The following is a 53,967-nucleotide window of genomic DNA, read 5'->3' as shown; positions in this document are numbered from 1 at the left end:
GGCGCCGTGGGCCTCCGTGCTCCACACGTCCACGGCCGTCAGATAGCGCCAGTACGGGCTCTGCTCGGTGTAGGCCGCCCCCGCGGTGTCCTCCGTACGGTCACCGCGCGCCAGGTAGGAGGTCTGGCGGGCGTGCGGGTGGTAGGTCACCGAGCCGGAGGCGCGCGGGGTGTAGGTGGTCACCAGCAGGTCGGCGGCCTCCGGGATGTCCAGCCGCACCGGGTCGCTGGTGGCGGCCTGGCCGGGCGGGATGGTCACCCACGAGCGCTCGCCGAAGGTGAGACGGCGCATGGTGCCCGCGGCGGCGGTCGGGTTGCTGGGCGCGGCCGCCAGGGCGAGTGAGGCGTGGGTGATCGTCAGCGGGCGGGCGCTGTAGAGGTTGGAGAGCTGGATGCGCGCCTGGCTGCCGCCGACACTGGTGTGGACGACGTTCCTTATCGACATACCGGCGTAGCCCCGCAGCGTGTTGGGCTCGGCCGCGGCGGCGGACGTGGACCAGGTGCCCACCCAGGTGCCGGCCGAGGCCGGGGCGGCGGAGCCGCCGGGCTTGCGGGCGGCGGCGTCGAGGCTGCCGTCGCTGTTGCCGACTCCGACGAATATCGCGGTCGAGATGAGGACCACCACCGCCGCCAGCGCAGCGAGCACGGCATAAGCCGTGCGTCTGGGCATGGGGGGCACACTCATGGACGGGTGTCTCCTCGGGCAGACGGAGCCTGGGTTTCCCAACCCTGGGCTTCCGAAAGTGGACGATAACTGCGAGAGATCAGCCGCGCCGATGCGGTCCGGTCGGTTCACCATGATCCCATGGCCCCGGCCGCGTCCGCCCGTCGGCCTGCCCCCGGCGTACGGGGCCGCTCGCCCACTCAGACGATGGGAACCGCCCGTACGTTCCACTCCATGGGCGACTGACATAGGAAAGAGACAATGACCGAGGGGACGGCTCGACCGGGTGGAGCGAATGGACCGGATGGACCGGATGACGACGGGTGAGTCGGGAGCGCCGCCGTCCGCGGCCTTCTCCTTCGACAGCCCCCTGGACGTGGAGAAGCGCCGCGGCGTGCGCCGCATGAAGACCATCGCGACGGCGCTGCTGCTGGCCGTCGCCGTGGTGTACGCGCTGGCCACCTGGGCGCGGTCGGCCGGCGCGGGCGGCTGGGCCGGTTACGCGGCCGCGGCCGCCGAGGCCGGCATGGTCGGCGCCCTGGCCGACTGGTTCGCGGTGACCGCGCTGTTCCGGCGGCCCATGGGGCTGCCGATCCCGCACACCGCGATCATCCCCACCAAGAAGGACCAGCTGGGCGTGAGCCTCGGCGAGTTCGTCGGCGAGAACTTCCTGTCCGGCGACGTGGTGCGGCAGCGGCTGAGGACCGTCGGCATCGGCAGCCGGCTGGGCACCTGGCTGGCCGAACCCGCCCACGCCGACCGGGTGACGGCCGAACTGGCGACGGCGCTGCGCGGCGCGTTGAGGGTGCTGCGCGACTCCGACGTACAGGCCGTGGTGGGCGAGGCGATCACCCGGCGCGCCGACGCGCAGGAGATCGCACCGGGCCTGGGCAAGATGCTGGAGCGAATTGTCGCGGACGGCGGACACCGCCGGGTCGTGGACCTGGTGTGCCTGCGCGCCCACGACTGGCTCGTCGAGCACAACGAGTCGGTGATGGAGGCGGTGGCGGGCGGCGCGCCCGGCTGGACGCCGCGGTTCGTCGACAAGAAGGTCGGCGAGCGGGTCTACAAGGAACTGCTCCGGTTCGTCAGCGAGATGCGCGACATGCCGGCCCACCCGGCGCGCGGGGCCCTGGACCGCTTCCTCACCGACTTCGCGGGCGACCTTCAGTCCGATACCGACACCCGCACGCGCGTGGAGCGCCTGAAGACCGAGGTGCTGGGGCGGGGCGAGGTGCAGGACCTGATCGCCTCGGCGTGGGCCTCCGTACGGGCGATGATCGTCGCGGCGGCGGAGGACGAGCGCAGCGAGCTGCGGCTGCGGGCGCGGGCGGCGATCCTCTCCCTCGGCGCACGGCTGGCCACGGAGGAGCGGCTGCGGGCGAAGGTCGACGGATGGCTGGAGGACGCGGCGGTGTACGTGGTCACCACCTACCGGGACGAGATCACTTCGCTGATCACCGAGACCGTGGCGGGCTGGGACGCGGAGCACACCTCGCGGAAGATCGAGGCGCACATCGGGCGGGACCTCCAGTTCATCCGGATCAACGGCACGGTCGTCGGCGCGCTGGCCGGGCTGGTGATCTACACGGTCTCGCGGCTGCTGGGGGCGTAGGGGGTGTGCCGGCCCGGCGTTGCTCTGGCGAGCGCGTGGCTCTGGAGAGTGCGGGCCGCAGGGCCTATGGTGCCCCGACCGGAGGGAGGTCGGCGTGCGGCGGCAGCGGTTACCGGTGGTCGTACGGGGGCGGCGCGCGCGGCGGGCGGTCCTGGCGCGGGTCCTGTGGACCGGCGCGGAGCTCGTCGTCACCCTCGGTCTGGTCATGCTGCTCTTCGTCGTCCACCAGCTGTGGTGGACCAACCGGCAGGCGCGGGAGGGCGCCGAGCGGGAAGTGGCCGCCCTGGAGCGGGAGTGGCGCGCCGGGGGCGGGGACGGGGACGGCTCGGCGGGGGAACGGCCCGGCGGTGACTCGTCGGGGGCCTCGCCCGGCGCCTCCGCTCCGGACTCCGGCCGCGCCGGGACCCGTACCTCCCCCGCGGCCGCCGGACCCCGGAGCCCGAGCCGGGACCAGACCTACGCCGTGCTGCGCATCCCCCGCATCGGGCTGACCGCCCCCGTGGCCGAGGGCATCAGCAGGGCGGGGGTGCTCAACAAGGGCTACGTGGGCCACTACCCGAAGACCGCGCAGCCCGGCCAGGCGGGCAACTTCGCGCTCGCGGGCCACCGCAACACGCACGGCGAGCCGTTCCGCCACCTCGACGAGGTGCGCCCCGGCGACACGATCCGGGTCGAGGTGGCCGACGCCCGCTACACGTATGTCGTCGAGCGGACCCTGGCGCGCACCTCGCCCTCCGACGGCACGGTCGTCGCGGCGGTGCCGCACAGTTCCCGGCATCCGCGCTACCGCTACACCGAGCCGGGCTACTACATCACGCTGACGACCTGCACCCCGGAGTACACCTCCCGGTACCGGCTGGTGGTGTGGGGCAGGCTGAAGGCGGCCGAGCCGCGCGCTGTCGGTGGCGGCGGCTAGACTCTTTTTCGAACTCAAGTAGCGGGCGGAGCAGGGGAATCGCGGGGGGAGGGGGAGTCCGATGGTCCATCGCGTGGAAGTGCTGCGGGCGCACCTCGGCGTGCTCCTGTTCCTGCTGACGGGATCGCTCCTCACCCACACCGGCCTGATCAGCGCCGTCGCCCTCGCCGCGACCGCCGCGCTCGCGGCCGCGCTGCTGACCTGCGCGCTGCTGGCCGCCCGCTGTCTCGCCCCGCTTCCGCCGGGGCGAATACGCACCGCGATACGGGACAGGGAGCGCCGCACGGCGTTCCTGGCCCAGCGGGATCCCGACGCCTCCGGCCGGCCGCGGCCGCGAGCGCCGGGCCGTCGCCTGCCGACGGCCGCGTAGGGGCTCTTCTCCCGCATCCCGCGACCCGCATTCGGGCGAAACCCGTATCCGGGCGCGTCCCGAGTCGGGGCGCGTCCCGTATCCGGGCGCAACCCGCATCCGGGCCCTGAAGCCCGCGCGGCTCGTCACGCCGACTCACCGGATCCCACCGATTCCGGCACCGCGTTCCGGCACGCGTTCCGGCACCACGACGAGACCCCGTGGAGGGCTTTCCCATGTCCGTTTTCGCCTCGCTGGGCACCCTGCTGGCCTGGCTCGCCGACCGTCTCGCCCCGCTGTTCGGGGCGTCCGCGACGGCCGCCGCGATCGTCCTGTTCACGCTGTGCGTGCGCGCCGCGCTCCATCCGCTCGCCCGCGCGGCCGTGCGCGGCGAGAAGGCGCGGGCCGCGCTCGCGCCCAAGATGGCGGAGCTGAGCCGCCGTCACAAGGGCGATCCGGAGCGGCTGCGGCGCGCCGTGGCCGAGCTGTACGAGAAGGAGTCGGCCTCGCCGCTGGCGGGCTGTCTGCCGACGCTCCTCCAGCTCCCCGTCTTCTTCGTGATGTACCACCTGTTCTCCACCGGCAGCGGAGCCGGTGACCTGCTGGAGCACACCCTGGCGGGCGCCCCGCTGGGCGGCCGGTGGGGCGGCGACCCGACCCCGCCCCACGGCCCGGTCTACCTGGCCCTGTTCGCGCTGATCGCGGCGGTCGCCGCCTGGACGTACCGCCGCGCCGTCAAGGCGGCCGGGGACCGGCCGGCCGCCCCCGGGGTCCCGGCCGGCGCGGCCAGGCTGCTGCCCCTGCTGTCGTTCGGCACGCTCGTCACCGCGGCCGTGGTGCCGCTCGCGGCCGGGCTGTACCTGGCGACCAGCACGACCTGGACCGCGGTCGAGCGGGCGCTGCTGCACCGTCAGGGCCCCGACGAGAAGGCGGCCGCGAAGGGCGAGGAGCGAGACGTGAAGGCCAAGAAGGGAGCCCAAGGGGCCGGCCGGTCCAGTAGGTGAACGGAGTCTTGCGGAGTGGACGTGGCTCTTGGAGGATCGCCAGCCAGGGAGCGCCCCTTCGACCCTTCGATCTACGGGAGTCATCAGGATGAAGCTGCTGCGTGTCGGACCGGCGGGGGCCGAGCGCCCGGCGGTGCTCGACGAGACGGGCACCCCGCGCGATCTGTCGGGCCTGGTCGAGGACATCGACGGGACCCTGCTCGCCGATGAGGCGGCGCTCGCCCGGATCCGCGAGGCGGCCGCCTCCGGGGAGCTGCCCGCGCTGGACGCCGGCTCCCGTATCGGCCCGCCCCTGGGCCGTATCGGCAAGATCGTGTGCATCGGGCTGAACTACCACGACCACGCCACGGAGACCGGCGCGGCGATCCCCGAGGAGCCGATCCTCTTCATGAAGGCCCCGGACACGGTCGTCGGCCCCGATGACACGGTCCTGGTGCCGCGCGGCAGCGTGAAGACCGACTGGGAGGTGGAGCTGGCCGTCGTCATCGGGCGGACGGCCCGCTACCTGGAGTCCGACGAGGAGGCCCTCGCCGCGGTCGCGGGCTACGCCGTCGCCCACGACGTCTCGGAGCGGGCGTTCCAGATCGAGCGCGGCGGCCAGTGGGACAAGGGCAAGAACTGCGAGACGTTCAACCCCCTCGGCCCCTGGCTGGTGACCGCCGACGAGGTCCCCGACCCCCAGGCGCTGGCCCTGAGGCTGTGGGTCAACGGCGAGCTGAAGCAGGACGGCACCACGGCGGACCAGATCTTCCCGGTGGCCCAGGTGGTCCGCTACCTCAGCCAGTTCATGACCCTCTACCCGGGTGACGTCATCAACACCGGCACCCCGGCGGGCGTGGCCTTGGGACGGCCCGAACCCAAGCCGTATCTGCGGGCCGGGGACGTCGTCGAGCTGGAGATCGACGGGCTGGGGCGGCAGCGGCAGGAGCTCAAGGGAGCGTGACCGTGCGGCCCTCCGCGGCCGAGGTGCGGGCCGCCTCCAGGACGCGGAGGGCGGCCGCGGCCTCGGCGGCGGTGACCGGCGGGGCGCCGCCGGTCCGCAGGGCGGTGGCGACGGCCCGGTAGTACGCGGGGTAGTCGCCCGGGAGGGTGGGCACGGGCTCGCCGCCGCCGGTCAGGGGGGACTCCCCGGCGCCCAGCCGGCCCCAGGCGGCCTCGGGCTCGGTGCCCCAGGGGGCGCCGCCGTCGGTGCCGGGGCGCAGGCCCTCGCGGAGGGCGGACTCCTGGGGGTCGAGGCCGTACTTCACATAGCCCGCCTGGCTGCCCAGGACCCGGAAGCGCGGGCCGAGCTGGGCGGCGGTCGCGCTCATCCACAGGTGGGAGCGGACGCCGCCGGCGTGGGTGAGGGCGACGAAGGTGTCGTCGTCGGTGCGGGCGCCGGGGCGGCGGACGTCGACCTCGGCGTAGACGGAGGTGACCGGGCCGAAGAGGGTGAGGGCCTGGTCGACGAGGTGGCTGCCCAGGTCGTACAGCAGCCCGCCGATCTCGGCCGGGTCGCCGGACTCGCGCCAGCCGCCCTTGAGCTGGGGGCGCCACCGCTCGAAGCGGGACTCGAAGCGCCGCACGTCGCCGAGCGCGCCCTCGGCGATCAGCCGGCGGAGCGTGCGGAAGTCGTTGTCCCAGCGGCGGTTCTGGAAGACGCTCAGCAGCAGCCCGCGGCGCTCGGCCAGCGCGGCCAGGTCCTCGGCCTCGGCGGCGGTCGCGGCGAGCGGCTTGTCGACGACGACCGGCAGCCCGGCCTCCAGGGCGGCGTGCGCGAGGGGCACGTGGGTGCGGTTGGGGGAGGCGACGACGACCAGGTCCAGCTCGTCGGCGCGCGCCCACAGCTCGTCCGCGGAGGCGGCGAGGCGCACCCCGGGGTACTCCTCGGCGGCCTGCCGCTGCCGCTCGGGGCTGGAGGTGACCACGGTGTCCAGGACGAGGCCGTCCGTGGCGGCGACCAGGGGGGCGTGGAAGACCGAGCCCGCCAGGCCGAAGCCGATCAGGGCGACGCGTGCGGGGGTGGAACCAGGGGTGCCGGTGTCAGCCAGGGAAGCCATGGGGCCACTTTGACAACAGTGTTGCGGAAGCGCAAGCGGCGGCCACAATGGTGGCGTGAACAGTGGCCTGAACAGCGGCGTGCCCGGAGCCAACCTGTCCGCCCTGCGCGGCCACAACGCGGCGCTCGTCCTCGGCCTGCTGCGGGACGCGGGCGAGGGCGGGGTCAGCCGCCTGGAACTGGCCGCCCAGACCGGGCTGACCCCGCAGGCCGTCAGCAAGATCACGGCCCGGCTGCGGGCGGACGGGCTGGCCGCCGAGGCGGGCCACCGGGCGTCCACCGGAGGCAAGCCGCGCACGGTCCTGCGGCTGGTCCCCGGCGCGCGCCGGGCGGTCGGGCTGCACCTGGACCGCGACGAGCTGACCGCCGTCCTCGTCGACCTCGCAGGCACCACCCTCGGCCGGCGCACGGTCCCCTTCGACTTCGGCGCCGGGGCGGCGAAGGCGCTCGCCGTGGCCGGGCGCGAGGTCGAGGCGCTGCTCGCCGAGGCGGGCGGCGGCCGCGACGGGCTGCTGGGGGCCGGGGTGGCCGCGCCCGGGCCGCTCGACCACGGGTCCGGGGTGCTGCGCCGGGTCACCGGCCTCCCCCGCTGGGACGGCTTTCCGCTGCGGGACGCGCTCGGCGAGCGGCTCGGCCTGCCCGTCGTCCTCGACAAGGACACCAACGCCGCCGCCCTGGGGCTCACCGTCGGCCGCGCCCGGCGGCCCGCCGGGTCGTTCGCCTATCTCCACCTCGGCACCGGCCTGGGCGCCGGGCTCGTCCTGGGCGGGGCCGTCCACCGGGGAGCCCGCACCGACGCGGGGGAGTTCGGGCACCAGGTGATCCAGCTGGACGGGCCGCCCTGCGGCTGCGGCAACCGGGGCTGCCTGGAAGCGCTGTGCCTGGCCGCCGTCGCGGACGGCGATCCGGCCCGGGCGGCGCGCCTGCTCGGCGTCGGCGCCGCCAACCTCGTACGGCTGCTGGACATCGACCGGGTGCTGCTCGGCGGCCGGGTCGTGCTGGCCGACCCCGAGCCGTACGCCCGCGGCGTGGCCGCCACGCTGGCCGCGGACGCGGCGCGGGCCGGCGGGCGCGCGGTCCCGGTGGACGTGGTCGGGCGGGGCGGCCAGGCGGTGGCGGAGGGCGCGGCGCAGCTGGTGCTGGCACCGCTGTTCGCGGTGGGGTGAGGGCCGCCGACGGGCTGACGACACGACGAGCCGAAGAGCCGATCGGGTGAGGATCCGATGGGCCGATCGGGTGAATTCCGACCGCCGGTTGTGGGCCTTCGGCACACCCGGCCGCGTGTCGGCCGCCCGGGCGTGGAAGGCAACAGGGCACCCGGGAAAACACGGCAGCAGAGGTCGCCCATGCGCTCGCCCTCCACCCTCGTCGTCCGAGCCGCCAAGTCCACCGCCGTCCTCGCGCTCGCGCCGGTCCTGTGGTGCGGCCCCGCCGCGCACGCCCTCCCGCACGCCCCCGCGGCCGAGCCCGGGTCGGTGCCCTCCTGCGGGCGGCGCGGCAGCTCGGAGTTCCCGATCGACGCCCGGCTGTACGGCGGGCCGAAGCGGTACGCGCCCGGCGGCGGCTGGCGCGCCTGGCACCTGGAGCTGCGCAACACCACGCGCGCCGAGTGCCGCGCCATCCACCCCATCGCGATCCTCGTCGACCGCGGGCGCGCCCTGCGGCCGAGCCACATCCGGATGGAGTTCCTCGACCCGTACGGCGAGAACCCCGACGGCGGCACCTGGCGGCCCGTGTCCTTCGAGACCACCGACGAGCACGAGAACATCGGGGTCTTCGGCGACCCCTTCCCGGGCTTCACGGTGCCCGCGCGCGGGCGCGTGGAGGTCGCGGTGCGGACCCGCTTCACCGACTCCGCGCCCACCGGGCCCGTGACCGCGAACGTCATCACGATGCAGCGCCGCGCGGACGACGGGGACTGGGTCGGCCAGTCCGACGACTACGACTTCCGCGTCGAGCGCGCCGGGGAGGCGGGGACGGACCCGGACGAGCGCGCGGACGAGAACGCGGCGGCGGGGGACGGCAGGGTGACGGGGGAGACGGGGGAGACGGGGACGCCTCGTACGGAGGGGACCTCCACCGGCGAGCCCCCCACCAGCGCGCCCAGCCCCGACGGGACCGGTCGCGCGGCCCGTCCCGAGAGCCCCGGCGGCTCCGGCAAGGAGGCGGCCGCCCGCGGCGAGGACGGCGACCAGGAGGCCAGGCCGCCGGAACTCGCCGCGACCGGCCGGGACGCGGTGCTCCTCGGGCTCGCCGCCGTCAGCGGCGCGCTCGTCCTCACCGGGGCCGCCCTGGTGGCCATGTCCCGGCGCCTGCGGCGGTGAGGGGAGGGGAGGCGGGGGCGAGGAAGGAGCCGTTACTGTCCGGGCCCGGGGGGCTGCTCGCCCCGCCGGCGCAGCTCTTCGTCCAGCTTCTCCGCCTCGCGCCGGGGCTGGTCGGTGGCGCCCTTGCCGCCCTTGGGCGCGGCGTGCCGCGCGCGGCTCTGGCGCTTGCCGAGCGCTTCCTTGAGCTTGTCCTTGAGGCTCATCTGAATCTCCTTCGCGGGGAAGTCCCGGGGGACCCGGGGGACGCGGAGGCTTCGCTCTCGATGCGGAAGCGACCTTCCATGACCAGGATCGGACGCCCGTCCTGGTCTGTCGCGCTGGAGCACCCGGCGCGGGACCGCCGCGGTTCGGGCCCGGAGCGGCTGACTACGCTTGGTGCGTCGGCCGCGCCCGTGAGGCGCGGCCGGTGTCCCCCTCAGGCGTTATTGGTGCACGGCAGGAGAGTCCGCAATGGCAGAGCGCAAGCCGATCGAGTCCTGGCTCACCGATATGGACGGGGTGCTGATGCACGAGGGCATCCCGGTGCCCGGGGCCGACGCCTTCATCAAGCGGCTGCGCGAGTCCGGCAAGCCCTTCCTCGTCCTCACCAACAACTCCATCTACACCCCGCGCGACCTCCACGCCCGGCTGTCCCGGATAGGCCTGGACGTGCCGGTCGCCAACATCTGGACGTCCGCGCTGGCCACCGCGCAGTTCCTGGACGACCAGCGGCCGGGCGGCACGGCGTATGTCATCGGCGAGGCGGGCCTCACCACGGCCCTGCACGACATCGGCTACGTCCTCACCGACGTGGAGCCGGACTACGTGGTCCTCGGCGAGACCCGTACGTACAGCTTCGAGGCGCTTACCAAGGCCATCCGTCTGATCAACAACGGCGCGCGCTTCATCGCGACCAACCCCGACGAGACCGGGCCCTCGGCGGAGGGCGCGCTGCCCGCCACCGGCTCGGTGGCCGCGCTGATCACCAAGGCGACGGGGGCCGAGCCGTACTTCGTCGGCAAGCCGAACCCCCTGATGATGCGCGCCGGGCTGAACGCCATCGGCGCGCACTCCGAGACCAGCGCGATGATCGGCGACCGCATGGACACCGATGTGCTGGCGGGTCTCGAGGCGGGCATGGAGACCTTCCTGGTGCTCACCGGGGTCACCCGGCCCGAGGAGGTCGACCGGCACCCCTTCCGGCCCTCCACGGTCGTGAACTCCATCGCGGACCTGGTGGAGCGGGTCTGACTCCGGCACCGGCCGGCGGCGTCTGACCCGTACGGAGCAGCCGGGAGCCGCAGCGGATGCGGCTCCCGGCGGCGCGCGTGAGCCTCGGTGGTGTCAGGAGGTTCACCATGCGCCCGCTCGCCCTCACGCTCCGTACGGCCGCCTGCGCGGCGGCGGTGGTCCTGGCCGCCGCCGGCCCCGCCGGCGCGGACCAGGAGGACGCCGCCCCCGCACGCCACGCCCCGGCGCACGCACACCACGCCCCCGTGCACCGCGCCCACTCGGGCACCGCGCCGGCCGACGCCGCGACGCGCGACGACTTCGGCGGGGCCGAGGCGTACGGACTGGCGCTCTCCGGGGGCACGGCGATGGCCGTCGCCGGGCTCGCGGTGCGCCGCCGCCGTCGCCCGGCCGGACCGGCGGCGGGCTGACGGCGGTGTCCGGGAAGGGCTCCGGCCGGGTGGGCCGGCCGATCGCCGGGGTGATCTGGGCGGCGCTGCTGCTCGGGCTGTGGGTGTGGGGCCACGACGCCGTGGAGGGACTGGGCGGCGCGGTGCCGATGACGGGGGACGTGGCGGCGGTGGGGCGCCCCCCGACGCATCCGCTGCCGCGCGCCCACCGCCCCCTGCCCGCCGTGCCCTCCGCGCGGCCGCGGGGCGTGGTCGTCGAGTCGGTGGGGCTCGCGGCCCCGGTGGTCGCGGGTGCGGAGAGGGGCCGCTACGGGGCCGGGGGCTGGCACTGCGCCGGGGCGCGGCCGGGTGCCTCCGGGGCGTCGGTGCTGGTCGGGCCGGCCGACGGCGGGGTCCTTCGCCGCCTCGGCGGGGTCAGGCGGGGGGACGCGGTGCGGGTGTTCCGGGCGGACGGGACGGTCGCCGAGTTCACCGTCGAGGACGTCGCGCTGGTGACCGCCGAGCGTCTCGACGCCCGGCGGGTGTACGGGGCGCGGGCCCGGGGACGGGCGGAGCTGCGGCTGGTCGCGGGCGGCGGGCCGGGCGGCGCGCGGGTGGTCGTGTCGGCGTATCTGACCGGGAGCCGGCGCGTCTGACCCCCGCGCTTTCCCCGCGCATCCCCCCGCGCATCCGACCGGGCCGGGCCCTGAGGCGGGGTGAGCCGTGCCCACCCCGCCTCGGGGCCGGGGGATCACACGGCGCTGGGGACCGGGTCGGGCCGGTGCCCCGCCGCCCGGCGCTCGCGCAGCGCGCGCAGGCCGAGCGCGCCGAACGTGGCGCCCAGGACCGCCCACAGCACGGCGTGGGAGGCGAGCGAGAGCATCCGGAAGTCCCACAGCAGCGTGCCCTCGACGGGCACCGGGTCGGGGTTGTCGGGAAGGGCGAACAGGGCGAGGAGCACCGCGACGAGGGTCCCGGCGACCGCCGTCTGGCAGACGGCGGGGGCGCGGCCCGCCGCCGTCAGCCGGGTGTGCACCTGCCAGGCGAGCACCATGCCGAGGGCGCCGATCACCACCGCGGCGACCCACATCAGCTGGCGGTCGCCGACCGTGCCCGCGTCGCCGACCCCCGGGGGGTTGGCCGGATAGCGCAGGCCCGGCAGCAGCGAGAGCCCGGCGAAGCCCGCCGCGGCGAGCGCGATCGCGCGGGGCCAGGGCCGGGCGGAGGCGTCGGACCGGCGGTGGACGAGCGCGTGCGCGACCGCGAAGAAGACGCCGAGCGCCAGCCCGACGACCACCGCGGTGACGACGAGGCCGAAGTGCTGGGTGCCGCGGGAGAACAGCTCCTCGTGGTGCTTGACCGCCGCGGCCGCGGCGGCGTGCGAGTGCTCGCCCTCCTGGCGTCTCTCCTCCAGCCGGATGGCACGGTCCATCAGGGGCTCGGCCAGCAGCAGGGAGAACAGCCCGGCGGCGAGGCCCGCGAGGCCGCCCGCCGCCAGTCCGCGCCGGAGCAGGGGAAGTACGGGGACGTGGCCGTCTGCCATGGGTGCCGGACCCGGTCAGTGGCAGGGGGCACCGAAGAGGTGCCGGCCGTCGTGCGAGAACTCGTGCAGGTAGTCGCCGGTCGCCGAGATCAGCGAGCCGTTGTCGATGAAGACCGCGTACAGCGCGATGAGCGCCAGGACGACCGCGCCCGCCGCGATCAGCCAGTCGCGGGTGCGGACGGTGGCGGCCGAGACGGCCGCGGGGTCGGTGTGCCGCGCAGTGTGCAGGGACATCCGCTCTTGCCTCCTTGTGGGGTTTCCACGCCCCTCGCAGGAAGGAGGACGACGGGCCAGTTCCTGACTCCCGGAAGCGCGGCGCGCCCGCGCGCGCTGACTTCCGGTCACAGTGGCGGGACCGTCCCGGATTCGCACCGGGTTCCTGTGTGCCGTCGCCTCGATATATGGACTTGTCGCATCGGAGAGTCCCAGTCGGATGAGTGCCTGTCAACCGGGCGAAATCGCGCGAAGGGCTGTGGACAACCGCACCGGGGTCGGTCTGGTGTGCAAGCATGGTTTCCGCCGGTCTTGAGGGTTTCGGCCGGTCTTGTCCTACCCGGGGCTTGAGGGGTGAGCCCCGGAGCGTGCACCCAAGGGGGAGTGGATGTACGGGAGTCACACCGGCCGCCGGCGTGGGGCCGTGCGCGGCGGGACAGTCCGGGCGCGCGGCGGGGCGGCCCGGGGCGGGGCCGTGGTGGGGGCGCTGCTGTCACTCCTGGCGCTCTCCGGCTGCTTCGGCTCGTCGTCCTCCGACCGCGAGGAGGAGGCGATCGCCGCCGCCAAGCCCGCTCAGCGCCCCCGGAATGTCATGCCGTACTGGGTCAACCCGGACGGCAGCGCCGCCCGGCAGGTCGCCGCGTACCGCAGGAAGGGGAAGGACGAGGAGGCGCGGCTGATACAGCGGATCGCCGAGCAGCCGGTCGCCGAGTGGCTGGGAGTGGACGACCCGGAGGGCCAGGCGCGCGGGTTCACCCAGGCCGCCGCCGCGGAGGAGCGGGACGCGCTGCTGGTCTTCTACAACATCCCGCACCGCGACTGCGGGCAGTACTCCAAGGGCGGCGCCGCCGACGGCGACGCGTACCGCGCCTGGCTGGACAAGGCGGTCAGGGGCATCGGCGACCGGGCCACCACGGTGATCCTGGAGCCCGACGCGCTGCCGCACGCGGTGGACGGCTGCACGCCCAAGCGGTTCCTCGAGGAGCGGTACGACCTGCTGACCGGGGCCGTGGACAAGCTCAAGGGCCTGCCCCGCACCAAGGTCTACCTGGACGCGGGGAATCCGCACTGGATCAAGGACCCGCGCCGGATGGCCGAGCCGCTCAGGCGCGCGGGGCTGAGGAAAGCCGACGGCTTCGCGCTCAACATCGCCAACTACCAGACCACCGGGGACAACAAGGTCTACGGCAAGAAGCTCTCCGCCCTGGTCGGCGGCAAGCCCTTCGTGATCGACACCAGCCGCAACGGCAAGGGCCCGGTGCCCGGCAAGGAGGACCCGGAGGCCTGGTGCAACCCCAAGGGGCGGGCGCTGGGCGAGACGCCGACGGTCCGCACGGGCGATCCGGCGGTCGCGGCCTATCTGTGGATCAAGCGTCCGGGCGAGTCGGACGGCACCTGCAAGGGCGGCCCCCAGGCCGGCCGGTGGTGGCCGCGGTACGCGCTCGACCTCGCCCGTAACGCCACATAGCGCCGCAGGACCCCGACAGCCCGACACCCCGACAGCCGGGCTGTCGGGGTGTCCGGACGGCTGCCGCCGTCAGTGCTTGGCGGCGCCCCGGGAGGCGGGCACCTTCACCCAGACCGCCTTGGAGGGGATCCCCCGATCGTCCACCACCGTGAGCATGTACCACCCCGGCGGGACCAGCGACGGGTCCTCCGGGATCCTGACGCCGACGCTGTCCCCGCTGGTGATGAAGTCCACCGCGATGGACCGCTGCTCGACATTGGTCACATGCGTGAAGGAGCCGGGGCGGATCAGCCGCACCCGCTGGATCGCCGAGGCGTTCCGGGCCCGGTAGGTGGCCGTCGCCCCGCGCCTGAGGGTCCGGGGAGCGCCGTCGGCCAGCGCGGGCCGTGCGCCGCGGAACAGGTACGGCGGGGTGTACAGGTCGATCTGCTGCTGGAACCTGCCCGGCTTGGTGTTGGCGTCGTCGCTGAACAGCGAGTCGGAGCCGAAGGTCATCACCCGGCCGTCGGGCAGCAGCAGTGCCCCGGAGTGGTAGTTGCGGCCCACCAGCGGGTCGGCCACGCCGCGCGAGGTGCCGGTCCTGGCGTCGTAGATCTCCGCCCGCAGCACATTGCTGCCGCCGCGCCCCCGGTAGTCGCCCGAGCCGTTGGTGGTCAGGACGGTGTCGTCGGGGAGGATGACGCTGCTGGGGTAGCGGACCTTCGCGTACAGCTTCGGCCCGTCGCGGAAGCGCGGCCGGTCCTCGTGCAGGTCCACGATGCGGGTCTTCGCGGTGGACTCGGGGTCCTCGCCGACGCCCCCGCCGCCGAGCACCATGTAGCGCTGCTCCTGGGCCGGGGGCAGCAGCACGGACATCGAGGTCTCCAGGACGTCCGGGTCGCTGATGCCGGGCACGGTCTTGAACACGTTGGTCTTCAGGTCCCAGACGCCGGGGGTGCGGCCCTTGTCGTCGGGGCCGTATCCGGCGTTGGAGCCGGTGTAGAAGATCCGGCCGCCGTCGGTGAGGAAGAGCGCCGGGTAGGTGGGGAAGAACCGCTGCTTGCGCAGGTACTTCCAGGTGTTGGTCCGGGGGTTGTAGATCTCGTTCTTCCCCGGTACGACCTGGCCGATCTCGTCCAGGCCGGAGACCGAGAGCACCCGGCCGTCCTGGAGGGTGGTCAGGGTCGGGTACCAGCGGGCCTCGTGCATCGGGTCGACCGGGATGTACCGCTCGGCGACGGGGTCGAACTCATAGGCGTCCTTGATGCCCTGGAAGTCCTTCTTGTCGAAGGACAGCTTCTGCGCGATGCCGTAGAAGTTCCGCCGGTCCTTCCCCCGCAGCCCGTGGATCCGGTAGTTGTCCTCGGTGCCGGTCTGGTACCGCTTCCCCTTGCGCAGCGCCTCGACATAGACCCGGACGGTGCTGGCGGTCACGGTGACCTTGCCGGTCTTGCGGTTCTTGGTCTTCTTAGCGCGCGGGACCAGGACCGGGTCCTTGGACTCGAAGGTCTTGCCGTTCTTCCTGCCGGTGAAGCGGGTGCCCGCCGGGAACGTCTTGGGCTTGTCCGGGTTCTCGTTGTGGACGAACATCAGGCCGCCGGCCTTCTCCACATCGCCCTTGAGCTTCTCGTAGCGCTGGGTGCCGCCCGCCACCAGCAGCTTTCCGTCCGGCAGCTGGGTGTGTCCGGCGCAGAAGAGGTCCTCGGGCGTCGGGATGTTCCGGTACGTGTTCTTCTCGGGGTCCCACAGGACGCTCCGGAAGGACTTGGCGGCGAAGTTCCTGGCGTTGTTCCCGGAGCCCGCGACCAGGAGCACCTTGCCGGTGTGCAGCAGGGCGGCGTGGATCGTGTTGATCCGGTACTCCTCGGGGACGTTCACCACGTCCCAGTGGCCGTTCCTGGCCTTGTACTCCGGCTGGTTGATCTCGTAGTGGTGGTACTTGTCCGAGCTGAAGCGGTAGAGGGCCGGTCCGTTCATTCCGGCCAGCACGAGCACGGCCGCCGCACCGATCCCGAAGCGGCGGGTGCGGCGACTCGGTCGGTACTTCACGTCTTATCGTCCCCCAAGGTAGGGCAAGTGATGTCCAAACGGTCATCGCTGGACGACTGTGGCTCAAGTGGGAGGAAGAGGCGAGCGACCCGCCGAAGGCGGCCGGGAAGAAGCCGAAGACGGCCGGGAAGAAGCCCAAGAGGGCCGGGGAGAAGGGGGCCGGGCGCCGGGTCAGTCGTGGTGGGGGGAGCGCAGCCGCTCCCGGATGTCGCCGAAGTGATCGCGGACGGCGGCCTCGGCCCGTACGACATCGCCGGTGCGGACCGCCTCCAGGATCTCCCGGTGCTGGCGGCAGGTGACCTTGGGGTCGGCGTGCAGATCCACCAGATCGGTGCGCACCCGGTGGAAGGCGTCCCAGAACGCCTCCAGCACCTCGCTGAGCAGCAGATTGTCCAGGCCGCGGTGGAGGGCGGCGTGGAAGGCCCGGTCCGTCTCGGCGCGCACCGCGCCCTCGGCGGCCTCCGCCTCCATCCGCTCGACCAGGGCGTCCAGCTCGGCCAGGTCGGCCGGGGGTATGCGCCCGGCCAGCCGCGCGATCAGCCCGGTCTCCACCGCCTCGCGCAGCTCCAGCAGTTGCAGCAGGCTGTCCTCGCCGCGGTAGTGGCCGGCGACGGTGCGGAAGAGCAGCCCCTCGATCATCGGCGCCATCGACATGGGCCCGACGTAGGTGCCGAAGCCGTGCCGGATCTCCACGATGCCCATGGCCTGGAGCCCCTTGAGGGCCTCGCGTACGGAGTTGCGGCTGACGCCGAGCAGCTCCATCAGCTCGGTCTCGGTCGGCAGCGGGGCGCCGGACGGCAGCCGCTGGTCGATGATCAGGCGCTTGATGCGCTCCTGAATGTCGCTCGCCATGCCGCGAGTGCGCGCCGCCACAGCCACCTCCGATCGGGCCAGCTTAGCGCCAAAACGCGACAGGGGTTTCTCGGCGAACCGAGAAACCCCTGGTCAGTGGCGTAAGCCAAGTGCGCCGCCAGGGACTCGAACCCCGGACCCGCTGATTAAGAGTCAGCTGCTCTAACCAACTGAGCTAGCGGCGCCTGCTGACGGATGAATCCTACCCGACCTTCAGGGGTGCTCCTGACCAGGCGGCCCGGCCGGGTCCCGGGGCGGTTCGCGGCTCCCGGGGGCGCTTCATTGGTATGGACAACTCAAGGGATTGGTATGGACATGACCATGAAAGTCCGGCTAGTCTGCGGCTTGGTCTAGACCGCACTGCACTCGGCTCACCGAAGCACTCCCCCACGTCTTCAGGAGCGAAGCATGCGCAAGAAGATCAGCGCCGCCCTCATCGGCATCGGGCTCGCGGCGGTTTCCGTCCTCACCACCAGCGGCAGCGCCTCGAGCCACGGCTACACCGACTCGCCCATCAGCCGCCAGAAGCTGTGTGCCAACGGCACCGTGGCCAACTGCGGCGAGATCCAGTGGGAGCCGCAGAGCGTCGAGGGCCCCAAGGGCTTCCCCTCCGGCGGCCCGGCCGACGGAACCCTCTGCGCCGGCGGCAACAGCCGGTTCGCCCAGCTGGACGACCCGCGCGGCGGGCAGTGGCCGGCCACCAAGGTCAGCGCCGGGCAGAGCTACACGTTCAACTGGCGCTTCACCGCCGCGCACGCCACCACGGACTTCAGGTACTACATCACCAAGAACGGCTGGAACCCCAGCCAGAAGCTGACCCGCGCGAGCCTGGAGACCACGCCGTTCCTCACCGTCCCGTACAACGGCCAGCGGCCGCCGAGCACCTTCTCGCACACCGGCAAGATGCCCAGCGGGAAGACCGGCCGCCACCTGATCCTCGCCGTGTGGACGGTCGCCGACACCCCCAATGCCTTCTACGCGTGCTCGGACGTGCAGTTCTGAAGCGCCGAACGGTCTGAGCGGTCTGAAGGGCGGGGCCCGGTCCGTCGGACCGGGCCCCGCGACCTCTTCCGGGGCGTGCTCCGCGCGGGCTCACCCGTCTGACGAGCCCGCCTTCACACCACGGACGAAGGCGGCCCAGACGGCCGGGGCGGCGCCGATGACCGCGCTCGGGTCGTCGCTCTCGCGCAGCCGGACCAGGCCGCCCCACGAGGCGACCTCGACGCACTGGCCCTCGCCCACGGAGTACGAGGACTTGCGCCAGCGCGGGTACGGGTTCGGGTTCGGGGACGGGTCATGCGGGTTCTCGGGCGCTTGGGAGGTGTTCACGGTGTGGGGCCCTCTTTCCTACGAGACCGGCGATGAGGGCCTTCGTCTCATCCGGCGACAGCGCGCTGTCGACGATGTGGCCGAAGGCGTCGGCGAAGACGTTGACGTCGTCGGCTCCTTCGACGTAAACCGGGCCGCGCAGGTTCTCCTGGGTGACCACGTCCGGCATCGGGCCGGGGAACCCCACGAGCGTGAAGGCCCCCGCGTCCCCCGGGTTGGGCGCGGCGTCGATCGGCATCACCTGAAGCGTGACCGTGGGCCAGTCCGCGACGTCCAGCAGCCGCAGCAACTGCTCGGTCATGATGGCCGGACGGCCGGAGAAGCGCCGGTGCAGGGCCGCCTCGTGGATCACGGCCCACAGCCGCAGCGGGGCGCGCGGGCGGGTCAGCACCGCCTGGCGGGCCAGCCGCACCTCGGCGAGCGCGGCGACCTCGGCCGGGCTGCGGGCGACCGCGTTGGCCGCGATCGTCTCCCGCGCGTAGTCGGGCGTCTGGAGCAGGCCGGGGACGACCAGCGGGGCGTAGTCGCGGACGGACTCGGCGTCGCTCTCCAGCGAGATGTAGTCCGCGTACGCGGGGGCGACCACGCCGCGGTAGGTCTGCCACCAGCCCCGCTTCCCGGCGTCCTTGGCCAGCCCCTCCAGCGCGGCGCGCACCTCCGCGTCGCTGATCGCGTAGGCCTCGAGCAGGGCGGCGACCTCCGTGGCGCGGATCGTCGCGTTCGCGTTCTCTATCCGGGACAGCTTCGGCGCGCTCCAGTGCCGGGCGCCGGCACGCCCCCGCTGGGCCGCGTTCAGCGCCTCGGCCGCCGCGTCCAACGTCATCCCCGCTTCGGTACGCAGCTTCCGCAGAGTGGACCCCAGCCGCCTGCGCCGCACGGTGGGCACCGGGTGGTAGGTCATGTCGCCAGTCTGACGTATCGCCAACTACGACGACCAGGCGGCATATGCCAGTCTTGGGCGACCGGGTCGAAACATTGCGAGTGGCACGCCAATGGGACAGGATCGCCTGTGCGACACGGCAGCGCGCCGTGCCTTGGAGGGCCCTGGACGACATGGCAGAGAACTTTCCGCAGGGGGCGCCTCCCAGCAGTAGCTGGGGGAGATACGAGCTGCGCCTGCGCGTCCATCCGCAGACGCTCGCGGACGTACGGCGCGTGGTGGGCGCGCGGCTGCGCCAGTGGGGCCGCGAGGAGTTGATCACCGCAGCGGCCATGTGCGTCACCGAGCTGCTGTCCAACGTCCACAAGCACGCCGCCTCGCCCGACTGCGTACTCGTCCTCGAGAACCGTCCGTACGGGATACGCGCCGCCGTCAGCGACACCGAGCCCTCGCTGCCGGTGGTCAAGGAGCCCGACTTCCTCTCCGAGAGCGGGCGCGGGATGTTCCTGCTCAGCAAGACGGCCGACGAGTGGGGGACCGACCTCAACCCCACCGGGAAGACGGTCTGGTTCACCCTTCGCGCGGAATCAGTCGGTCCGTGAGCCGTCGCCCGGTAGCGTGCGATGCGGCGATGGTCTGCGAACCGGGGAGGGGCCGATGGATCCGCTGACGGCGGGTGCGCTGATCGCGGCGGTCAACGCGGCGGTGTCGGGGGCGGGGGGAGAGGCGGGCCGGCGGGCGCTGGACGGGCTGAGCGCGCTGACCCGCAGGGTGCTGCGGCGGGGTGCGTCCGACCCGGGCGCGGACCCGGCCGGCGATCCGGGGGCGGATCCGGGCGTGGACCCGGCTGCCGACCCGACGGCCGATGCCGAGCCTGTGACGATTCCGTACGACGACCCCGAGCGGCTGCGCCGGCTGGCCGAGCTGCTGGTCGAACGGGCCCGCCAGGACCCGGAGTTGGGACGCGATCTCGCGGCCTGGCTCAACCGGTACGGAGCACCGGCCGAAGAGCACGGCACCGTCCACAATTCCGTCTCGGACGGCGCGCGGATCACCGGCCCGGTGATTCAGGGCCGGGATTTCCACGGCCCGATCAGCTTCGGCCCCCAGTGATCCCGTGTTCCCCGTGCACCCCCCGGACGGGGGTGAGCGTGCGTCCGGTTGCCCGGTGGCAGCAACCGGACAGGGGTACGCGCCGGAGGTTGCCCACGGTGGCGTGGCGGCTGCGCTGGGTGCCGGGTTGCCGACCGGTCGGCGCGGACACGTGCAACTTGCTGACAGACGGCGTGTCGCTCCGCGCGTACGGCGCCGGGGTACGCTCTGACACGCCGCCGTTTGCCAACTCTTTACCTCACGCCCCGCGTTGACGTCGTCGCTGTGTGCGAATTACTGTCGTCGGCGGAATTACATAGCATTTACACCTGATCTCGTCGCGCGACAAGGAATTCTCGAACCAGGCGGGTATTTCGAAAACTGGTCACCTTCGCCCTCCAGGGGAAGTCATGGTTGGTCTTGCGAGGACGTCCGAGCCGTCACCCGAGCACGGGACGGCCGGGGCCGCGGGCTTCGACCATGTGGAGCGGGCGCTGGTCGCGGCGCACGACCTGATCGAGTCCGTGGTGACCCGGCACCGCCAGGACCGGGCCCGGCAGTGGTGGACGCGGACCGGGCCCGGCCGTCCGTCGGCCGCCGAGGCCGCCGACCGGCTCATCGCCGGCGCCGAGCGGACCGTGGCCGTCGTGCTGTCCGGAGACCCCGAGCAGGAGGACGCCGTCTGCTCGGCGCTCGCCCGCCCGCCCGGCCCCGGCCGCGCGGGCGTCGCCGTCCGGCTGCTGTGCCTGCCCCGGGCCCTGGCCGGCCCGCGGGTGCGCGCGCTGGCCCGTACCGACCCGCGCTGCGAGGCGCGGGCGGCCGAGGGCGGGCTGCCCGAGGTGCTGCTCGTCGACGGCCGGCTCGCGTACGTACGGCCGGAGGCGGGCCGGGCCGGACCGCCGGCCTCCCTGGTGGCGGACGCGGCCACGGTGCAGGCGCTGGACCTGATGTTCGCCGGGGCGTGGGGGAACGCCGCGGCGCTCGCCGAGCCACCGCGCCCGGCCGGGCGGCTGTGCACCGACTCCGCGCGGCGGATCCTGGAGTGTCTGCGGGCCGGGGTCACCGACGAGGTGGCGGCGCGCGACCTCAAGGTGTCGCTGCGCACCTACCGCCGCTATGTCGCGGAGATCATGCGCGAGCTGGGCGCGCACTCCCGCTTCCAGGCGGGGGCGCGGGCGGTGGAGGCGGGGCTGCTGCCGGGCGGCCCCTGACGGCACTCGAGACCCTGACCATGTCGCGAGGCGGGACGACGAAGCGATGACGAAGCCATGACGGATCGGACGGCGCGGGCCACGGGGAGAACCACCGGGAGGGCCACGGGGTGGGTGGGGGAGCGGGCGGCGGCGCGGGCCCCCGGCCGGACCGCGGCGCGGCTCACCGAGCGCAGACGCCCGGAAACCCCGCCCGACCGCCCCGCCGCCCCCCGGTCCGGCGGCCAGGAGCCGGCCGGTGCGGCCGGGGACGCCCTGGACCGCACCCTGCGGGAGGTGCGCACCCTCCTGGAGTCCACCGTCCACGAACACCGGGCCCGGCGGTCCCGGGACGCGCTGTTCACCGAGGTGGGGGTGGCGGACGCCGCCTTCCTCGCCGCCGCCGAACAGGTCGTCGGCCGGGCCGTGCGCAGCGTCGACGCCGCCTTCCCGGAGCCCACGCCCCGGCTGGCGGCCGACCACGCGGCCCTCCACGCCCTGGTCTCGGGCGTCGGTGACACCGGCGGAGCCGACCCCGTCGAGGTGCGGGTGCTGCGCACCCGGCCCCTGGCCGAGGCCGGCCCCGCGCTCGGGCCGGGCGGCGGCCTCGGGGCGCGCCCCCCGGAGATCCGGATCGCGGCGGTGCCGCTGCCCACGGCGGTGATCGCCGACGGCCGGACCGCCCTGGTGTGCACGGACACGGCCGAGGGGCGGCAGGCCTCCCTGGTGCGCGACCCGGCCGTCGTGGCCACCCTGCACGGCCTGTTCGGCAACATCTGGCGCACCGCCGCGCCCGCCGCCCGCCCGCTGGACTTCGGCAACCGCGCCCGCACCGAGATGGTGCGGCGGGTGCTGCGGCGGCTGGGGGACGGGGTCACGGACGAGGCCGCCGCCCGTGAGCTGGCGATCTCGGTGCGCACCTACCGCCGATACGTGACCGGAATCCTGGAGCTCCTCGAGGTGAACTCGCGTTTTCAGGCCGGGGTGCGCGCGTGTGAGCTAGGCATCCTCGACCGTTTCTCCACCGGCTCGTGAAGTCGGACCCGAGGGGCGCCAAGATCCTCCGGATGACGGCGTGATTTCCTTTTTCCCGATCGCATTGTGATCCTGAGCGGCCTGGCGATAGGTTGCACGCGGGCGTGCCGGAGATCCGGCAACAGCCGGTAATACAAGGGGATTTGGGGATGACGCAGGGGCGCGGAAGGGGTGCGACCGCCACGGCGGGCGCCAGTGGCGGACCGGGGACGGCCCCGCCGCATTCACCCCGGCCCGGACAGGTACGAAAGTCCGGGGAGAACGGTGGAAAGACAGCGCACACGGGCCGCGGAAGTCAAAGCCCCAAGGGGGCGCAAGGGCGCCGAGTTCGGAGGAACGCGGCCGGATCGGTGTACCGCGGGGTGCTCCCGCCGCTCGTATTCGGGCTGGCCCTGCTCATCGTGTGGGACCTCGCCGTCCGGACCGGCGCGGTGGACACGTTCTATCTCCCGGCGCCGTTCGACATCGCGAGACATTTCGTCGACGAGCTGCTGCACGGCGATCTGCTCCGGTACACCAAGCAGACGGTGTGGGAGGCGCTCGCGGGCAGCGGCATGGGGCTCGGGGTGGCCCTGCCGCTGGGCTATCTGATCGCCCGCAGCGACCTCGCGGCCTCGGCGCTCCAGCCGTACCTGGCCGCGTCGCAGGCGGTGCCCGCGGTGGCGCTGGCCCCGCTGTTCGCGCTCTGGTTCGGCTACGGGCTGCTGCCCTTCGCCATGCTGTGCGCGCTGCTGGTCTTCTTCCCCATCCTGGTGAACACCGTGCTGGGCCTGCGCTCGCTGGACCCCGATGTGATGGGGGCGGCGCGCGTGGACGGCGTGGGGTGGTGGGGGATGCTGTGGTACATCGAGCTGCCGCTCGCGCTGCCCAGCATCCTCACGGGGGTGCGCAACGGCTTCACCCTGTCCATCACCGGCGCGGTGGTCGGCGAGTTCGTCATGGGCGGCGAGGGGCTCGGACAGCTCCTGTCGGTCCAGCGGCAGGAGGCCGACACCATCGGGCTCTTCTCGACGCTCGTCATGCTCGCACTTCTCGCCGCTTGCTTCTATGGCGTGATCCGCCTGGTGGAGCGGCTCGTACAGCGCTGACCGACACCTTCCACTCACTGAGGAGAAGTACGTGCGTTTGGTAAGGACGTCCACGAGGCACACCCGGAGACACCAGGTCACGGGGGCGGCTCTCGCGTCGGTGGTGGCCGTGGCCACCCTGACCTCGTGCGCCGAGAAGCCGGAGGACGCGGGGGGCAAGGGCGGAGACAAGATCACGGTCGGGCTGACCTACACGCCCAACATCCAGTTCGCCCCGTTCTACGTGGCGGCCGAGAAGGGCTACTACGAGGACGCCGGGCTGAACGTCGACCTGCGCCACCACGGCGCCGCCGAGGACCTCTTCGGCGCCCTGAAGTCGGGCAAGGAAGACGTGGTCTACGCGGGCGGGGACGAGATGCTCCAGGCCCGCGCCAAGAATGTCCCCCTCGTGGACATCGCCACCTTTTATCAGAAATACCCGGTGGGTCTCATCGTCCCCAAGGAATCCGACATCAAGAAGCCCACGGACCTGAAGGGCCGCACGATCGGTACCCCGGGCCCGTATGGGGAGACCTATTTCGGCCTGCTGGCGCTGCTGAAAGAAGGCGGCCTGTCCGTCAAGGACGCCAACGTGAAGAACATCGGCTTCACCCAGCAGGCGGCGCTGACCGGCAAAAAGGTCGAAGGCGTGATGGGTTACCTGAACAATGACGCCGTCGCCTTCGAAGAAGCCGGCCAGGAGGTCCGCGCCCTTACCCTCGACGGAGGCGACAAGGGAGACCCGCTGGTCGGCGTCGGAATCGGCGTCCAGGAGAAGACGCTGAAAAAGCGCGGCGACGACATGAAGAAGTTCGTCGACGCCTCTCTGCGCGGACTTCAGTACGCCATCGACCACCCCGAGGACACCGTCAAGCTGAGTGAGAAATACGTCCCCGGGCTGAAGGACGCCAAGCGGCAGAAGAACGCGCTCGCGGTGCTCAAGGCCACCACGCCCATGATGCAGAACGACGCGGGCGAGCTGGGCACCAATGACGCGCAGAGCTGGAGCCGCATGGCCGACTTCATGTACGACCAGGGCCTGCTGGAGAAGACGGTCACCCCGGAAGAGGCGTACTCCAACGACTACCTGCCCAAGTCGTAGCGGGCTTCGGCCGTAGCCGACCTCAACCCGGCCTCACGCGCGCCCGGGCGGCGGGGCTCATCCGCCCGCCGCCCGGCGGTGCAGCGCGCCCGCCACCGCGAACGCCGCCGCCGCGCCCACCGCGAGCGCGACCCAGCTGCCCGTGGCCGAGGCGTGCGCGAGCACCAGCAGCCCGAGCGGCGGCCCGGAGGCCGTGCCCAGGTTCCACGCCAGCGACGCCAGGGCGCTCGCCCGGCCCACGGCCGCCTCGCCCGACCAGCGCAGCAGCAGCGGGTAGAAGGCCGAGGAGTACATCAGCTCGCCCGCCGCGAACACCACCGCGAAGGCCAGCAGCAGCCCGTACCGGACCACGGACGAGAGCGTGTCCCCGGCCAGTACGGCGCCGAGACCGCAGCCGAACGCCGCCACCCACAGCACCGGGCCGGCGGCCAGCGCCACCGTCTCCGGCAGCCGCTCCAGCCGCCGCCGCAGTAGCGGCTGCAACGCCACCAGCGCGAACGAGTTGGCCGCCACCACCGCGGACACCCATCCCAGCGTGACGCCCATGTGGTCGTGCAGCAGCAGCGGCACGGTGGCCTCGATCTGGGTGAAGCCGACGATCGCGAACAGCGCCTGGGCCAGTACGAGCAGCGCCATCGGGCGGCCGCGCAGCAGCGTCCGGTACGTCGGCCCGCCGGCCTCCTCGCTCTTCTCGCCGCCCCGCGCGGCCTCGCCCCTGGGCCGCAGGGCCCAGATCACCGCCATCAGCGGGACCGCGGCCGCCGCGTTGGCCACATACAGCCAGCGCAGCGTCCCGACCGGGGCCTGTGCCCCGGTCAGCGCCAGCCCGGCGACGACCGAGCCGGCCCCGATGCCCACGTTGTTCACGATGTGCCGGACGGAGAAGGCCGTACGCCGCCCGCTCTCCGGGACCGCGGCGTCCACGACGCCCACGATCGACGCGTAGAACAGGCCGAAGCCCACCCCGACGCACGCGCCCGACAGCAGCACCAGGGCCACCTGGCCGGCCGGGGCCAGCATCCCGTACCCCACCGCCAGCGCCGCGGCCCCCAGCGCGCCCACCCGGTGCGGCCCCGCCCGGTCCGCCAGCGGCCCGCCGAACAGCGCGGCCGCGAAGCTGGCCGCCGCCATCGCGATGAAGTAGCCGCCCGCGGCCCGGGAGCCGAGCCCGAGCAGCTCGCTGACGTAGATGGCGGTGAACGGGAAGCACAGGCCGTTGCCGAGGGTGGACAGCAGCAGACAGCCCATGAGCAGGCGGAAGCGCCGCCCCAGCGCCTCCCGGGGCGGCGCGGCGTCAGCCGTCAAGAAGCCCGCCCGGCGCCCAGCGCCTCGCGCACCTTGAGCAGCTCCTCCACCTGCCGCAGGTCGTACGGCGCGGCCAGGGACAGCACCACGTGGACCGCGCCGGCCTCGGCGAAGCCCTCCACGAGCGGCAGCTGGTCCGGGTTGACCATGACCGTACGGGCCACCTCGCCCGGGTCGCGGCCCACGCGCTCGCACCACTGGTCCAGCACGCCGTTCAGCTCGCGGAAGTCGGCGACCGGGTCCTCGGATGCCCAGCCGTACCAGTTCCACCAGTCGGCCTCGCGGGCCACCAGCTCCAGGGTGCGCCGCCGCCCGGCCCCGCCGATCAGCAGGGGGAGCGGTCCCGCGGGCCCCGGGTTGAGCTTGCCCAGCCGCTCCTTGACCGCCGTGATCGCCGCTTCGAACGCGTCCAGGCGCGCGGCCGGGCCCGGGAACGGGATGCCGTACTCCAGGTGCTCCGCCTCGAACCACCCGGCGCCGAGCCCCAGGACCAGCCGCCCCCCGCTGAGCTGGTCGACGGTGCGGGCCATGTCGGCGAGCACATGCGGATTGCGGAACGCGGTGCAGCTCACCAGCGGGCCGATGGTGGCCCGGCTGGTCTCCACCGCCATCGCGGACAGCAGCGACCAGCACTCGTAGTGGCGGCCCGCCGGGTCGCCGTGGTGCGGCAGGAAGTGGTCCCAGGTCCAGATCGAGTCGACGCCCATGTCGTCGGCCTCGCGCCAGGCGGTGCGCAGTTGGTTGAGGTCGGTGTGCTGGGGGTGCAGCTGCACACCGACGTGCAGGGTGGTGTCGTGCGGGGACACGGTGGTCCTCTTTCCGTCTCTCGGGAGTGGTGGAAACGCGGTGGGAAATGCCGCCCGCGCGGCTACGGCGTCACGACGACCCGGTACACGGGCGTCTCCGCGGCCTGCTTCAGCGCCTTCTCGACCTCGTCCAGCGCGTACCGCGCGGTGACCAGCGTCTCCAGCCGCCCGTTCAGCGCGCCCCCGCGCAGCAGCTCCGCCGCCGCCCGCCAGTCCTCCGGCTCATGGCTGAAGGAGCCGGTGACCGTCAGCTGGCGGCGGTGCACCTCGTAGCCGGGCAGCTCGGCCGGCGGCCCGTCGGAGCCGCCGTACAGCACGATCCGGCCGCCGTCCGCCACCGCGGCCAGCGCCAGGGCGATGGACTCCCGGGACGCGATGGTCACGAACACCACGTCCGCCTGGGGGAGTTGCCCGATGTCCCCGGGCGCGACGGCCGTGTCCGCCCCCGCCGCCGCGATGGCGGCGAGCCGCTGCTCGTCCTGCTCCACCACGGCCACGCTGCGCGCCTGGAGCTGCTTGGTCACGGCCAGGTGCAGATGGCCCATGTACCCGGCGCCGATCACCGTGACCCGGTCCCCGGCCCGGAAGCCACCCCGCCGCAGCGAGTGCACCACGCAGGCCAGCGGCTCGCCCATCGCGGCCACCGCCGGGTCGGTGTCGCCCACCGACCACACGCGCGAGGCGTGCACCTTGATGTAGTCGGCCAGCCCCTCGCCCATGGTGATCGCGCCGTCCTCGCGCACGTTCCCCTGGAGCGCCACGCAGATCGCCGACTGCCCGGCCCGGCAACTGCGGCAGGTGCCGCAGCGGGGCAGCCCGTCGATGGTCACCAGCGACCCGACCTCCGGCATGTCCTCAAGCCCGGCGGCCTTCTCGCCCACCCGCTCCACCCACCCGGCGATCTCATGACCGGCGGCGGAGGGGTAGACGGGCATGCGCCCGGCGTACAGGTTGGCCTCCATGGTGCACACCCCGCACGCGGCGATGCGTACCAGCACCTCCGAGTCGCCCACGTCCGGCACAGGTATCTCTCTGACGTCCACCTCGCCTGCCGCGGTGATGACTGCTGTACGCATGGGAACTGCCTTCCGAATTACGGTTGTTGTGCCCGGAGGCTATGCCTGGGGCACGGACGGAGGCAAGGAAAAGATCACAGAATCGGCCCCCGGTGAGGGGGCCGTTCGCTTGCCGGTTGGGGTGCGGATCAGGTGGCGGGGAACCTCCGATACCTAAAGGCTTTAGGCAGATACTGTATGGTTGTAGGCAAGAAGGAGAGTGGTTATGGTGAGAGCAGGGCTGACTCCGGAGCGGCTGACCCTGGCGGGAGCGGAACTGGCCGACGAGGTCGGTTTCGACCAGGTGACCGTCTCGGCGCTCGCCCGGCGGTTCGACGTCAAGGTCGCGAGCCTGTACTCGCACCTGAAGAACTCCCAGGAACTCAAGACCAGGATCGCCCTGTTCGCCCTGGAGGAGCTCGCCGACCGGGTCGCCGACAGCCTGGCCGGGCGCGCGGGCAAGGACGCCCTGGCCGCCTTCGCGGACGCCTACCGGGACTACGCCCGGGAGCACCCCGGTCGCTACGCCGCCGCGCGGCTCCGGCTCGACCCCGAGACGGCGGCCGCCAGCGCGGGGGTGCGGCACGCCCAGATGACGCGGGCGATCCTGCGCGGCTACGACCTGACGGAGCCGGACCAGACGCACGCGGTGCGGATGCTGGGCAGCGTCTTCCACGGCTACGTGAGCCTGGAGCTGGCGGGAGGGTTCGAGCACAGCGCCCCCGACGCGCGGGAATCCTGGGCCTGGATCGTGGATTCGCTCGACGCTCTGCTGCGGAACCGGGCCACCCCCTCGCACACATGAACAATCCGGGACCACCGATCAACAGGTTGAGGCAATGAGCACCGAACACGACTGGATCACCACACCCGTCACCGTGCGTCTCCTGCGCGGTTTCCTCGATGTGGAGGCGACCGCGCACGGTCTGCTGCCGCATCGGCTGCCCGCCCGGGCGCGCCGGCAGATCCCCGACGACCAACTGGCCGTGGCCGAGGCCCAGCCCTCCGGGGTGCGGTTGGCCTTCCGTACCCGGGCCACCGCGATCGAACTGGACACGCTGCCCACCAAGCGGGTCTACCGGGGTTTCCCGGCCCCGCCGGACGGTGTGTACGACCTGTTGGTCGACGGCCGTCTCACGGCCCAGGCCACGGTGGCCGGCGGCAATGTGCGCACGATCACCGACATGTTCACCCAGACCTCCGAGCTGTCGGAGGGGCCCGCCGGCACCGCCCGGTTCGCCGATCTCCCGGCAGGCGACAAGGACGTCGAGATCTGGCTCCCGCACACGGAGATCACCGAGTTGATCGCCCTGCGCACCGATGCCCCCGTCGAGCCCGCGCCGGACAGCGGCCGCAGGGTGTGGCTGCACCACGGGAGCTCCATCAGCCACGGCTCGAACGCCGCCCACCCGACGGCCATCTGGCCGGCCCTGGCAGCCGCCGAGGGCGGAGTGGAGCTGGTCAACATGGGGTTCGGCGGCAGCGCGCTGCTCGACCCGTTCACCGCCCGCGCGATGCGTGACACGCCCGCGGACCTGATCAGCGTCAAGGTCGGCATCAATGTCGTCAACGCCGACGTGATGCGGCTGCGCGCCTTCGGACCGGCGGTCCACGGCTTCCTCGACACCATCCGCGAGGGGCATCCGACGACACCGCTGCTGGTCGTGTCGCCCATCCTGTGCCCCGTGCAGGAGGACACGCCGGGCCCGCTCGCACCCGACTTCGACGGTGGCACCCTGCGGTTCAAGGCGACGGGCGATCCGGCCGAGCGGGCGGCCGGGCGCCTGACCCTCAATGTCATCCGTGACGAGCTGGCCCGGATCGTCGGGCAGCGGGCGGCCGACGACCCGAACCTGTACTACCTCGACGGCCGTGAGCTGTACGGCGAGGGGGACCACGCGGAATTCCCGCTGCCCGACGGGCTCCACCCCGATCAGGCGGGACACCGCCGCATCGGCGAGAACTTCGGGCGGCTCGCGTTCGGCGACGGCGGCCCCTTCGCCACCGCGAGCGGCTGACCGGACCGCCGTGTTCGACTCGCCCGACTTCGATGTGGCGCCGTACGCCGGCGTTGACATGGCGATGTACGTACGGCGTGACTACTGCAGTTGGGACGACGCCCGCTGGCGATCGCTGCTCGTGCAGTGTTTCGTGCACGCACCGGCGGTCGAGCACCTGGTGTTACCCGGAACCCGCGACCTGCATCTCGTGCTGTGCACGGCCGGACAAGCGGTCATGCGGATCGGCTCCGGAGGGTCGTCGGTCAAGCGCCGCTGGACGGCCGGGCGGCTGGAACTCATGGTGCCGGGCCGGTCGACCGTACGCAGCTACGCGGCGACATCGCCCCTGTCCACGGTCCAGGTGCACCTCCCGCGGGCTGTCATCGAACGGACCGCGGCTCAGCTCGGCGGCCGGGAGCCCGACTTCGAGGCGGTGTCCGCCGGACTGGGCACGGGCGACCCGTTGGTCGAACACCTCGTACGGTCGCTGCCGGCCCAGCGGGAGGCGGGTGACCTGTATGCCGAGTCCGCCGCGGCGTTCCTCGCGATCCACCTGTTGTCCCGGGGCGCGGAACCACGCGTACCGGGCAGGGAGCACGCCGCCGTCCGCAAAGGCGCGGCCATCATGCGGGAGCGCCTGGCCGAGCCGCTCACCCTCGCCGACATCGCGTCCGAAGTGCACCTGAGCGTCTACCACTTCGTCCGCGTCTTCCGAAACGCCACCGGCGAGACGCCCCATCGGTTTCTCACCCGTCTCCGCATCGAACGGGCACAACGACTGCTGTCGGAGACCACCCTCACGGTCGAGCAGATCGCCCAGCGGTGCGGCTTCAGCGGTCCCGGCCCCTTGTCGGCGGCGTTCCTGCGTCATGTCGGTGTCCGGCCGTCGGTCTACCGCAAGATCTGATCGCCAGGTGGGCAATCCGGCGCATGTCCTCGTACGGCCTCGCCGTCCTACGTTCGGGGGATGACGTTCACCTATTCCGTGACGGCGCACTCGGGAGCGAACCCCGAAGTCGTGTACTCAGCGCTGGTTCGCGCGGGCACGTGGCCCCTGTGGTCGCCGATCGACGCCGCTGAGGTCGAGGTCGGCGATCCGGGCGATCCACAGCAGGCCGGAGACACCAGGATCTTCCGTACCGGGCGGGCCGTCTCGCACGAGAGGATCGTCGAGCTGGTCACCGACAGGCGGTTCGTCTACGAGAACGTGAACGGGCCGTTCCGTTTCTATCGGGGTTCCGTCGAACTGGCCCAGCCACGCGAAGGCGGCACGGACATCGTCTGGTCGGCACGGTTCGCGCCCAAGCTTCCCCTGTCCGGGCCCCTTTGGCGGTGGTACCTGACCCGTTTCATGCGGCGCATGGTGGAAGGGCTCGCCAGGTACGCGGAGGACGGATGACAACGGCCCCTCGGCGAGGCGGATGCGAGGGGCCGCGCGCTTGCGGGTGGTGGTGCGGGTCAGGTGGCGGGGAACTCCCCGCGCCTGACGGCGGTGACGAAGGAGGACCAGGCGGTGGTGGGGAAGACGACCGCCGGGCCCTGGGGGGTCTTGGAGTCCCGGACGGGGATCACACCGGAGAGGACGAAGGTGGGGGAGAACTCCAGGCACTGCCCCCCGTTGGACCCGCTGTACGACGACTTGACCCACTCGGCGGCGGTGGGATCGATGTCTGCGCTCATAAGGCGTACTCCTTGTACAGATCCTTGACTAGAGCAAGCGAATCATCCGGGGGTAGAGCGTGCGCCCGCAGCCGTTCATAGTGATGCATCGCGTCCGCCACGGTCGCCCCCTTGTCGTACAGCTTGCCCCCTTGAGGCCCGTCCGAGTAAAGCACTTCAGAGCCGGAGTCGAACACGAGTAGCGTGAACGGCGACACGTGCGCGGCTGCCGCCCCAGCCGCGTAGGTGATCACCTGGAGGTCGATGTCAGGGCTGTCAGCCGAGGCGATCAAGTGCTGTAGCTGGGCCGCCATGACGGCGGGCCCGCCTACGACGGTTCGGAGACACGCCTCGTGAAGGACCACCCACAGGGTGGGCGGATTCTCTCGTTCCATCACTTCGCGACGCCTGATGCGGGCATCGACCTTGCCCTTGATGACGTCGGCGCGTGCATGCGGGTACCCGGCACGGAAGATCGCGTGGGCGTATGCCTCCGTCTGCAAGATGCCCATAATGCTGTGAACCGAGTAGTCGTAGATGTGGGCGGCCTTCTTCTCCTGTTCGAGGTAGGGGACGAACCGGCTCGGATGGTCGCCCTCGTCGATCCGCTTCAACATGCCCTCGAAGAGGCCATTCGTCCCGAAGGCCAGGTCGCACCCCTTGGCGAACCTCATGCTGGGCATCTGCTTCCCGGCTTCCACCAGGCTGACATACGCATCGGAGTAGCCCGTGACCTTGCCCAGGTGTTTCTGCGTGAGCTTGCGTCCGAGGCGGACGCGCTTCACATCTGACCCGAAGCGCTGGAGGGGATTCAAGTTCTCTGGGGGGCTGGTCTCATCCAACGCTGTGACCTCCGACTTTGGTGATCTGGCGCAGCCCCGCAAGGGGGAGCGGATCTAAATTTGTCCGCTTAAGTCGGCCCAGCATACCGGAAGTTGTGTTGTCCTAGTGATCGGTTGACTACGCCTGGTGTGCATCCGAGACGGTCAACTGCCCCACCAACGGCCACACGCAAGACCCCCGCGACCGCATGCACCGCGGTCCGGGGGCGTGGCCCTCAACCCCAGGAGGTTGATGAGCATGGCCCACGTTATCGCGTGGATCTTGGAAGCGCTGCTACGTCTGCTGCTGCCGCCGTCAGGCCGCCACCGCGCGGCCGACTCGGCCGCCGCCACCCCGCTCCCGCACCTCCCGACGCCGCCGCGCCTCGCACCCACACCCCACGCACCCGCACGTCCCATGGCAGCCGCCGGGCTACCGGACCACGGCCACGGAGTGGCCATGGTCCGCCCGTACGTCGTCGCGCACGAGCGCGCCGAGCGGCGGCTGCGGCGGCTGCGGCGGCAGCGGCGGCGGACGTTGTGGCTGGCCGTGCACGGCATCGACATCGGCCCGCGTGTCATCCACGGCGTGAGGGTGGTGGCGTAGGTGGCCACTCCGGCAACGCCCCCGCCGCCCCAGGGCCAGGACGACGGACCGCAGGAGGACGGCGACGATCGCCCCACCCTCGAAGAACTCCGGCAACGCTCCGCCGCCCTGAGCGAACTGATCGCCCGGCATCTGGCACGGAGGCCGAAATGAGCAGGGCGGCCCGCACCCCGCATATCCTCGCGATCGGCATGGTGGTCTACGACCGGCATTACGACATGCCCGCCACGATCACCGACTTCGTGGGGCCGTTCGTCTGCCTCACCCGCCCCACCGGCCTCACCTGGCGCTCGCCCCAGGCATCCGTGCGCCCGGCCACCGCGTACGAGCGGCGGCAGCTGCGGGCCATCGCGCGGCTTCACGCCGAGCGCCAGAGGGGCACCGGCCCCGCGTAGACACGCGAATACTCGTCGGACTGGACGGTCACCCATGCCCCACGGCCCCTGGCACGCCGAATGGACGTTCATCAGCGAGGCGGGCGTCACCACCGGGACCGCGCGCACGCCCCGGTACGCCGACCTCCGCACAGCCGTGTTCAAAGCCGCCGACAAGTCGTTGCGGGATCCGGGCCACGAAGGGGCCGCCGCGCGGGGCGAGCCCTGGAAGCTCCTGGTCGGGGTCCTGTACTCGGAGGCCATGCTGTGTGCCGACGAAGTCGGCACATGGCGGTACGTGAGCCCGGACGGCTGGGCGCGCGTGACCATCCGGTTCAGGCCGTAGCCGCCAACGAGTCCTGGTGTCAGCCCTGTTCGGCGGGTTGCCCCGGGGCGGTGGGGCGGCGGAAGGTCCACCAGATGACCGCGGCGCCGACGAGGGCCACCGCGGCGCCGACCACGGCCGCGACATGCATGGCGTGGACGAAGCCCTGGTCGGCGAAGTCGGCCAGCCGGGGGAGGGAGAGCCGCTGGGCGAGGAGGCGGGTGGCCTCGGGGGACTCCTCGGCGGCGGCGGCCGAGTCGGCGGGCAGGTCGCTCAGCCTGGGGGTGATCTCGTCCCGGTAGACCCCGGCCAGGACGGAGCCGAGGACCGCGACCCCCAGGACGCCGCCGATCTGCCGCATCGAGTTGTTGACGGCGGAGCCGGCGCCGGTGCGGTCGGGGGGGAGGACGGACATGATGGCCTCGGTGGTGGGGGCGATCGCGGCGCCCATGCCCAGGCCCTGGAGGACGAGGAAGACCCAGAACAGGCCGAGCCCGGTGTGCTCGTCGAGGAAGACGTAGCCGAAGAAGCCCGCCGTGGCGATCAGCATGGCGCAGGTCACCACGGACCGGACGCCGTGGCGCCGGACCAGCCGGGCCGACAGCGGGGCGCCGAGCAGCACGCCGAGGGCCACGGGGGCGATGGACAGGCCGCACTCGAGCGGGGTCTGACGGTGCACGCCCTGGAGATAGAAGCTGGTGTAGTACATCGAGCCGTTGACGCCGAAGAACGTGAGCATGATGGCGACACTGGCGCCGGTGAACCGGACGTCGCGGAAGAGCCGTACGTCGAATCCGGGACTCGACACGCGTAGTTCGATCACGACGAAGACGATGACCAGGACCGCGCCGCCGGCGAGCGAGCCGAGCACGGCGGGGCCGCTCCAGTCGCCCCGGTGGCCGCCCTCGATGACGCCCCAGACGACGGCGAACAGGCCGGCGGTGGAGAACAGCACGCCGAGCGGGTCGAACTTCTTGCGGACCTTGGTGACCACGCCGGGGAGGTAGAGGAACGAGCCCACCGCGCACAGCACCACGATCGGCACGTTGACCAGGAAGACCGACCCCCACCAGAAGTGGTCGAGGAGCGCGCCGCTGAGCATCGGGCCGGTGGCGATGGCGATGCCGCTGGAGCCGGACCAGATGGCGATGGCCGTGGCGCGGTGCCGCTCGTCGAAGACCTGGGCGATGAGCGCGAGCGTCGCGGGCATGATCAGCGCGCTGCCCAGGCCCATCACGCCCCGGGCGACGATGAGTTCGTCGGCGGAGCCGGCGTAGGCGGCCCAGACCGAGGCGGCGCCGAAGACGAGCATGCCGGTGAGCAGCAGCCGGCGGTGGCCGTAGCGGTCGGCGAGCACCCCGCCGGTGAACAGCAGCACCGCGAAGACCAGCGTGTAGGAACTGATGCTCCACTGGAGCTGGTTGGGGCTGGCGCCGAGGCCCTCGTCCGGGTCGGCCAGGGTCTTCAGCGCGACGTTGAGCACGGTGTTGTCCAGCCACACCGCCAGTTGGGACAGGACGAGCACCGACAGGGCCAGCCACTGGCGGCCGGTGGGCGACCCGGGCGGGTCGGCCGCCGCGGCGGCGGTCGTCGCGGTGTTCTGTGCAGCCATGTGTGCGGCGCCTTTCGGGACCCGAGGGTGAGAGAGGGTCCGCCGTCGTACGGCAAGGGACTCGTGCTGGCTTCAGGCGAAGTTATCAATGGGGGGCGGAAGCCGCAGCCTCTTGGGCACATGGGCAAGGCTTATCTCGGCCTGACCGAAGCCTGACTTAAGCCATGCTTGAAGCCCGGCTCGAGCCGGACTCGGTCCTGGTGGGTGGCATTTTCCTGCCGAAGATTGAGCATATATACCCCCTGGGGTATCCCTTGCGGTAAGGGCGCGCCCTCGTTACTGTGCCGAAAAGGGGATCCGGGGGGTGTCCTTTGAGCCATTTTCGAATTCAACCAGATGACGTGGCGCCCATTGATGGAATAGCGGGGGAACTGGGCGTGAGGGGGGCGATTCGGGCGGAGCCGCAGACCGGGCCGGACCACTTGGAAGAGACCCTCGGGGAGGCGTTACGCCTGCTCGAGTCCGCCGTGCACCACCACCGGCGCGCCACGCTCGCCTGTGTGACGGCCGACCTGCCCGTGGACGGCGAGGCGGTGGCCGGATGGGTGGCCCGGCTGGTGCTGCGGGCCGAGGAAGACGTGATCTGGGCGCTCCCGGAGCTGGCCTCCGACGACCACGCCAAGCTGACCGCCCAGACCCTCGCCCAGCTCCTCGATAAGGGCGTCAGGGTGCGGCTGTTGTGCCCGCACCCGGTGATCCGGGGCGCGCGCTGGCAGCGGAGCATGGGCGAGCTGGGGGCGGGCCTGGAGGTCCGGATGTCCGGCGCGGTGTCCCAGGAGCTGGTCGTGGTGGACGGCGCGGCGGTCATCGCCCCCGACGCGGCGCCCGGGGAGCCGGGCGGGTCCCGCGCCTCGATGATCCAGAACTCGACCGTGGCCGACATGCTGCACCGGCTGCTGAGCGGCATGTGGGACGCGGCGCAGCGCCCCATGCGGCCGCTGTCCTTCGAGGGCGGGGCGCGGGGGCGGGTGCTGCGCGAGGTCCTGATCCTGATGGCCGAGGGCTACAAGGACGACGCGGCGGCCAGGAAGCTCGGCCTTTCGGTGCGTACGTACCGGCGCTATGTGGCCGACATCATGCGGGACCTGAGGGTGGAGTCCCGGTTCCAGGCCGGGGTGCGGGCCGCGCGCGCGGGGCTCATGGAGGGCTATCCCGACTGACGGGCGCCGGCCCGGCTTTATGGCCTGAATCGCACGGCCAGAAGCGCATTGCCCAGGCCCGGTACGAGCGCTGGCAACTTGCTGCCGATTAACCGGGCGCAACACCTGGGGCCGGGCCGGGTGCGGCAGCTATATGACAGCCGGGGTTACCAACGGGTCGCCTGGGCCGGGCCCATGACAGGTAGTGGACTCGGGGGTTGTCGCGCTCTGGAACCGGCGATTAGCGTCATGGGAACGTTCCTCGCTTTGCCCATGCCCAAAAATGGAGGTGTGCGGTAATGGCCGCCATCGTCGAAGAGCGCCAGGAAACAATCAAGGAAATCGTGACGGATATCCTTGAGATAGATCCGGACGAGGTCACCGAGACCAGCCTCTTCAAGGAAGAACACGACGCGGATTCACTGCGCGCCATCGAGATTCTGGCGGCCCTGGAAAAGGAGTTCAACGTCGTCATCGCGCAGTCGGAACTCAGTCGCATGGTCAACCTCGAGGGCGTCTACACGGTCGTCTCCGAAGCGGCCGGCTGGTAACGAATCCGTGGCGGACTCAAGCGAAGGCAGGGCGATATGCAGGGTGAGGCGGCCCGCAGGGTCGTGATAACGGGCCTCGGCACGGTGTCCGCCATCGGCGTCGGCACCGCCGAGTTCCTCGCCGGGCTGCGGTCCGGCAAGAGCGCCGCGAAGCCGATCACCGCTTTCGACACCGAGGGGTTCGACCACACCACGGCGTGCGAGATCACCGACTTCGACCCCGGCCAGTGGATCCACCACCTCGATCCGCGCACTCTCGGGCGGGCCGCCCAGTTCTCCGTATCGGCGGCCCGGATGGCGCTGGCCGACGCCGGACTGACCGACCACGACCTGCGGGACGTCGCGACCCTGATCTCCGTCGGCACCACCGACGGGGAGTCCAGGGACCTCGACCACCTGGTCGAGGTGGAGGTCGACCAGGGCCCCGAGCAGATGGACCCCGTCGTCGCCCGACGCGTCCCGGCGGGCCGGCTCTCGGCCGCCATCGCCCAGGAACTCGGCCTCACCCGGGTGGAGGCGGTCACCCTCCCCACCGCCTGCGCGGCGGGCAACTACGCGATCGGCTACGGCTTCGACGCGATACGCGGCGGAGATGTGGACTTCGCCCTGTGCGGCGGCGCCGACGCCCTGTGCCGCAAGACCTTCACCGGTTTCTATCGGCTGGGCACCATCGCCCCCGAGCGCTGCCAGCCTTTCGACATCGACCGCAGGGGAATCCTCACCGGCGAGGGCGCGGGCATTTTGCTGATGGAGAGCCTGGAATCGGCGCTCGCCCGCGGTGCCCGTATCTACGCGGAAGTCCTCGGATACGGCCTCAACTGCGATGCGCACCACCCCGTGGCCCCGCATCAGGACAGCGTCGCCCAATGCATGCGTATCGCCCTCGACAATGCCGAAGTCAAGCCGGAGGAAGTCGACTTCATCTCCGCGCACGGCACCGGCACCAAGGCCAACGACGTGACCGAGGCGCGCGCCATCCGCCAGGTCTTCGGCGACGACAACCCGCCCCGCACCGTGTCCGTCAAGTCGATGATCGGCCACACCATGGGAGCCGCCAGCGCGCTCGCCGCGATCGCCTGCTCCCTCGCGCTCACCGAGGGCTTCATCCCGCCGACCATCAACCACGTCAGGACCGACCCCGAGTGCGGCCTCGACGTCGTGCCCAACGAGGCCATCGCCGCCGATGTGAAGGTCGTGCAGAACAACGGGCTGGCCTTCGGCGGCAACAACGCCGTCGTGATCTTCGGCAAGCGCGACGCGGACTGGTCATGAGTCAGCTGGTGACCGGCGCCGGTGCCGTGGCGAGCGTGGGCGAGGGCGTCGACGAGGTCTTCCGGGCGCTGTGCGCGGGCACCAGCGGACTCAGCGAACTGCGCGGCTTCGACCGGGACCGGTACCGGGCGCGCCACGCGTACGAGATCGACGACCGCCCCGCCGAGGGCGGCGACATCCCCGGCCGCGCCACCGCGTGGCTGCTGCGGGCCGTCGCCGAAGCCGCCGCCCAGGCCGGGCTGGGCGACGACCTGAGCCGGGTGCCGGTCCTGGTCGGCACCGGCCTGCGGGAGCTGCGCTCGGCCGAACTGGCGTGGTGCGACGGCGTGCCCCTCGACCCGGGCCGGCTGCACTTCGGCCCCGCGCTGCGGGCCCGCTTCGGCGCCGAGCGCAGCTACACCTTCTCCGGCGCCTGTTCGGCCTCCCTCTACGCGCTCGCCCTCGCCGCCGACCTGCTGGCCACCGGCGCCGAGGACACTGTCGTGGTGGCCGGGGTCGACACCCTCACCGAGAGCATGTACGGGCTCCTGGACCGGGTGCACGCCGAGCCGCCCGAATGCGTCCGGCCCTTCGACCGCGCGCGCCGCGGGGTGCTGATGGGCGAGGGCGCGGCGGCGGTGGTGCTGCGACGGGAAGAGAGTCAGGAAGAGAGCCGGGAAGCGAGTCGGGAAGAGAGCGCTGTCAGCGGTGCGGTCCTGGGGCGGCTGCGGGCCGTCAGCATGAACTGCGACGCGCGCCATGTCACCGCCCCCGACCCCGACGGGATCGCCGAGGCGGTGCGCGAGGCACAGTGGCGGGCGGGCGTCGCGCCGGGCGACATCGACCTGGTGCTGCTGCACGGCACCGGCACGCTGCTCAACGACGAGGCGGAGGCGGCGGCCATCGCCGAGGTCTTCGGCCGCGACGCCGGGGCGCCCCTGATGACCGCCATCAAGTCCATGACCGGCCACACCTCGGGCGGCTCCGGGCTGCTCAGCCTGATCGTGGCGCTCCGGGCGCTGTCCTCGGGGCAGGTCCCCCCGACCCTGGGGCTGACCGACCCGGTGGCGGAGGCGGCCGACTTCCGGTTCGTACGGGAGCGGGTGGAGGGCGCCGAGCTGCGCCTCGCGCAGATAGACGCCTTCGGGTTCGGGGGCGTCAACGCGGTGGCGATCGTGGAGCGGGCGGGCGCGGCGGCCGGGGCGGCCGGGGCGGGTGCGACAGGCGTGGCGGCCGGGGCGGACGGGAGGGCCGGAACATGACCCCCCGGATATCCGCGACCCTTCCGACGGTGGTCGTCACCGGCGTCGGGCTGGCCCTGCCGGGCGCCGACACGCCCCGGGAGCTGCTGCGCGCCGCGCCCAGCCGGCCGTACGAGCCGTTCGAGCCGTTCGACACCGGCGCCCGCATCGGCCGCCGCGGCCACCGCTACAAGGACCGCGCGACCCGGCTGGCGCTGTGCGCCGCGCTCGACGCGCTGCGGGACGCCGCCCTGATCCCCGGCGACAGCGAGGAGCTGACCGTGCCGGGCGGGACGGTGGGCGTCGTCGCCAGCTCCAACCTGGGCAACCTCGACACGGCCTGTCTCACCGCCGCCGCCATCGCCAAGGAGTCGACCGCCGCCCTCAGCCCCATGGGCCTGCCGAACGCCTCCAGCAATGTGATCGCCTCCTGGGCGGCCATCCGCTTCGGCCTGCGCGGGCCGAACCTGATGCTGTGCAACGGCGCCACCTCAGGCCTGGACGCCGTGCACTGGGCCGCCACGCTGGTGACCGCCGGGCGGGTGCGCCGCGCGCTGGTGATCGGCGTCGAGACGTGCAACCCGGTGGTCGAGGGGCTGCTGAACAGCCCGGCGGGGGACCCGGCTCAGGACCCGGCCGGGGAGACGCATGGGGACCCGGCCGGGGAGACGCCTGGGGGCCCGGCCGGGGGGACGGCCGGGGGCCCGGGAGGGGAGCCGCTGTTGGACGGCGCCGCCGCGCTCGTCGTCGAGGGCGCCGCCTGGGCGCGCGACCGCGGCGCCGAGCCCGTGGCCGCTCTGGGCCGCTACGAACGCCGGGCCGGGCTCGCCGAGTGCGTCCGGGCGCTGCTGCCCGAGGACCGCGCGCCCGGCGTCTGGTTCACCCCCGGGACCTCCCCCGGGCCCCGGGCCGCCGGGGCGGGGATGCTCCCCGGCACCGTCCCGCGGTACGACCTGACCGCCGCCTTCGGCCGCGCCTCCGGCGCGCTGGGCGTGCTCCAGTGCGCCGCCGCGGTCGGCTGGCTGGGCGAGGCCGGGGCCGGCGCGGGGGACGCGCTGGTCACCAGCGGCGACGACCCCGCGGACGCCGTGGCCGCCCTGCTGCTCCGTCCCCCCGGGCGGCCCGCGGCCAGCCCCCGGCAACCGGGCGGAGCCGCCGCGTGAACCCCCCGTACGCCGAGGAGCCGCCCATAGCCGTACGGCGGATCCGCCCGGCCGTCGCCTCCGCGGCCTCGGCCTCCGCCGACGGCGCTCCCGCGCGGATGCTGCTGCTGCACGGGCTGGCCGGTGGCGCCTCCGTGTGGGAGGGCCTGGGCGCGCTCGCCGACCCGGCGTGCGAGCTGTGGGCCGCCGACCTGCCCTGGAACGGCTTCGCGCTGCCCAGGTGGTGGGGCCGGCCGCCCGCCCACTGGGTGGAGCGGGCCGTGGCCGCCGTGCCCGGGGGACCCGATGTGGTCGTCGGCCACTCCTTCGGCGCGAACGCGCTGCTCGCCTGGCTGGCGGAGACGGAGACGGAGACGGAGGCGGAAACGGAGGCGGAGGCAGGGGCGGGGGCGGGGGAGGCCGCGCGTCGCCCCCTCGGGGCCGTCCTCGTCTCCCCCTTCTACCGGCCGCGCGAGGACGACTTCGACTGGGCCACGCTCTCGTACTACGTCAACCAGTTCGACCGGATGCTGGAAGAGGGCCTGCGGGTCGGTGCCGGCGACCGGCTGCCGCCCGAACTGCGCCACCAGATGGCGCTGAAGGTCCGCGACTGCGTCGGCCCGTACGGCTGGCTGAGCTTCTTCACGATGTATCTGGACACCCCGCGGCTGCCCGTCGAGGATCTGCGGACCCCGTTCCTGATCGTCGCCGGGGAGCGGGACGAGGCCGCCCCGGCGGCCGAGGCCGAGCGGCTCGCACGGGCGCTGCCCCACGCCGACCTGCGCGTCCTCACCGGCGCCGGCCACTTCCCGATGGTCGAGCGCGCGGCGGAGTTCTCGGACGCGGTGGGCGGCTTCCTGGGGCGTGTCCGCGACGCCGCGCGCCCGGCGGGACCCCGCGCGCCCGGCCCCCGCACCACCGCCGCCCGGTGCCCCCGGCCGGGCGACCCCCCTTCCCTCGATGGAGTACATCTGATGACAGCTGCGGTCGAGCCGACGTTGACCAAGGCCCTGCTCGCCGACACCACCACGGTGCGGCTGCGCCCCCGCTACGAGGGCTCCAACATCTGCACCTGGATCGGCTTCAAGCACGTCAACTACCTCGTGGAAGAGGCCGTGCTGATCCACTTCGCGCACTGCGGCATGCCGGCCCGGCTGCTGTACGAGGAGTACGGCCTGGGCCTGGACGTCGTCGGCCTGGACAGCCGCATCCTGCACGCGTTCCACCTGGACGACGAGGCCGAGGCGGAGGTGGTGCCGGACACCTCGCCCGACGACGACACCCTCGGCTTCAAGGTGACCCTCCGGGTCGACCGCGGCGGCTCCACCCTCAAGGCCGTCACCTCCAAGGTGCGGGTGTCGCTGCGTACGGACACCTATCTGGGGCTGCCCACCGAGATCCCCGGGGAGCTGACCCGCTTCACCGTCGGCCGGCTCGGCGCCCACGGGGAAGGAGCGGCGGGGGCGGCCCGGGCGGCGGCGGACGCGGCACCGACTGCGGACGCCGCACCGGCGGCGGGCGGGGACGAGGCGGCGGTGCTGGCCGCCCTGACCGAGGGCCGCAACGCCCACGCCTGGAAGTGGAACATCTCCTACCCCTCCTGCCACTTCACCGAGCGCCTCCAGATGGACGGCTATCTGCGGCTCATGGAGGAGGCCAAGGACCGCTTCGTGCGGGACCGGGGCATCTCCATCAAGACGCTGCTCGACGAGCGCCAGTGGATCCCCGTCGTGCCGCACTCGGTGATCGACATCGTCGACGAGGCGCTGATGGAGGAGGACCTCTACACGGTCTACACCGTGGAGGAGATCTACAAGAACTTCACCTACACCTCCCGCATGGACTGTTACGTGGTCCGCGACGGCAGGCTCGCCCTCACCGCGACCGGCCGGATCGTGCACGGCTACGCGCTGATCGAGAACCGCCGCGACTGGCACCTGGTCCCCTTCGACCGGCGGGTGCTGGACGCGCTCGGCGGGAAGCCGGACGGCAGCTGATGGACGGGGGCGTACTGGTCACCGGCCTGGGCGCGGTGAGCTGCGTGGGCTCGGGCGTGGACGCCCTGTGGCGGGGCATGCGCGCCGCGCGCAGCGCGCCGGTGCGGGTGCCCGACCCGCTGGCGCGCATGGACCACCCGCACATGTATCTGGTGCCCGAGGCCGAGGTGCCGGGCGGGCCCGAGGTGCCGGCCGGGCCCGACGGCCGGGCCCGAGGTGCCGGCCGGGCCCGAGGAGCCGGGCGGGCTGCCGCTGGGCCGCGCGTCCCGGCTGGCCGTCGGGGCGGCGCGGGAGGCGGTGGCGGACGCGGGGCTCACCGGCCTGGCCGGGGTAGACCCGCGCCGGGTGGCCGTCGCGGTCAGCAGCGGCATGGGCGACTCCGACCTGCACGAGCGGCGGCGCGCGGGCGGGCCGGCGGGGCCCGACCGGTGGGCGCCCGTCTTCCCGGTCGCCTCGGCGGTCGGCGCCTGGCTGGGCGCCCAGGGGGCCAACACCTGCCTCAGCAACGCCTGCGCGGCCAGCGGCTACGCGCTGTCCCTCGCCGCCGACCTGATCCGCTCGGGGGAGGCGGACGTGGTGGTGGCCGGCGGCAGCGAGGCGTACTCGCGGGTGGGGCTGGCCTGCTTCAACCGGCTGGGCGCGATCGACCCCGAGCGGTGCCGCCCGTTCGCCGCCGACCGGCGCGGGACGGTCTTCGGGGAGGGCGCCGCCGTCCTCGTCCTCGAATCGGCGGAGCACGCGCGCCGGCGGGGCGTGAAGACGGTGTACGCGCGCCTGGCGGGCACCGGTTGGAGCTGCGACGCCCACCACGCGACCGCGCCCGAGCCCGGCGGCGCGCAGATCGAGCGCGCGATGCGCGAGGCCCTGCGGGAGGCGGGGGCGCTCCCGGACCCGGGGACGGCGGGGGCGGCTACGGGGCCCGGGGCGGTCCCGGGCGGCGCCGAGGCGGGGCGGCTCGGGTTCGTCGTGCCGCACGGCACCGGGACCGAGCTGAACGACGTGGTGGAGGTCAGGACGCTGGCCGCGGTGCTCGGCGCGGCGGCCCCGCTCACCCCGCTCTACAGCCTCAAGGCGCTCCTCGGCCACACCGGCGGCGCGGCGGGCGCGTTCGCGGCGCTGGCCGCCGCGCTGGTGCTGCACCACGGGACGCTCCCGCCGAACGTGCCGGTGGGCGCCCTGGACCCGGAGTGCGAGGCGCCGCTGCCCACCGCGCCCACCCCCGTGACCGCCCCCTACGGCCTGGTCAACGCCTACGCGTTCGGGGGCAACAACGTCTCGCTGGTGCTCCAGGGGGCGGCGGCGTGAACCCAGGCGTGAATCTGGTGGTGTCGGGCGTCGGGACGGTGCGCGCCGAGGGCTTCGACTTCAGGACCGCGCTCGGCCCGCGCGGCTACAAGTACCTGCCCCCCGCCTCCCAGTTCTTCCTCGCCGCCGCCAAACGGGCCCTGGCCGACGCTGGTCCGCGGAGCCTGGAGGCGGTCGACCCGGAGCGCCGCGCCGCCGCGGTCGGCACCAACAGCGCGGCCGCCTCGCTGCACGACGCGATGGACCGTACGGTCATCGAGACCGGCGCCGCCGAGCTGAGCCCGGCCACCGCGCCGTACTTCTCGATCAACCTCTTCGGCAGCCGGCTGGCCACCGAGCACCATCTCAAGGGCTTCAACCTCACCTTCACCAGCCCCCGGGTCGCCGGTCTCGAAGCGCTCCAGAACGGCGGGCGCGCCCTCGCCGCCGGCCGGGCCCGCCGGCTGCTGGCCGGGGCCACCGAGCAGGCGCTGGCCGAGGGAGAGCCGGGGGCGGACACCTCCGAGGCCGGGGCGGTCGCCCTGGTGCTGGAGCCGGCGGCGGCCGTCGCGGCCCGGGGCGGGCGGGCGTACGGCACGGTGGCGGTCCGCTCGTTCTTCCTGCCGCCCGCCCTGGCCGCCTCCGAGGGCGGCGCGGAGCGCGCCCGGGCGCTGATCGAGGATGCGCTCGACGCCCTCGGCCACCCGGCCGGGTCGCCCGCGCCGGACGGCCCGCCGCCGGTCACGGCCGTGCTGGACGGCTCCCCGGTGGGCCGGGCGGTGGCGGCGGCGCTGGGGGAGCGGACCGAGCACGTGCCCGCGGGCGCCGGCTGCCTGGAGCCGGTGGCGCGGGTCGCCGCCGCCCTGGCGGGCGGGGCGGGCCCGGCCCGGGTGGTGGTCACCGCGGCGGCGGAGGGGAACGCCGCGGTGTGCCTGGTCACCCCGGCCGGCCGAGCAGGGACACAGGCCGCGGCACAAGCCGCGGCACGGTCCGAGACGCGAGCCGAGCGAGAAGCCGCAGCACAGTCCGAGACGCGAGCCGGAACGCGAGCCGCAGCACGAGCCGAGCGACAAGCCGCAGCACGAGCGGAAGAAGGCGGAGGGTGAACGGCTGATGATCACTTCACTCGAGGGTTCCTGGTGCCTGATCCTGGGCGCCTCCAGCGGCATGGGCCTGGCCACCGCCCACGAGCTGGCGCGCGAGGGCGTCAACATCCTGGGCGTCCACTTCGACACCACCGACGGGCAGGAGAAGGCCGCCGTCGCGCGCGAGGAGATGCGCACCCACGGCGTCCAGGCGCACTTCTTCAACGCCAACGCCGCCTCCGGCAGAACCCGGGAGGAGCTGCTGCCGCGGTTCGCCGAGCTGACCGGCGGGGCGGGCGTGAGGATCCTGGTCCACTCGCTCGCCTTCGGCACCCTGCTGCCCTTCGTGGCACCCGAGACCGAGCAGGGCGTGACCTCCCGCCAGATGAACATGACGCTCGACGTCATGGCGCACTCCCTCGTCTACTGGACGCAGGACCTGTTCACCGCCGGGCTGCTGCGCGAGGGCGCGAAGGTGTACGCGATGACCAGCGGGGGCGGCGCCCGGGTCATGCCCAGCTACGGCGCCGTCTCCGCCGCCAAGGCCGCCCTGGAGTCCCATGTGCGCCAGCTCGCCCTGGAGCTCGCCCCCTCCGGCATCGCCGTCAACGCGCTGCGCGCCGGGGTGACGCCGACCCCGTCCATGGAGCGCATCCCCGACAGCGACCGGCTCGCCAGGCACGCGCGCGGGCTCAACCCGCACCGCAGGCTGACCCGGCCGGAGGACGTGGCGGAGGCCATCTCGCTGCTCTCGCGCACCGACTCGTCCTGGATCACCGGCAATGTGATCGGGGTCGACGGCGGCGAGAACCTGACCTTCACCCCCAACGACCCGACCTGACCTGCCCCTGCCTGATCCGACCTGCCTGATCCGACCCGGCCCGACCCGGCCTGTCCGCCCGATGTGACCCGACCGCACGCCGAGGACCGACGATGACCACTCCAGACACCGGCGACGCACCGCCGCGGCGCCCGGCCGGCGCCCTGGCCGCCCCCGCCGCGCCGCTGCTGGGCATCGCCGGTGCGGCCAAGCACGCGTACCAGCTCTACCACCCCCCGCTGCCCACCGGGCGCGCCCGCACACCCGCCGACCGGGGCCTGCCGACGCGCCACAAGACCGTGGTGGCCTCGTACGACGGCGTGCCGCTGCGCGCGTGGGTGGTGCCGGGCGCCGGGCCGCACACCGTCGTCGTCTGCCACGGCATGGGCCGCACCAGGTCCATGACGCTCGGCCACATCCGGCTGCTCCACCGGGCGGGCCACCACGTCGTCGCGTACGACCTGCGCAACCACGGCGACAGCGGCGCCGACCGGGCGCTCACCCGCATGGGCGAGCGCTACACCAGCGACCTGCGGGACGTGGTGTACGCGACCGCCGCCGACCCCGAGCTGCGCGGCGGTGCCCTCGCCCTGTTCGGCTTCTCCTTCTCGACCTGGCCCGCCCTCCAGGTGGTGCCGCGCTCCCGGGTGCCGGTGGCCGCGGTGATCGCGGACAGCGGCCCGGCGTACGACGTCCCGGCGGGGCTGCGCCACTTCGCCGCGCTGCGCGGGCAGGCCCTGCCCCGGTGGCTGCGCGGGCCGCGCACCCTCGCCGCCCACCGGCGCGCCTTCGCGTTCTTCGCGCTGCGGATGCTGAGCCTCACCGACTGGCCACCGGACCTGTCGGGGTGCGACACCCGGCTGATGTTCATCGGCAGCGCCCTCGACTCGTTCGTGGACCCCGCCACCGTCGAGCGGACCGCCCGCCACTACCCGGGCGCCCAGTACTGGACGGCGGCCGGCGCCCCGCACATGAGGGGGCTGCGGTTCGACGCGGCGGAGTACGAGAAACGGGTCCTCGGCTTCCTGGCCGAGGCGTTCGAGGCGTTCGAGGCGTCCGAGGTGTCCGGGGTGCCGGACGCTTCCGTAGTGTCCGACGCGTCCGGGGCGTCCGGCGGGGCGGGGGCCGTATGACCGACCACCTGCTCGTCGAGAGCGGCGGGCCCGAGTCCGGGGCCGCCTGCGAGCGGTTCGCCGGCGACGCGCTGCGGCTGCTCCAGGACGGCCACCACGTGGTGCTGTTCCTCGTCGAGAACGGGGTGACCGCCGCGCTGCCCGGCGCCTCCCAGGGCGTCGCGGCCTTCCTCCGGAGCGGCGGCGAGCTGTGGGTGGACACCTTCTCGGCCGCCCAGCGCGCCCTGGTGGCCGGCGATCTGCTGCCCGGCTCCCGCATGGCGGACATGGACGAGGTGGCGGACCGGCTGCTCGCCCCCGGCTCGCGGGCGGTGTGGCACTGATGGCCTGGACACCGCCGCGCACCGAGGTCCTGTTACAGCTCTCCGGGGCCCCGCACCAGACCGAACTGGTCGGCTCGGCCCTGCGGCTGACCACCTCGCTGCTGGACAGGGGCGCGCGGGTGCAGGTGTGGGCCTGCGGCGACGCCACCCGCCTGACCTGGGCGGGCCTGGGCGACACCAAGCCGCGCAACTACGCCGACTGGGACCGGGAGTACCCCTCCGCCCCCCGGATCGTGCGCGAGCTGCTGACCGACCACCCGGACCGCCTCCACTGGTACGTGTGCGCCTTCTGCTCCGAGGAGCGGGGCACCGCCGACCAGATCCCGCAGGTCCGCAGGCGGCCCCTGTTCAAGTTCGCCGAGCACGTGGCGGCCGCCGACAAGTGTCTGACGCTGGGGGTGTGCTGACCGTGTCCGAGGCGACGGCCCGCTGGCTGGTGATGATCGAACGCGCCTACCGGGGCGCGGTCGAGCGGCAGTTCGCCGATGTGCTGCCCCTGGTCGTCGAGCTGCACCGGCAGAGCGGCGGCACCGATCTCGCCCTGCGCGGCCTCGCCGCCAGCTACGCCCTGGACACCGACTACGAACCGGCCCTGCGCATCGGCCGGCGCACCCTGGACACCCTCACCGACCCGCGCGCCACGCTGCGCGAGACCCTCGCCGCGGGCGTGGCCGTGCTGGTCGAGGAGCCCGACCTGACCGCGCTCGGCCGCACCGCCGCGGACCGGCTGCTGCCCGGCGTACGCGTCATCGAGGGGGGCGGACTGGCCGCCCGCTGGCCCTCGTACGAACAGGTGTGGTTCCTGTGACCGGCCCCCGGCGCGCCGGCGCGCCCGCCGCGCACACCCCAGCCTCCACCCCTACCGAAGGAGTACACGGATCCATGGTCTACGCCACCGCCACCGGCGGCCCGGTCATCTCCGCCTGGGCCGCCGTATCTCCGCTGGGCCTGCACGGGGCGGACTTCTCCACCGGGCTGCGCTCGGGACGCAGGGCCGCTGGGCCACTGGACCCCGAGGAGTGGTCCGTGCCCTTCCAGGAGGCCTGCCTGGTGCCCGACTTCCACATCAAGCAGATCCTCGGCCGCAAGGGCACCCGCTCCATGGACCGGGCCACCGGGCTGGCGGTCACCGCCCTCGGCCGGCTGCTCACCGACGGGGACGCGGCCGGCGAACGCCTCCCCGGCGTCGGCGAGGACACCGGCGTGGCGCTGGGCACCAGCACCGGAAGTGCCCAGTCCATCATGGACTTCACCCGCGACTCCCTGGTCAGCGAGCGCCCCTTCTTCGTGGACCCGGCCCGCTTCCCCAACACCGTCATGAACCGCGCGGCCGGGCAGTCCGCCATCTGGCACGGGCTCAAGGGCCCCAACACCACCGTCGCCGGCGGCCGCGCCACCGGGCTGCTCACCCTCCAGTACGCGCTGCGCCTGCAACGCGCCGGGCGGGCCGGCACCGTGCTGTGCGGGGCCGTCGAGGAGTTCTCCTCCGCCCGCGCCTGGCTGGAGTGGCACGCCCGCGCCGACGGCGACACCGCGGCCGTGCTCGGCGAGGGCGCGGCGGTGTGGCTGCTGGAGCCGGAGGAGTCCGCGCGCGAGCACGGCCGGGGCGGCCTGGTCGATGTCGCGGGTGTCGAGTTCGGCTTCGCCGCCGACCCGGAGCGGGCCCGCACGGTGCTGGCCGAGGTGGTCCGGCGGCTGCTGGACCGTACGGGCACGGAGGCCGGGCGGCTGTGGGCGGTGGCCGACTCGCAGGCGCCCGGCGCGGAGGGGGAGGCGGAGCGCGCCGCCCTCGCCGAGGTCCTCGGCGGCCATGAGCCGCTGCGGGTCTCCGCCGCCGACTCCATCGGGGACACGTACGCCGCCTCGGCGGCCTTCCAGATCGCCGCCGTACTGGCGCTCGCCGAGCGGCGGGAGGCGGCCCCCGGCAGCCCGGCCCTGGTCACCTCGGTCGACCGGGACGGCGTGGTCGGCGCGGCCCTCCTGCGGACCCGGCCGCACGCGACGACGCAACCGTGAGGACCACCGTGAGGAGCTGGCTGAGATGACGAACGAGACCACGGAGAAACCGGAGCGGGACGGCGACCCGGCGGAGCCGCGCACCGCGCTGGTGTTCCCCGGGCAGGGAGCCCAGAAGCAGGGCATGGGCGAGGCCTGGCGCGAGACCGAGTCCTGGCCGCTGGTCGCCGGGATCTCCGAGTACACCGGCGTCGACGTCGAGGACCTGCTGCTGAAGGCCGACGACGAGACAATGCGCCGCACCGACCTGGCCCAGATCGCCGTGTTCACCACCGAGGTGCTCGCCCACCGCGAGGCGGCCGCCGCCGGTGTGCTGGGCGAGGTGGCCGCCTGCGCGGGGCACAGCCTGGGCGAGTACACGGCGCTGTACGCCTCGGGGGCGCTCTCGCTCGCCGACACTGCCCGCCTGGTCGCCGCCCGTGGCCGGGCCATGCGCGCGTGCGCCGAGAAGTCGCCCGGCACCATGGCCGCGGTGGTCCGCCTCGACGAGGAGACCGTGGAGGAGCTGGCCGCGCGGACCCGCGAGGCGGGCGAGGAGCTGTGGGTCGCGAACATCAACGCGCCCGGCGCCATCGTGGTCTCGGGCACCGCCGACGGCGTGGCCCGGCTCGGCGAGTCGGCCGTGGAGAGCGGCGGCAAGGTGATTCCGCTCGCGGTCGGCGGCGCCTTCCACAGCCCGCGCATGGCGGACGCGGCGGCCGAGCTGAAGGCGGCGCTGGCCGCCGTGGAGTTCGCCGCCGAGCACATGCCCGTCGTCGCCAACGTGGACGCCCGCCCCCACACCGGCGGCGACGGATGGCGGGACCTGGAACTGCGCCAGCTCACCAGCCCGATCCGCTGGGACGCTTGCGTGCGCACCCTGGCCGAGGAGCTGGGCTGCGCCCGGTTCGTGGAACTCGGCCCCGGCCGCCAGCTGACGGGGATGATCCGCCGCATCGCCACGGGCGCGGTGACCGTCCCGGTCGACTCCTCCGCCACCCTCACCAAGCTGACCGCCGAAACCCCCTGAACAACGCCGAGAACGCCGAGAAGCTTCAGAACGCCGAAAACCCCGAAAACCCCGAGAACGCCAGAACGCTCAGAACCGCGAGGAGAACCCGCATGGCCGACACCGCCGCCGCCCTGGACCTGGAGGAGCTGCGCGCCTTCGTCGCCGACGTCCTCGACGTCGAGGAGGAGGACGTCACCGACGACGCCGACTTCGTCAAGGAGCTGGGCGTCGACTCGCTCATGGCCCTGGAGGTCATGGTCGTCCTGGAGAAGAAGTACTCCGTGAAGCTGCGGGAGCAGGAGATGAAGGAGATCACCTGCCTGCGGAACGTCCATGACCTGCTGGCCTCGAAGCTGGGGAAATGAGGTGACGGCGACGGCGTGCGGCCCGGTCGACGGCGCGGTCGAGGTCGTCGACCCCGGATCCCCGGGCAAGCGCCCGGCCCGGACCGCGGTCCGCATCGACGCCACGGAACGGGTGTTCGCCGGGCACTTCCCCGGCTTCCCCGTCCTCCCCGGCATGTGTGTCGTGGAGTGCGCCCACCGCGGCGCCCTGGCCACCCTCCCCGAACCGGGCGAGGCCTGGGCGCTGATGGCCGTCGAGTCCTCCCGGTTCACCGGCCCGGTCCTCCCCGGCGACCTGCTGACCTGCGAGATCACCTGGTCGCGCGAGGACGGGGCCTGGCGCTGCCGGGTGGCCGCGGCCACCCCGCGCGGGCCCGCCGCGCTCGTACGGCTGCGCTACGCCCGCGACGGCGGGCCGCGGCCGGCCCCCGAGGCCCCCAGAGGCTTCCAGACCCCCGGTGCGCCTTCGGCCCCGCCCGGGAATCCGGCACACCGGGTGGCGATCACGGCGAGCGCGCTCAAGCGGCTGCTGCCGCACCGCTATCCGATGCTGCTGGTCGACCGGGTCACCGAGCTGGTGCCGGGCGAGCGGGCGACCGGCTGGAAGGCGGTCAGCGGCAATGAGCCCTGGTACGAGGGGCTGCCGGACAAGGCCACCGACCAGGACCACCACTACCCGTGGACGGTCCTGGTCGAGTCCTGGTGCCAGGTCGCCGCGGTGCTGGCGACCCGCGACCGGCCGAATCCGGATGTGCTCAGCGGCCAGGTGATGCTCCTGGGCGGCATCACCGACGCCCGGCCGGCCCGCCCGGTCGCCCCCGGCGACCTGGTCGAACACCGCGCACGGCTGACCCGCCGGGTGGGCGACACCTTCGTCTTCGAGGGCGAGAGCCGGGCCGGGGGCGAGGCCGTCCTGACGGTCGGCCGCATGGTGATGACGACGCGTCCGGCCGCCGACCTGACGGCCGCGGCGCCTGCCGGAGGTGAGTGACCGGATGACCGACCCCGTGAACCGCGTCGCCCTGGTCTCCGGCGGCTCGCGCGGCATCGGCCGCGCCACCGTGCTGCGGCTGGCCCGGGACGGCTTCGACGTCGCGTTCTGCTACCGGTCCTGCCCCGACGCCGCGCACGCCCTGGAGAAGGAGGCGGAGCAGCTCGGCGGCGGGCGGGTCGTCGGCAGGCGGGCGGACGTCTCGGACGCCGACTCGGTGCGTGAGCTGGTCGCCTTCACCGAGGAGCGGCTGGGCCCCATCGACGTCGCGGTCACCTCGGCGGGCATCACCCGGGACAATCCGCTGCTGCTGATGAAGGACGAGGAGTGGCGGCAGGTGATGGACGTCAACCTGGACGGCACGTTCCACCTGTGCCGCTCGGTGGTCTTCGGGATGATGAAGCGCAAAACCGGCTGCATCGTGAACATCTCGTCGGTGGCCGGAGTCCACGGACACGCCACGCAGAGCAATTACGCGGCGTCCAAGGCGGGGATCATCGGATTCACCAAGTCGCTCGCCAAGGAGGTCGGCCGCTACGGCATCCGGGCCAATGCGGTGGCGCCCGGATTCATCGACACCGACATGACCGCCACGCTGTCGGAGAGCGTGCGGAAGCAGATGTCGGGAAGCATTCCGCTCGGCCGCTTCGGCCGCCCGGAGGAGGTCGCCGACATGGTGGCCTTCCTGGTCGGAGCGGAGTATGTGACGGGAGCGGTGTTCGAGATCGACGGCGGCATCGTGATCTGAGCCGGCCGGAGGAAAAACCGGACGGGAACGGAAAGGGGGACCGGCGATGGCCCGGGAGCGCGGCAGGGTGGCACGCTTCTATTTCAATTTCCGCAGTCCGTACAGCTGGATCGCCTACCGTGACCTGATGGACCGCTATCCGGATGTCGCACAGGCGGTGGAATGGCGCCCGTGGTGGGAACCGGACGCGGACGGCGAGCGCCTGATGAACGAGCACGGCGAGACCTTCCCGTACACCCCCATGTCCCGGGAGAAGCACCTCTACATCCTCCAGGACGTACGGCGCCTCGCCCGCGCCCGCGGGCTGGACATCCGCTGGCCGGTGGACCAGGACCCGGTGTGGGAGGTGCCCCACCTGGCGTACTTCCCGGCGCTGGACGCCGGGCTCGGCCCGCGGTACATCGAGCGCGTCTACCGGGCCCGCTGGCAGGAGGGCCGCGACATCTGCGACCCGGCGGTGATCGCCGGCGTCGCGGAGGAGCTGGGGCTGCCGGCCGACCGGCTGGCGGGGGCGGCCGGGGACCGGGAGTTGCGCGAGGGGCGGGGGCTGGCGGCGCTGCTCGCCCTGGGCCGGGACGGGGCGTTCGGCGTCCCGTTCTTCCGCCACGGCTACGACCGGTTCTGGGGGGTGGACCGGCTGCCCGCGTTCGTCGAGTCCGTCCGCGCCGGGCCGCGCGGGGGCGCGCCGGCCCCGCCGCCGCCCGGCCCGGACCTCGCCGCCGCCCGCTCCGCGGACCACGGCCACGCCGGGGGCTGCGGCTGACCCCGCACGACCCGGATCGCACACGAAACCGAGACGAGACAGCTCTGACTCCCGACGGACACCCCACCCCTCCCCGGAGGACGCAGATGCCCGAGCCACGGCAGAAGCCGGTACGGAACTCCGCGCTGAGATCCCGCGCCCTGTCGGTCGCGGCGCTGCCGCTGGCCCCCTTGTACGGGGCCTGGCTGGCGTACCGGGCCTTCCATCCGCGCCGCCGGGCGCCGCACGAGTCCCCGCGGGACCACGGGTTGCCCGGCACGGAGCTGAGGATCCCCTTCGCCGCCCGGAAGTACATCCACGCCTGGCTGTGCCCCGGGTCGGAGCGGAAGGTGGTGGTCCTCGGGCACAGCATGGGGACGGACAAGACGCGCAGCCTCGGCCACGCCAAGTTCCTGCACGACGCGGGCTACACCGTCTGCCTGTTCGACCACCGCAACCACGGGGCCAGCAGCGTCGACCGGGCGGTGCTCGGCCTCGGCGACCGGTTCGCCAGCGACATCACCGCCGTCGTCTCCCATCTGCGGGGCGGCCTGGGCTACGGCCCGGCCCGGATCGCCGTCTACGGCTTCACCTTCTCCTGCTTCTCGTCCATGTGGGCGCTGACGCACGAGGGCTTCTCCGTGGACGCGCTGGTCTGCGACAGCGGCCCCGGCCACGACGTGCCCCCGCTGCTGCGCAAGTCCCTGGAGGCCGGGATGTTCCCGCTGCCGGGGCTGCTCGGCGGGGAGCCGTCCCGGTCGGTGGTCACCGGGGTCATGTGTGCGCTGGGGCCCGCCATGGTCCGCGCGCAGTGGCCGCCGCCCACGACGGGGAAGTTCGCCGAGATACCGCTGCTGTTCATGTCGGGGGAGCGGGACGACATCGTGCCGCCCTCCTCGGTGGACGCGCTCGCGGAGCGCTATGACCAGGCCGAGACGCATGTCCTGCCGAACGCCGGACACCTGCTCGGCCTCGAGACCGATCCCGAGGCATACGCGAATGTCGTACTGGATTTCCTCAAGCGGGCCCTGGGGTAGCCACCGACCGTCCGGGACGGACGGTTCTTCTGACAGAGGGAAGAGAGAGCATGAAAAAGGTGCTCATCGCCAATCGTGGCGAAATCGCGGTCCGCGTTGCCCGTGCCTGTCGGGATGCCGGGATCGCGAGTGTTGCGGTCTATGCCGATCCGGACCGGGACGCGGTGCATGTGCGCGCGGCCGACGAAGCCTACGCGCTGGGCGGTGACACACCAGCGGCCAGCTACCTCGACCAGGCCAAGGTCCTGGCCGCCGCCGCCGA

The 53,967-nt window shown here is 73.2% G+C and carries 61 protein-coding genes, 1 tRNA gene, 1 pseudogene and 1 riboswitch (1 of these 64 only partly in view); of the genes and pseudogenes, 47 read left to right on the top strand and 16 right to left on the bottom strand.

The features are described from left to right. On the bottom strand, positions 1–669 hold the 5' portion of the coding sequence (locus tag BBH68_RS07495) for an SGNH/GDSL hydrolase family protein (RefSeq protein WP_065959978.1). 639 nt of this gene lie to the left of the window's left edge; the window shows 669 of its 1,308 coding nt (coding positions 1–669); its start codon is at positions 667–669; its stop codon lies off the left edge, out of view. Positions 670–967: 298 nt separating this feature from the next. On the opposite strand from BBH68_RS07495, the gene BBH68_RS07490 reads away from it, so the two are divergent. The 5 genes from BBH68_RS07490 to BBH68_RS07470 all read left to right on the top strand — a co-directional run bounded on the left by BBH68_RS07490 (position 968) and on the right by BBH68_RS07470 (position 5,490). Continuing rightward, complete coding sequence (locus BBH68_RS07490; protein ID WP_425428785.1) at positions 968–2,278, top strand: DUF445 domain-containing protein; 1,311 nt, start codon at positions 968–970, stop codon at positions 2,276–2,278. A 94-nt stretch (positions 2,279–2,372) separates the two neighbouring features. Beyond that, positions 2,373–3,194, top strand: a complete 822-nt coding sequence (locus BBH68_RS07485) for a class E sortase (RefSeq protein ID WP_065959973.1) — start codon at positions 2,373–2,375, stop codon at positions 3,192–3,194. Positions 3,195–3,255: 61 nt separating this feature from the next. After that, complete coding sequence (locus BBH68_RS07480) at positions 3,256–3,564, top strand: DUF6412 domain-containing protein (protein ID WP_065959970.1); 309 nt, start codon at positions 3,256–3,258, stop codon at positions 3,562–3,564. Between the two features lie 215 nt (positions 3,565–3,779). After that, on the top strand, positions 3,780–4,547 hold the full coding sequence (locus tag BBH68_RS07475; RefSeq protein ID WP_065959967.1) for a YidC/Oxa1 family membrane protein insertase: 768 nt from the start codon (positions 3,780–3,782) through the stop codon (positions 4,545–4,547). An 88-nt stretch (positions 4,548–4,635) separates the two neighbouring features. Next, positions 4,636–5,490 (top strand): fumarylacetoacetate hydrolase family protein, encoded by an 855-nt coding sequence (locus BBH68_RS07470; protein WP_065959965.1) that lies wholly within the window; start codon positions 4,636–4,638, stop codon positions 5,488–5,490. On the opposite strand, the gene BBH68_RS07465 is transcribed toward BBH68_RS07470, so the two are convergent. After that, the gene (locus BBH68_RS07465; RefSeq protein ID WP_065959963.1) at positions 5,477–6,586 is read right to left on the bottom strand and encodes a Gfo/Idh/MocA family oxidoreductase; all 1,110 of its coding nucleotides are present in this window, start codon (positions 6,584–6,586) and stop codon (positions 5,477–5,479) included. The two genes, BBH68_RS07470 and BBH68_RS07465, sit on opposite strands and share 14 nt — an antisense overlap. Before the next feature lie 55 nt (positions 6,587–6,641). Here BBH68_RS07465 and BBH68_RS07460 point away from each other — a divergent pair, with 55 nt between their 5' ends. Both BBH68_RS07460 and BBH68_RS07455 read left to right on the top strand, forming a co-directional pair. Continuing rightward, positions 6,642–7,751: an ROK family transcriptional regulator gene (locus BBH68_RS07460; RefSeq protein ID WP_065959960.1), complete on the top strand. Its 1,110-nt coding sequence runs from the start codon at positions 6,642–6,644 to the stop codon at positions 7,749–7,751. 180 nt (positions 7,752–7,931) lie between these two features. Then, positions 7,932–8,909: a hypothetical protein gene (locus tag BBH68_RS07455; RefSeq protein ID WP_079150855.1), complete on the top strand. Its 978-nt coding sequence runs from the start codon at positions 7,932–7,934 to the stop codon at positions 8,907–8,909. 32 nt (positions 8,910–8,941) lie between these two features. Here the strand turns inward: BBH68_RS07455 and BBH68_RS41390 are convergent, their stop codons facing one another. Then, complete coding sequence (locus tag BBH68_RS41390; protein ID WP_141712965.1) at positions 8,942–9,112, bottom strand: antitoxin; 171 nt, start codon at positions 9,110–9,112, stop codon at positions 8,942–8,944. Positions 9,113–9,359: 247 nt separating this feature from the next. Between BBH68_RS41390 and BBH68_RS07450 the strand changes: the two genes are divergently transcribed. The 3 genes from BBH68_RS07450 to BBH68_RS07440 all read left to right on the top strand — a co-directional run bounded on the left by BBH68_RS07450 (position 9,360) and on the right by BBH68_RS07440 (position 11,163). Next, the gene (locus tag BBH68_RS07450; RefSeq protein ID WP_065959957.1) at positions 9,360–10,139 is read left to right on the top strand and encodes an HAD-IIA family hydrolase; all 780 of its coding nucleotides are present in this window, start codon (positions 9,360–9,362) and stop codon (positions 10,137–10,139) included. 107 nt (positions 10,140–10,246) lie between these two features. After that, a complete protein-coding gene (locus BBH68_RS42540) occupies positions 10,247–10,549 on the top strand; it encodes a hypothetical protein (RefSeq protein WP_065959954.1) in 303 nt (100 codons plus the stop codon). 5 nt (positions 10,550–10,554) lie between these two features. Beyond that, a complete protein-coding gene (locus BBH68_RS07440; RefSeq protein WP_245737941.1) occupies positions 10,555–11,163 on the top strand; it encodes a sortase domain-containing protein in 609 nt (202 codons plus the stop codon). A gap of 95 nt (positions 11,164–11,258) precedes the next feature. On the opposite strand, the gene BBH68_RS07435 is transcribed toward BBH68_RS07440, so the two are convergent. Both BBH68_RS07435 and BBH68_RS07430 read right to left on the bottom strand, forming a co-directional pair. Beyond that, positions 11,259–12,050 (bottom strand): CbtA family protein, encoded by a 792-nt coding sequence (locus tag BBH68_RS07435; RefSeq protein ID WP_065959950.1) that lies wholly within the window; start codon positions 12,048–12,050, stop codon positions 11,259–11,261. Between the two features lie 15 nt (positions 12,051–12,065). Next, a complete protein-coding gene (locus tag BBH68_RS07430) occupies positions 12,066–12,284 on the bottom strand; it encodes a CbtB domain-containing protein (RefSeq protein ID WP_065959948.1) in 219 nt (72 codons plus the stop codon). Between the two features lie 37 nt (positions 12,285–12,321). After that, a riboswitch (cobalamin riboswitch) is annotated at positions 12,322–12,476 on the bottom strand. 175 nt (positions 12,477–12,651) lie between these two features. On the opposite strand from BBH68_RS07430, the gene BBH68_RS07425 reads away from it, so the two are divergent. After that, positions 12,652–13,731: a glycoside hydrolase family 6 protein gene (locus BBH68_RS07425; protein WP_065959946.1), complete on the top strand. Its 1,080-nt coding sequence runs from the start codon at positions 12,652–12,654 to the stop codon at positions 13,729–13,731. Positions 13,732–13,800: 69 nt separating this feature from the next. On the opposite strand, the gene glxA is transcribed toward BBH68_RS07425, so the two are convergent. The 3 genes from glxA to BBH68_RS07410 form a co-directional block, all read right to left on the bottom strand. Beyond that, entirely contained in the window at positions 13,801–15,759 is a 1,959-nt protein-coding gene (glxA, locus tag BBH68_RS07420; protein ID WP_065959945.1) for a radical copper oxidase GlxA, read from the bottom strand. Positions 15,760–15,930: 171 nt separating this feature from the next. Beyond that, positions 15,931–16,611 carry a FadR/GntR family transcriptional regulator gene (locus BBH68_RS07415; protein WP_065959943.1) on the bottom strand — a complete coding sequence of 227 codons (681 nt, stop codon included), beginning with the start codon at positions 16,609–16,611 and terminating at the stop codon, positions 15,931–15,933. A gap of 111 nt (positions 16,612–16,722) precedes the next feature. Continuing rightward, a tRNA-Lys gene (locus BBH68_RS07410) sits at positions 16,723–16,796 on the bottom strand. Positions 16,797–17,019: 223 nt separating this feature from the next. Between BBH68_RS07410 and BBH68_RS07405 the strand changes: the two genes are divergently transcribed. Continuing rightward, positions 17,020–17,613, top strand: coding sequence for a lytic polysaccharide monooxygenase auxiliary activity family 9 protein (locus BBH68_RS07405; protein ID WP_065959941.1), 594 nt, complete (start codon positions 17,020–17,022; stop codon positions 17,611–17,613). Positions 17,614–17,703: 90 nt separating this feature from the next. Here the strand turns inward: BBH68_RS07405 and BBH68_RS07400 are convergent, their stop codons facing one another. Both BBH68_RS07400 and BBH68_RS07395 read right to left on the bottom strand, forming a co-directional pair. After that, on the bottom strand, positions 17,704–17,940 hold the full coding sequence (locus BBH68_RS07400) for a DUF397 domain-containing protein (RefSeq protein ID WP_065959938.1): 237 nt from the start codon (positions 17,938–17,940) through the stop codon (positions 17,704–17,706). Continuing rightward, positions 17,906–18,841, bottom strand: coding sequence for a helix-turn-helix domain-containing protein (locus tag BBH68_RS07395; protein WP_065959936.1), 936 nt, complete (start codon positions 18,839–18,841; stop codon positions 17,906–17,908). Before BBH68_RS07395 ends, BBH68_RS07400 begins: the two co-directional genes overlap by 35 nt. Before the next feature lie 152 nt (positions 18,842–18,993). On the opposite strand from BBH68_RS07395, the gene BBH68_RS07390 reads away from it, so the two are divergent. The 6 genes from BBH68_RS07390 (at position 18,994) to BBH68_RS07365 (ending at position 24,306) form a co-directional block, all read left to right on the top strand. Continuing rightward, positions 18,994–19,422 (top strand): ATP-binding protein, encoded by a 429-nt coding sequence (locus BBH68_RS07390; protein ID WP_065959934.1) that lies wholly within the window; start codon positions 18,994–18,996, stop codon positions 19,420–19,422. A gap of 55 nt (positions 19,423–19,477) precedes the next feature. Continuing rightward, positions 19,478–19,933, top strand: a complete 456-nt coding sequence (locus tag BBH68_RS07385) for a hypothetical protein (RefSeq protein WP_065959932.1) — start codon at positions 19,478–19,480, stop codon at positions 19,931–19,933. A gap of 389 nt (positions 19,934–20,322) precedes the next feature. Next, on the top strand, positions 20,323–21,123 hold the full coding sequence (locus tag BBH68_RS07380) for a helix-turn-helix transcriptional regulator (protein ID WP_065959930.1): 801 nt from the start codon (positions 20,323–20,325) through the stop codon (positions 21,121–21,123). Positions 21,124–21,180: 57 nt separating this feature from the next. Further along, positions 21,181–22,137, top strand: a complete 957-nt coding sequence (locus BBH68_RS07375) for a helix-turn-helix domain-containing protein (RefSeq protein ID WP_245737940.1) — start codon at positions 21,181–21,183, stop codon at positions 22,135–22,137. Between the two features lie 554 nt (positions 22,138–22,691). Further along, entirely contained in the window at positions 22,692–23,225 is a 534-nt protein-coding gene (locus BBH68_RS42960) for an ABC transporter permease (RefSeq protein WP_404779193.1), read from the top strand. Positions 23,226–23,256: 31 nt separating this feature from the next. Continuing rightward, a complete protein-coding gene (locus BBH68_RS07365; RefSeq protein ID WP_065959928.1) occupies positions 23,257–24,306 on the top strand; it encodes an ABC transporter substrate-binding protein in 1,050 nt (349 codons plus the stop codon). Between the two features lie 57 nt (positions 24,307–24,363). On the opposite strand, the gene BBH68_RS07360 is transcribed toward BBH68_RS07365, so the two are convergent. The 3 genes from BBH68_RS07360 to BBH68_RS07350 form a co-directional block, all read right to left on the bottom strand. Next, positions 24,364–25,611 carry an MFS transporter gene (locus BBH68_RS07360; RefSeq protein ID WP_281182468.1) on the bottom strand — a complete coding sequence of 416 codons (1,248 nt, stop codon included), beginning with the start codon at positions 25,609–25,611 and terminating at the stop codon, positions 24,364–24,366. Then, the gene (locus BBH68_RS07355) at positions 25,608–26,417 is read right to left on the bottom strand and encodes an LLM class F420-dependent oxidoreductase (protein WP_065959926.1); all 810 of its coding nucleotides are present in this window, start codon (positions 26,415–26,417) and stop codon (positions 25,608–25,610) included. The genes BBH68_RS07360 and BBH68_RS07355 overlap by 4 nt, the downstream gene beginning before the upstream one ends. Positions 26,418–26,479: 62 nt before the next feature. After that, on the bottom strand, positions 26,480–27,493 hold the full coding sequence (locus BBH68_RS07350; protein WP_065959924.1) for a zinc-dependent alcohol dehydrogenase: 1,014 nt from the start codon (positions 27,491–27,493) through the stop codon (positions 26,480–26,482). A gap of 205 nt (positions 27,494–27,698) precedes the next feature. On the opposite strand from BBH68_RS07350, the gene BBH68_RS07345 reads away from it, so the two are divergent. Genes BBH68_RS07345 through BBH68_RS07330 form a run of 4 tightly spaced genes read left to right on the top strand, consistent with a single transcriptional unit; the run spans position 27,699 to position 30,871 of the window. Then, the gene (locus BBH68_RS07345; RefSeq protein ID WP_065959922.1) at positions 27,699–28,277 is read left to right on the top strand and encodes a TetR/AcrR family transcriptional regulator; all 579 of its coding nucleotides are present in this window, start codon (positions 27,699–27,701) and stop codon (positions 28,275–28,277) included. Between the two features lie 34 nt (positions 28,278–28,311). After that, the gene (locus BBH68_RS07340; RefSeq protein WP_065959920.1) at positions 28,312–29,490 is read left to right on the top strand and encodes a GDSL-type esterase/lipase family protein; all 1,179 of its coding nucleotides are present in this window, start codon (positions 28,312–28,314) and stop codon (positions 29,488–29,490) included. 10 nt (positions 29,491–29,500) lie between these two features. Next, positions 29,501–30,379: a helix-turn-helix domain-containing protein gene (locus BBH68_RS07335; RefSeq protein WP_065959917.1), complete on the top strand. Its 879-nt coding sequence runs from the start codon at positions 29,501–29,503 to the stop codon at positions 30,377–30,379. Between the two features lie 60 nt (positions 30,380–30,439). Next, complete coding sequence (locus tag BBH68_RS07330) at positions 30,440–30,871, top strand: SRPBCC family protein (protein WP_065959916.1); 432 nt, start codon at positions 30,440–30,442, stop codon at positions 30,869–30,871. A gap of 59 nt (positions 30,872–30,930) precedes the next feature. Here BBH68_RS07330 and BBH68_RS07325 read toward each other — a convergent pair whose 3' ends face one another. Next, positions 30,931–31,152 (bottom strand): DUF397 domain-containing protein, encoded by a 222-nt coding sequence (locus tag BBH68_RS07325; protein WP_065959915.1) that lies wholly within the window; start codon positions 31,150–31,152, stop codon positions 30,931–30,933. Beyond that, positions 31,149–31,973, bottom strand: a complete 825-nt coding sequence (locus BBH68_RS07320; protein WP_065959913.1) for a helix-turn-helix domain-containing protein — start codon at positions 31,971–31,973, stop codon at positions 31,149–31,151. Before BBH68_RS07320 ends, BBH68_RS07325 begins: the two co-directional genes overlap by 4 nt. A 238-nt stretch (positions 31,974–32,211) precedes the next feature. Here BBH68_RS07320 and BBH68_RS07315 point away from each other — a divergent pair, with 238 nt between their 5' ends. The 3 genes from BBH68_RS07315 to BBH68_RS07305 all read left to right on the top strand — a co-directional run bounded on the left by BBH68_RS07315 (position 32,212) and on the right by BBH68_RS07305 (position 33,279). Further along, a complete protein-coding gene (locus BBH68_RS07315; protein ID WP_065960028.1) occupies positions 32,212–32,559 on the top strand; it encodes a hypothetical protein in 348 nt (115 codons plus the stop codon). A gap of 149 nt (positions 32,560–32,708) precedes the next feature. Then, the gene (locus tag BBH68_RS07310) at positions 32,709–32,954 is read left to right on the top strand and encodes a hypothetical protein (RefSeq protein WP_065959912.1); all 246 of its coding nucleotides are present in this window, start codon (positions 32,709–32,711) and stop codon (positions 32,952–32,954) included. Between the two features lie 34 nt (positions 32,955–32,988). Continuing rightward, a complete protein-coding gene (locus BBH68_RS07305; protein WP_065959910.1) occupies positions 32,989–33,279 on the top strand; it encodes a hypothetical protein in 291 nt (96 codons plus the stop codon). A gap of 19 nt (positions 33,280–33,298) precedes the next feature. Here BBH68_RS07305 and BBH68_RS07300 read toward each other — a convergent pair whose 3' ends face one another. After that, positions 33,299–34,870 (bottom strand): MFS transporter, encoded by a 1,572-nt coding sequence (locus tag BBH68_RS07300; RefSeq protein ID WP_065959907.1) that lies wholly within the window; start codon positions 34,868–34,870, stop codon positions 33,299–33,301. 377 nt (positions 34,871–35,247) lie between these two features. On the opposite strand from BBH68_RS07300, the gene BBH68_RS07295 reads away from it, so the two are divergent. The 22 genes and pseudogenes from BBH68_RS07295 to BBH68_RS38980 form a co-directional block, all read left to right on the top strand. Continuing rightward, positions 35,248–36,030, top strand: a complete 783-nt coding sequence (locus tag BBH68_RS07295; RefSeq protein WP_245737939.1) for a helix-turn-helix transcriptional regulator — start codon at positions 35,248–35,250, stop codon at positions 36,028–36,030. A gap of 278 nt (positions 36,031–36,308) precedes the next feature. Beyond that, complete coding sequence (locus tag BBH68_RS07290) at positions 36,309–36,560, top strand: acyl carrier protein (protein ID WP_065959905.1); 252 nt, start codon at positions 36,309–36,311, stop codon at positions 36,558–36,560. Positions 36,561–36,596: 36 nt separating this feature from the next. After that, positions 36,597–37,832 carry a beta-ketoacyl-[acyl-carrier-protein] synthase family protein gene (locus BBH68_RS07285; RefSeq protein WP_065959903.1) on the top strand — a complete coding sequence of 412 codons (1,236 nt, stop codon included), beginning with the start codon at positions 36,597–36,599 and terminating at the stop codon, positions 37,830–37,832. Beyond that, a complete protein-coding gene (locus tag BBH68_RS07280; RefSeq protein WP_065959900.1) occupies positions 37,829–39,073 on the top strand; it encodes a beta-ketoacyl synthase N-terminal-like domain-containing protein in 1,245 nt (414 codons plus the stop codon). The genes BBH68_RS07285 and BBH68_RS07280 overlap by 4 nt, the downstream gene beginning before the upstream one ends. Beyond that, positions 39,070–40,215, top strand: coding sequence for a beta-ketoacyl synthase N-terminal-like domain-containing protein (locus tag BBH68_RS07275; RefSeq protein ID WP_065959899.1), 1,146 nt, complete (start codon positions 39,070–39,072; stop codon positions 40,213–40,215). The genes BBH68_RS07280 and BBH68_RS07275 overlap by 4 nt, the downstream gene beginning before the upstream one ends. A gap of 98 nt (positions 40,216–40,313) precedes the next feature. Next, positions 40,314–40,544: pseudogene (locus tag BBH68_RS44450) on the top strand (alpha/beta fold hydrolase); the annotation flags it as partial. 624 nt (positions 40,545–41,168) lie between these two features. Then, entirely contained in the window at positions 41,169–42,191 is a 1,023-nt protein-coding gene (locus tag BBH68_RS44445; protein WP_065960024.1) for an acyl-CoA thioesterase family protein, read from the top strand. Between the two features lie 216 nt (positions 42,192–42,407). Further along, a complete protein-coding gene (locus BBH68_RS07265; RefSeq protein ID WP_342673120.1) occupies positions 42,408–43,496 on the top strand; it encodes a beta-ketoacyl-[acyl-carrier-protein] synthase family protein in 1,089 nt (362 codons plus the stop codon). Next, positions 43,493–44,581, top strand: a complete 1,089-nt coding sequence (locus BBH68_RS07260; protein ID WP_245737938.1) for a beta-ketoacyl synthase N-terminal-like domain-containing protein — start codon at positions 43,493–43,495, stop codon at positions 44,579–44,581. The genes BBH68_RS07265 and BBH68_RS07260 overlap by 4 nt, the downstream gene beginning before the upstream one ends. Positions 44,582–44,588: 7 nt before the next feature. Further along, positions 44,589–45,401 carry an SDR family oxidoreductase gene (locus BBH68_RS07255; protein WP_065959894.1) on the top strand — a complete coding sequence of 271 codons (813 nt, stop codon included), beginning with the start codon at positions 44,589–44,591 and terminating at the stop codon, positions 45,399–45,401. A 92-nt stretch (positions 45,402–45,493) separates the two neighbouring features. Then, positions 45,494–46,513 (top strand): alpha/beta hydrolase, encoded by a 1,020-nt coding sequence (locus BBH68_RS07250; protein WP_079150852.1) that lies wholly within the window; start codon positions 45,494–45,496, stop codon positions 46,511–46,513. Beyond that, positions 46,510–46,836: a hypothetical protein gene (locus BBH68_RS07245; protein WP_065959892.1), complete on the top strand. Its 327-nt coding sequence runs from the start codon at positions 46,510–46,512 to the stop codon at positions 46,834–46,836. The genes BBH68_RS07250 and BBH68_RS07245 overlap by 4 nt, the downstream gene beginning before the upstream one ends. Beyond that, a complete protein-coding gene (locus BBH68_RS07240) occupies positions 46,836–47,243 on the top strand; it encodes a hypothetical protein (RefSeq protein ID WP_065959890.1) in 408 nt (135 codons plus the stop codon). Before BBH68_RS07245 ends, BBH68_RS07240 begins: the two co-directional genes overlap by 1 nt. Next, entirely contained in the window at positions 47,237–47,644 is a 408-nt protein-coding gene (locus BBH68_RS07235; protein WP_245737937.1) for a hypothetical protein, read from the top strand. Before BBH68_RS07240 ends, BBH68_RS07235 begins: the two co-directional genes overlap by 7 nt. A 74-nt stretch (positions 47,645–47,718) precedes the next feature. Further along, positions 47,719–48,852 (top strand): beta-ketoacyl synthase N-terminal-like domain-containing protein, encoded by a 1,134-nt coding sequence (locus BBH68_RS07230; RefSeq protein ID WP_065959889.1) that lies wholly within the window; start codon positions 47,719–47,721, stop codon positions 48,850–48,852. Positions 48,853–48,877: 25 nt separating this feature from the next. Further along, complete coding sequence (locus BBH68_RS07225) at positions 48,878–49,861, top strand: ACP S-malonyltransferase (RefSeq protein WP_076972151.1); 984 nt, start codon at positions 48,878–48,880, stop codon at positions 49,859–49,861. Between the two features lie 92 nt (positions 49,862–49,953). Further along, positions 49,954–50,208, top strand: coding sequence for an acyl carrier protein (locus BBH68_RS07220; protein ID WP_065959886.1), 255 nt, complete (start codon positions 49,954–49,956; stop codon positions 50,206–50,208). A 1-nt stretch (position 50,209) separates the two neighbouring features. Continuing rightward, positions 50,210–51,178, top strand: a complete 969-nt coding sequence (locus BBH68_RS42950) for a 3-hydroxyacyl-ACP dehydratase FabZ family protein (protein WP_245737936.1) — start codon at positions 50,210–50,212, stop codon at positions 51,176–51,178. Positions 51,179–51,182: 4 nt separating this feature from the next. Beyond that, positions 51,183–51,926 (top strand): 3-oxoacyl-[acyl-carrier-protein] reductase, encoded by a 744-nt coding sequence (gene fabG / locus BBH68_RS07210; protein ID WP_065959884.1) that lies wholly within the window; start codon positions 51,183–51,185, stop codon positions 51,924–51,926. A 46-nt stretch (positions 51,927–51,972) separates the two neighbouring features. Then, entirely contained in the window at positions 51,973–52,689 is a 717-nt protein-coding gene (locus BBH68_RS07205; RefSeq protein WP_065959881.1) for a 2-hydroxychromene-2-carboxylate isomerase, read from the top strand. Between the two features lie 86 nt (positions 52,690–52,775). Next, positions 52,776–53,705 (top strand): alpha/beta hydrolase, encoded by a 930-nt coding sequence (locus BBH68_RS07200; protein WP_065959879.1) that lies wholly within the window; start codon positions 52,776–52,778, stop codon positions 53,703–53,705. 50 nt (positions 53,706–53,755) lie between these two features. After that, the coding region (locus BBH68_RS38980; RefSeq protein ID WP_281182467.1) for a biotin carboxylase N-terminal domain-containing protein at positions 53,756–53,967 on the top strand (212 nt) is incomplete at its 3' end.

The organism is Streptomyces sparsogenes (assembly GCF_001704635.1).
GTDB lineage: Bacteria > Actinomycetota > Actinomycetes > Streptomycetales > Streptomycetaceae > Streptomyces > Streptomyces sparsogenes.
Note: the sequence above shows the minus strand (reverse complement) of the source record. Positions and strands in the feature narration are given on the sequence as shown.

Bases quoted from the DNA above. Each gene is read 5' to 3' on its own strand.
- BBH68_RS07275 (WP_065959899.1), top strand. From the start codon at position 39,070: ATGACCCCCCGGATATCCGCGACCCTTCCGACGGTGGTCGTCACCGGC.
- BBH68_RS07345 (WP_065959922.1), top strand. From the start codon at position 27,699: ATGGTGAGAGCAGGGCTGACTCCGGAGCGGCTGACCCTGGCGGGAGCG.
- BBH68_RS07330 (WP_065959916.1), top strand. From the start codon at position 30,440: ATGACGTTCACCTATTCCGTGACGGCGCACTCGGGAGCGAACCCCGAA.
- BBH68_RS07480 (WP_065959970.1), top strand. From the start codon at position 3,256: ATGGTCCATCGCGTGGAAGTGCTGCGGGCGCACCTCGGCGTGCTCCTG.
- BBH68_RS07385 (WP_065959932.1), top strand. From the start codon at position 19,478: ATGGATCCGCTGACGGCGGGTGCGCTGATCGCGGCGGTCAACGCGGCG.
- BBH68_RS07450 (WP_065959957.1), top strand. From the start codon at position 9,360: ATGGCAGAGCGCAAGCCGATCGAGTCCTGGCTCACCGATATGGACGGG.
- BBH68_RS42960 (WP_404779193.1), top strand. From the start codon at position 22,692: ATGGGGCTCGGGGTGGCCCTGCCGCTGGGCTATCTGATCGCCCGCAGC.
- BBH68_RS07475 (WP_065959967.1), top strand. From the start codon at position 3,780: ATGTCCGTTTTCGCCTCGCTGGGCACCCTGCTGGCCTGGCTCGCCGAC.
- BBH68_RS07430 (WP_065959948.1), bottom strand. From the start codon at position 12,284: ATGTCCCTGCACACTGCGCGGCACACCGACCCCGCGGCCGTCTCGGCC.
- BBH68_RS07225 (WP_076972151.1), top strand. From the start codon at position 48,878: ATGACGAACGAGACCACGGAGAAACCGGAGCGGGACGGCGACCCGGCG.
- BBH68_RS07285 (WP_065959903.1), top strand. From the start codon at position 36,597: ATGCAGGGTGAGGCGGCCCGCAGGGTCGTGATAACGGGCCTCGGCACG.
- BBH68_RS44445 (WP_065960024.1), top strand. From the start codon at position 41,169: ATGACAGCTGCGGTCGAGCCGACGTTGACCAAGGCCCTGCTCGCCGAC.
- BBH68_RS07310 (WP_065959912.1), top strand. From the start codon at position 32,709: ATGAGCAGGGCGGCCCGCACCCCGCATATCCTCGCGATCGGCATGGTG.
- BBH68_RS07250 (WP_079150852.1), top strand. From the start codon at position 45,494: ATGACCACTCCAGACACCGGCGACGCACCGCCGCGGCGCCCGGCCGGC.
- BBH68_RS07435 (WP_065959950.1), bottom strand. From the start codon at position 12,050: ATGGCAGACGGCCACGTCCCCGTACTTCCCCTGCTCCGGCGCGGACTG.
- BBH68_RS42540 (WP_065959954.1), top strand. From the start codon at position 10,247: ATGCGCCCGCTCGCCCTCACGCTCCGTACGGCCGCCTGCGCGGCGGCG.
- BBH68_RS07205 (WP_065959881.1), top strand. From the start codon at position 51,973: ATGGCCCGGGAGCGCGGCAGGGTGGCACGCTTCTATTTCAATTTCCGC.
- BBH68_RS07465 (WP_065959963.1), bottom strand. From the start codon at position 6,586: ATGGCTTCCCTGGCTGACACCGGCACCCCTGGTTCCACCCCCGCACGC.
- BBH68_RS07200 (WP_065959879.1), top strand. From the start codon at position 52,776: ATGCCCGAGCCACGGCAGAAGCCGGTACGGAACTCCGCGCTGAGATCC.
- BBH68_RS07280 (WP_065959900.1), top strand. From the start codon at position 37,829: ATGAGTCAGCTGGTGACCGGCGCCGGTGCCGTGGCGAGCGTGGGCGAG.
- BBH68_RS07390 (WP_065959934.1), top strand. From the start codon at position 18,994: ATGGCAGAGAACTTTCCGCAGGGGGCGCCTCCCAGCAGTAGCTGGGGG.
- BBH68_RS07415 (WP_065959943.1), bottom strand. From the start codon at position 16,611: ATGGCGAGCGACATTCAGGAGCGCATCAAGCGCCTGATCATCGACCAG.
- BBH68_RS07425 (WP_065959946.1), top strand. From the start codon at position 12,652: ATGTACGGGAGTCACACCGGCCGCCGGCGTGGGGCCGTGCGCGGCGGG.
- BBH68_RS07220 (WP_065959886.1), top strand. From the start codon at position 49,954: ATGGCCGACACCGCCGCCGCCCTGGACCTGGAGGAGCTGCGCGCCTTC.
- BBH68_RS07395 (WP_065959936.1), bottom strand. From the start codon at position 18,841: ATGACCTACCACCCGGTGCCCACCGTGCGGCGCAGGCGGCTGGGGTCC.
- BBH68_RS07325 (WP_065959915.1), bottom strand. From the start codon at position 31,152: ATGAGCGCAGACATCGATCCCACCGCCGCCGAGTGGGTCAAGTCGTCG.
- BBH68_RS07290 (WP_065959905.1), top strand. From the start codon at position 36,309: ATGGCCGCCATCGTCGAAGAGCGCCAGGAAACAATCAAGGAAATCGTG.
- BBH68_RS07305 (WP_065959910.1), top strand. From the start codon at position 32,989: ATGCCCCACGGCCCCTGGCACGCCGAATGGACGTTCATCAGCGAGGCG.
- BBH68_RS07230 (WP_065959889.1), top strand. From the start codon at position 47,719: ATGGTCTACGCCACCGCCACCGGCGGCCCGGTCATCTCCGCCTGGGCC.
- BBH68_RS07245 (WP_065959892.1), top strand. From the start codon at position 46,510: ATGACCGACCACCTGCTCGTCGAGAGCGGCGGGCCCGAGTCCGGGGCC.
- BBH68_RS07380 (WP_065959930.1), top strand. From the start codon at position 20,323: ATGGTTGGTCTTGCGAGGACGTCCGAGCCGTCACCCGAGCACGGGACG.
- BBH68_RS41390 (WP_141712965.1), bottom strand. From the start codon at position 9,112: ATGAGCCTCAAGGACAAGCTCAAGGAAGCGCTCGGCAAGCGCCAGAGC.
- BBH68_RS07300 (WP_065959907.1), bottom strand. From the start codon at position 34,870: ATGGCTGCACAGAACACCGCGACGACCGCCGCCGCGGCGGCCGACCCG.
- BBH68_RS07470 (WP_065959965.1), top strand. From the start codon at position 4,636: ATGAAGCTGCTGCGTGTCGGACCGGCGGGGGCCGAGCGCCCGGCGGTG.
- BBH68_RS07240 (WP_065959890.1), top strand. From the start codon at position 46,836: ATGGCCTGGACACCGCCGCGCACCGAGGTCCTGTTACAGCTCTCCGGG.
- BBH68_RS07490 (WP_425428785.1), top strand. From the start codon at position 968: ATGGACCGGATGACGACGGGTGAGTCGGGAGCGCCGCCGTCCGCGGCC.
- fabG (WP_065959884.1), top strand. From the start codon at position 51,183: ATGACCGACCCCGTGAACCGCGTCGCCCTGGTCTCCGGCGGCTCGCGC.
- BBH68_RS07455 (WP_079150855.1), top strand. From the start codon at position 7,932: ATGCGCTCGCCCTCCACCCTCGTCGTCCGAGCCGCCAAGTCCACCGCC.
- BBH68_RS07315 (WP_065960028.1), top strand. From the start codon at position 32,212: ATGGCCCACGTTATCGCGTGGATCTTGGAAGCGCTGCTACGTCTGCTG.
- BBH68_RS07255 (WP_065959894.1), top strand. From the start codon at position 44,589: ATGATCACTTCACTCGAGGGTTCCTGGTGCCTGATCCTGGGCGCCTCC.
- BBH68_RS07350 (WP_065959924.1), bottom strand. From the start codon at position 27,493: ATGCGTACAGCAGTCATCACCGCGGCAGGCGAGGTGGACGTCAGAGAG.
- BBH68_RS07340 (WP_065959920.1), top strand. From the start codon at position 28,312: ATGAGCACCGAACACGACTGGATCACCACACCCGTCACCGTGCGTCTC.
- BBH68_RS07405 (WP_065959941.1), top strand. From the start codon at position 17,020: ATGCGCAAGAAGATCAGCGCCGCCCTCATCGGCATCGGGCTCGCGGCG.
- BBH68_RS07375 (WP_245737940.1), top strand. From the start codon at position 21,181: ATGACGGATCGGACGGCGCGGGCCACGGGGAGAACCACCGGGAGGGCC.